At 73.1% G+C, this 56186-nt stretch carries 55 protein-coding genes and 1 tRNA gene (2 of these 56 running past the window's edge); 41 read left to right on the top strand and 15 right to left on the bottom strand.

All coding sequences use genetic code 11. The features are described from left to right. Window positions 1–51, top strand: partial view of an SDR family NAD(P)-dependent oxidoreductase gene (locus ACA361_RS26065; RefSeq protein ID WP_375015954.1) — the 3' portion only. 708 nt of this gene lie to the left of the window's left edge; the window shows 51 of its 759 coding nt (coding positions 709–759); its start codon lies beyond the left edge, outside the window; it ends in the stop codon at window positions 49–51. Then, the gene (locus ACA361_RS26060) at window positions 48–191 is read left to right on the top strand and encodes a hypothetical protein (RefSeq protein ID WP_375015952.1); all 144 of its coding nucleotides are present in this window, start codon (window positions 48–50) and stop codon (window positions 189–191) included. The genes ACA361_RS26065 and ACA361_RS26060 overlap by 4 nt, the downstream gene beginning before the upstream one ends. A gap of 340 nt (window positions 192–531) precedes the next feature. On the opposite strand, the gene ACA361_RS26055 is transcribed toward ACA361_RS26060, so the two are convergent. Continuing rightward, window positions 532–858, bottom strand: coding sequence for a putative quinol monooxygenase (locus ACA361_RS26055; RefSeq protein WP_375015950.1), 327 nt, complete (start codon window positions 856–858; stop codon window positions 532–534). 56 nt (window positions 859–914) lie between these two features. Here ACA361_RS26055 and ACA361_RS26050 point away from each other — a divergent pair, with 56 nt between their 5' ends. Continuing rightward, window positions 915–1223: a helix-turn-helix transcriptional regulator gene (locus ACA361_RS26050; protein ID WP_185024528.1), complete on the top strand. Its 309-nt coding sequence runs from the start codon at window positions 915–917 to the stop codon at window positions 1221–1223. Window positions 1224–2074: 851 nt separating this feature from the next. Here ACA361_RS26050 and ACA361_RS26045 read toward each other — a convergent pair. Next, window positions 2075–2150, bottom strand: a tRNA-Lys gene (locus ACA361_RS26045). A gap of 79 nt (window positions 2151–2229) precedes the next feature. Then, window positions 2230–3498 carry a cytochrome P450 gene (locus tag ACA361_RS26040; protein ID WP_375015948.1) on the bottom strand — a complete coding sequence of 423 codons (1269 nt, stop codon included), beginning with the start codon at window positions 3496–3498 and terminating at the stop codon, window positions 2230–2232. A 24-nt stretch (window positions 3499–3522) separates the two neighbouring features. Between ACA361_RS26040 and ACA361_RS26035 the strand changes: the two genes are divergently transcribed. Then, window positions 3523–3936 carry a PaaI family thioesterase gene (locus tag ACA361_RS26035; protein WP_375015946.1) on the top strand — a complete coding sequence of 138 codons (414 nt, stop codon included), beginning with the start codon at window positions 3523–3525 and terminating at the stop codon, window positions 3934–3936. A gap of 1 nt (window position 3937) precedes the next feature. On the opposite strand, the gene ACA361_RS26030 is transcribed toward ACA361_RS26035, so the two are convergent. Together ACA361_RS26030 and ACA361_RS26025 are read right to left on the bottom strand one after the other, a co-directional pair. Then, window positions 3938–4804, bottom strand: a complete 867-nt coding sequence (locus tag ACA361_RS26030; RefSeq protein ID WP_375015944.1) for an ADP-ribosylglycohydrolase family protein — start codon at window positions 4802–4804, stop codon at window positions 3938–3940. Window positions 4805–4824: 20 nt separating this feature from the next. Then, entirely contained in the window at window positions 4825–7455 is a 2631-nt protein-coding gene (locus tag ACA361_RS26025) for a LuxR C-terminal-related transcriptional regulator (RefSeq protein WP_375015943.1), read from the bottom strand. 111 nt (window positions 7456–7566) lie between these two features. Here ACA361_RS26025 and ACA361_RS26020 point away from each other — a divergent pair, with 111 nt between their 5' ends. After that, complete coding sequence (locus tag ACA361_RS26020; protein ID WP_375015998.1) at window positions 7567–8643, top strand: alkene reductase; 1077 nt, start codon at window positions 7567–7569, stop codon at window positions 8641–8643. A 73-nt stretch (window positions 8644–8716) separates the two neighbouring features. Here the strand turns inward: ACA361_RS26020 and ACA361_RS26015 are convergent, their stop codons facing one another. Continuing rightward, a complete protein-coding gene (locus ACA361_RS26015) occupies window positions 8717–9235 on the bottom strand; it encodes a C40 family peptidase (RefSeq protein ID WP_375015941.1) in 519 nt (172 codons plus the stop codon). An 837-nt stretch (window positions 9236–10072) separates the two neighbouring features. Between ACA361_RS26015 and ACA361_RS26010 the strand changes: the two genes are divergently transcribed. The 4 genes from ACA361_RS26010 to ACA361_RS25995 all read left to right on the top strand — a co-directional run bounded on the left by ACA361_RS26010 (window position 10073) and on the right by ACA361_RS25995 (window position 12291). Further along, a complete protein-coding gene (locus ACA361_RS26010) occupies window positions 10073–10468 on the top strand; it encodes an SCO5389 family protein (protein ID WP_375015939.1) in 396 nt (131 codons plus the stop codon). Window positions 10469–10631: 163 nt separating this feature from the next. Further along, window positions 10632–11276, top strand: a complete 645-nt coding sequence (locus tag ACA361_RS26005; RefSeq protein WP_375015937.1) for a hypothetical protein — start codon at window positions 10632–10634, stop codon at window positions 11274–11276. Beyond that, window positions 11273–11536, top strand: a complete 264-nt coding sequence (locus ACA361_RS26000; protein WP_375015935.1) for a BON domain-containing protein — start codon at window positions 11273–11275, stop codon at window positions 11534–11536. The genes ACA361_RS26005 and ACA361_RS26000 overlap by 4 nt, the downstream gene beginning before the upstream one ends. After that, window positions 11533–12291 (top strand): metallophosphoesterase, encoded by a 759-nt coding sequence (locus ACA361_RS25995; protein ID WP_375015933.1) that lies wholly within the window; start codon window positions 11533–11535, stop codon window positions 12289–12291. Before ACA361_RS26000 ends, ACA361_RS25995 begins: the two co-directional genes overlap by 4 nt. 66 nt (window positions 12292–12357) lie before the next feature. On the opposite strand, the gene ACA361_RS25990 is transcribed toward ACA361_RS25995, so the two are convergent. After that, the gene (locus tag ACA361_RS25990) at window positions 12358–13377 is read right to left on the bottom strand and encodes a DNA topoisomerase IB (RefSeq protein ID WP_375015931.1); all 1020 of its coding nucleotides are present in this window, start codon (window positions 13375–13377) and stop codon (window positions 12358–12360) included. A 7-nt stretch (window positions 13378–13384) separates the two neighbouring features. Further along, on the bottom strand, window positions 13385–14233 hold the full coding sequence (locus ACA361_RS25985) for an SDR family oxidoreductase (protein ID WP_375015929.1): 849 nt from the start codon (window positions 14231–14233) through the stop codon (window positions 13385–13387). A gap of 132 nt (window positions 14234–14365) precedes the next feature. Between ACA361_RS25985 and ACA361_RS25980 the strand changes: the two genes are divergently transcribed. The 4 genes from ACA361_RS25980 to ACA361_RS25965 all read left to right on the top strand — a co-directional run bounded on the left by ACA361_RS25980 (window position 14366) and on the right by ACA361_RS25965 (window position 17430). Continuing rightward, complete coding sequence (locus tag ACA361_RS25980) at window positions 14366–15139, top strand: SDR family oxidoreductase (RefSeq protein ID WP_366617158.1); 774 nt, start codon at window positions 14366–14368, stop codon at window positions 15137–15139. Window positions 15140–15147: 8 nt separating this feature from the next. Continuing rightward, window positions 15148–15912, top strand: a complete 765-nt coding sequence (locus tag ACA361_RS25975; RefSeq protein ID WP_375015927.1) for a crotonase/enoyl-CoA hydratase family protein — start codon at window positions 15148–15150, stop codon at window positions 15910–15912. A 125-nt stretch (window positions 15913–16037) separates the two neighbouring features. After that, window positions 16038–17102 carry a hypothetical protein gene (locus ACA361_RS25970; protein ID WP_375015925.1) on the top strand — a complete coding sequence of 355 codons (1065 nt, stop codon included), beginning with the start codon at window positions 16038–16040 and terminating at the stop codon, window positions 17100–17102. Window positions 17103–17160: 58 nt separating this feature from the next. Continuing rightward, a complete protein-coding gene (locus ACA361_RS25965; RefSeq protein WP_375015923.1) occupies window positions 17161–17430 on the top strand; it encodes a hypothetical protein in 270 nt (89 codons plus the stop codon). On the opposite strand, the gene ACA361_RS25960 is transcribed toward ACA361_RS25965, so the two are convergent. Then, window positions 17406–17795 (bottom strand): RidA family protein, encoded by a 390-nt coding sequence (locus tag ACA361_RS25960; protein WP_375015921.1) that lies wholly within the window; start codon window positions 17793–17795, stop codon window positions 17406–17408. The genes ACA361_RS25965 and ACA361_RS25960 overlap by 25 nt on opposite strands. 102 nt (window positions 17796–17897) lie before the next feature. Between ACA361_RS25960 and ACA361_RS25955 the strand changes: the two genes are divergently transcribed. Further along, window positions 17898–18776 (top strand): LysR family transcriptional regulator, encoded by an 879-nt coding sequence (locus ACA361_RS25955; RefSeq protein WP_375015920.1) that lies wholly within the window; start codon window positions 17898–17900, stop codon window positions 18774–18776. Between the two features lie 20 nt (window positions 18777–18796). Here the strand turns inward: ACA361_RS25955 and ACA361_RS25950 are convergent, their stop codons facing one another. Then, window positions 18797–19351 carry a hypothetical protein gene (locus tag ACA361_RS25950; protein WP_375015918.1) on the bottom strand — a complete coding sequence of 185 codons (555 nt, stop codon included), beginning with the start codon at window positions 19349–19351 and terminating at the stop codon, window positions 18797–18799. 310 nt (window positions 19352–19661) lie between these two features. On the opposite strand from ACA361_RS25950, the gene ACA361_RS25945 reads away from it, so the two are divergent. Both ACA361_RS25945 and ACA361_RS25940 read left to right on the top strand, forming a co-directional pair. Then, window positions 19662–20588: a peptidoglycan recognition family protein gene (locus ACA361_RS25945; RefSeq protein ID WP_375015916.1), complete on the top strand. Its 927-nt coding sequence runs from the start codon at window positions 19662–19664 to the stop codon at window positions 20586–20588. 18 nt (window positions 20589–20606) lie between these two features. After that, window positions 20607–23003, top strand: coding sequence for a HEAT repeat domain-containing protein (locus ACA361_RS25940; protein WP_375015914.1), 2397 nt, complete (start codon window positions 20607–20609; stop codon window positions 23001–23003). A gap of 101 nt (window positions 23004–23104) precedes the next feature. On the opposite strand, the gene ACA361_RS25935 is transcribed toward ACA361_RS25940, so the two are convergent. Further along, window positions 23105–24616, bottom strand: coding sequence for an MFS transporter (locus tag ACA361_RS25935; protein ID WP_375015912.1), 1512 nt, complete (start codon window positions 24614–24616; stop codon window positions 23105–23107). A 99-nt stretch (window positions 24617–24715) separates the two neighbouring features. On the opposite strand from ACA361_RS25935, the gene ACA361_RS25930 reads away from it, so the two are divergent. The 8 genes from ACA361_RS25930 to arfB all read left to right on the top strand — a co-directional run bounded on the left by ACA361_RS25930 (window position 24716) and on the right by arfB (window position 32714). Further along, window positions 24716–26851: a BTAD domain-containing putative transcriptional regulator gene (locus tag ACA361_RS25930; RefSeq protein WP_375015910.1), complete on the top strand. Its 2136-nt coding sequence runs from the start codon at window positions 24716–24718 to the stop codon at window positions 26849–26851. A 104-nt stretch (window positions 26852–26955) separates the two neighbouring features. Next, the gene (locus ACA361_RS25925; protein ID WP_375015908.1) at window positions 26956–27570 is read left to right on the top strand and encodes a sulfite oxidase-like oxidoreductase; all 615 of its coding nucleotides are present in this window, start codon (window positions 26956–26958) and stop codon (window positions 27568–27570) included. A gap of 4 nt (window positions 27571–27574) precedes the next feature. After that, entirely contained in the window at window positions 27575–28339 is a 765-nt protein-coding gene (locus ACA361_RS25920) for an oxidoreductase (RefSeq protein WP_375015906.1), read from the top strand. Between the two features lie 2 nt (window positions 28340–28341). Next, on the top strand, window positions 28342–28665 hold the full coding sequence (locus tag ACA361_RS25915; RefSeq protein WP_375015905.1) for a DUF6510 family protein: 324 nt from the start codon (window positions 28342–28344) through the stop codon (window positions 28663–28665). A 241-nt stretch (window positions 28666–28906) separates the two neighbouring features. Then, window positions 28907–29650, top strand: a complete 744-nt coding sequence (locus ACA361_RS25910; protein ID WP_375015903.1) for a response regulator transcription factor — start codon at window positions 28907–28909, stop codon at window positions 29648–29650. Beyond that, on the top strand, window positions 29650–31113 hold the full coding sequence (locus ACA361_RS25905) for a sensor histidine kinase (RefSeq protein ID WP_375015901.1): 1464 nt from the start codon (window positions 29650–29652) through the stop codon (window positions 31111–31113). The genes ACA361_RS25910 and ACA361_RS25905 overlap by 1 nt, the downstream gene beginning before the upstream one ends. A 95-nt stretch (window positions 31114–31208) precedes the next feature. Beyond that, complete coding sequence (locus ACA361_RS25900; protein WP_375015899.1) at window positions 31209–32198, top strand: S1C family serine protease; 990 nt, start codon at window positions 31209–31211, stop codon at window positions 32196–32198. A gap of 90 nt (window positions 32199–32288) precedes the next feature. Further along, window positions 32289–32714 (top strand): alternative ribosome rescue aminoacyl-tRNA hydrolase ArfB, encoded by a 426-nt coding sequence (arfB, locus tag ACA361_RS25895; RefSeq protein WP_375015897.1) that lies wholly within the window; start codon window positions 32289–32291, stop codon window positions 32712–32714. A 19-nt stretch (window positions 32715–32733) separates the two neighbouring features. Here arfB and def read toward each other — a convergent pair whose 3' ends face one another. Further along, complete coding sequence (gene def / locus ACA361_RS25890) at window positions 32734–33261, bottom strand: peptide deformylase (protein ID WP_375015896.1); 528 nt, start codon at window positions 33259–33261, stop codon at window positions 32734–32736. 84 nt (window positions 33262–33345) lie between these two features. Further along, complete coding sequence (locus ACA361_RS25885) at window positions 33346–34551, bottom strand: DivIVA domain-containing protein (RefSeq protein ID WP_375015894.1); 1206 nt, start codon at window positions 34549–34551, stop codon at window positions 33346–33348. 337 nt (window positions 34552–34888) lie between these two features. On the opposite strand from ACA361_RS25885, the gene ACA361_RS25880 reads away from it, so the two are divergent. From ACA361_RS25880 to ACA361_RS25860, 5 genes are all read left to right on the top strand, one after another. Further along, a complete protein-coding gene (locus tag ACA361_RS25880) occupies window positions 34889–35410 on the top strand; it encodes a gamma carbonic anhydrase family protein (RefSeq protein WP_375015892.1) in 522 nt (173 codons plus the stop codon). A gap of 220 nt (window positions 35411–35630) precedes the next feature. Beyond that, a complete protein-coding gene (locus ACA361_RS25875; protein WP_375015890.1) occupies window positions 35631–39725 on the top strand; it encodes a hypothetical protein in 4095 nt (1364 codons plus the stop codon). Window positions 39726–39874: 149 nt separating this feature from the next. After that, window positions 39875–40063 carry a hypothetical protein gene (locus ACA361_RS25870; RefSeq protein ID WP_375015889.1) on the top strand — a complete coding sequence of 63 codons (189 nt, stop codon included), beginning with the start codon at window positions 39875–39877 and terminating at the stop codon, window positions 40061–40063. A gap of 345 nt (window positions 40064–40408) precedes the next feature. After that, window positions 40409–41026 (top strand): DUF47 family protein, encoded by a 618-nt coding sequence (locus ACA361_RS25865; RefSeq protein ID WP_366617187.1) that lies wholly within the window; start codon window positions 40409–40411, stop codon window positions 41024–41026. 191 nt (window positions 41027–41217) lie between these two features. Beyond that, window positions 41218–42237: an anion permease gene (locus tag ACA361_RS25860; protein ID WP_375015995.1), complete on the top strand. Its 1020-nt coding sequence runs from the start codon at window positions 41218–41220 to the stop codon at window positions 42235–42237. A 146-nt stretch (window positions 42238–42383) separates the two neighbouring features. Here the strand turns inward: ACA361_RS25860 and ACA361_RS25855 are convergent, their stop codons facing one another. Continuing rightward, entirely contained in the window at window positions 42384–44063 is a 1680-nt protein-coding gene (locus ACA361_RS25855; protein WP_375015887.1) for a bifunctional metallophosphatase/5'-nucleotidase, read from the bottom strand. 116 nt (window positions 44064–44179) lie between these two features. On the opposite strand from ACA361_RS25855, the gene mshD reads away from it, so the two are divergent. The 5 genes from mshD to pstB all read left to right on the top strand — a co-directional run bounded on the left by mshD (window position 44180) and on the right by pstB (window position 49306). Then, the gene (gene mshD, locus ACA361_RS25850) at window positions 44180–45049 is read left to right on the top strand and encodes a mycothiol synthase (protein ID WP_375015885.1); all 870 of its coding nucleotides are present in this window, start codon (window positions 44180–44182) and stop codon (window positions 45047–45049) included. Window positions 45050–45308: 259 nt separating this feature from the next. Further along, window positions 45309–46412 carry a phosphate ABC transporter substrate-binding protein PstS gene (gene pstS, locus ACA361_RS25845; protein ID WP_375015884.1) on the top strand — a complete coding sequence of 368 codons (1104 nt, stop codon included), beginning with the start codon at window positions 45309–45311 and terminating at the stop codon, window positions 46410–46412. Between the two features lie 209 nt (window positions 46413–46621). Beyond that, window positions 46622–47539 carry a phosphate ABC transporter permease subunit PstC gene (pstC, locus tag ACA361_RS25840; RefSeq protein WP_375015993.1) on the top strand — a complete coding sequence of 306 codons (918 nt, stop codon included), beginning with the start codon at window positions 46622–46624 and terminating at the stop codon, window positions 47537–47539. Between the two features lie 50 nt (window positions 47540–47589). Then, window positions 47590–48456, top strand: coding sequence for a phosphate ABC transporter permease PstA (gene pstA / locus ACA361_RS25835; RefSeq protein WP_375015990.1), 867 nt, complete (start codon window positions 47590–47592; stop codon window positions 48454–48456). A 73-nt stretch (window positions 48457–48529) separates the two neighbouring features. After that, window positions 48530–49306, top strand: a complete 777-nt coding sequence (pstB, locus tag ACA361_RS25830; RefSeq protein ID WP_375015882.1) for a phosphate ABC transporter ATP-binding protein PstB — start codon at window positions 48530–48532, stop codon at window positions 49304–49306. A 73-nt stretch (window positions 49307–49379) separates the two neighbouring features. Here pstB and ACA361_RS25825 read toward each other — a convergent pair whose 3' ends face one another. Further along, window positions 49380–50108 (bottom strand): winged-helix domain-containing protein, encoded by a 729-nt coding sequence (locus ACA361_RS25825; RefSeq protein ID WP_375015881.1) that lies wholly within the window; start codon window positions 50106–50108, stop codon window positions 49380–49382. Window positions 50109–50333: 225 nt separating this feature from the next. On the opposite strand from ACA361_RS25825, the gene ACA361_RS25820 reads away from it, so the two are divergent. The 7 genes from ACA361_RS25820 to ACA361_RS25790 form a co-directional block, all read left to right on the top strand. Further along, entirely contained in the window at window positions 50334–50594 is a 261-nt protein-coding gene (locus ACA361_RS25820) for a MoaD/ThiS family protein (RefSeq protein WP_375015879.1), read from the top strand. A 160-nt stretch (window positions 50595–50754) separates the two neighbouring features. Then, entirely contained in the window at window positions 50755–51453 is a 699-nt protein-coding gene (locus ACA361_RS25815; protein WP_375015877.1) for a DUF2993 domain-containing protein, read from the top strand. Between the two features lie 53 nt (window positions 51454–51506). Then, entirely contained in the window at window positions 51507–52061 is a 555-nt protein-coding gene (locus ACA361_RS25810) for an RNA polymerase sigma factor (RefSeq protein ID WP_375015875.1), read from the top strand. Next, window positions 52058–53059 carry a zf-HC2 domain-containing protein gene (locus tag ACA361_RS25805; protein WP_375015873.1) on the top strand — a complete coding sequence of 334 codons (1002 nt, stop codon included), beginning with the start codon at window positions 52058–52060 and terminating at the stop codon, window positions 53057–53059. Before ACA361_RS25810 ends, ACA361_RS25805 begins: the two co-directional genes overlap by 4 nt. Beyond that, window positions 52950–53747, top strand: coding sequence for an ABC transporter ATP-binding protein (locus ACA361_RS25800; protein ID WP_375015872.1), 798 nt, complete (start codon window positions 52950–52952; stop codon window positions 53745–53747). Before ACA361_RS25805 ends, ACA361_RS25800 begins: the two co-directional genes overlap by 110 nt. Then, window positions 53744–55252, top strand: a complete 1509-nt coding sequence (locus ACA361_RS25795) for a hypothetical protein (RefSeq protein ID WP_375015870.1) — start codon at window positions 53744–53746, stop codon at window positions 55250–55252. The genes ACA361_RS25800 and ACA361_RS25795 overlap by 4 nt, the downstream gene beginning before the upstream one ends. A 325-nt stretch (window positions 55253–55577) precedes the next feature. Next, on the top strand, window positions 55578–56186 hold the 5' portion of the coding sequence (locus ACA361_RS25790) for a hypothetical protein (RefSeq protein ID WP_375015868.1). 57 nt of this gene lie beyond the right edge of the window; only the first 609 of its 666 coding nucleotides appear in the window; the start codon lies at window positions 55578–55580; its stop codon lies beyond the right edge, outside the window.

Genomic DNA, 56186 nt, shown 5'->3' with positions numbered 1-56186 from the left:
CGCTGGATGACCGCCCAGCGCATCGAGGTCTCCGGCGGCGCCCTCCTGTGACCGACCGGGCGAGTCTGTCCCGAGCCACAGGCAACGGCGCGCTGGCTGACCTGCCCGACCAGAAGGACTGGCGAATCAATCCCGGTGCCGACTACGGGCCGCTGACCACCTTCGCCCGGGGGAAGATCAACCTGCGGTAGGACGGGCTGCCCTGGACGCCGCTCAGCAGATCCGGGCGCGATGGATCCCGGACGCGAACGCTCCTCCGTCTTAGCCGGGCTCCTGTGAATGTGAGGTAGTGACGAAATGCCGTGACCAGTAGTAGGACAAGGTCCCGTCACTCTCGAAACCCGCGCCAGCAAGGATCACTTTCCGCGCCGATGGGTGTCGGCGGTGATTCCGGACAACTGCCGGTTGGCGCCGTGATCGAGCGAACCGGGTCCGCCACTCGTGAGCGGCGGACCCACCATCGACATGCGGGGTCGCCGACCAGGTGAGCATCGGGTCTGGCGAAGCCGTGGCACCCGCTCAGGGGCTTTCTCAGGCGGTGACGCTGAGCGGGGTCAGCCAGTGGATTTCCAGGTCTTCGCGCAGGTACTCCAGGCGGCGCTGCTGGAAGTCGGCGAGTTCGGGGCGTGCGAGGTGGGCCCGCAGGTCGTCGGCCGATCGCCACAGCTCGTAGAACACCAGCGTGCTCGGGTCGGCCGCGTCGCGGTGGACCTGGTACTGCAGGGAACCCGGCTCGTCCCGGGTGGGTTCGACGAACGACAGCAGCAACCGTTCCAGTTCCTCGGCCCGTTCGGGCTTGGGTCGGGCGAAGCCGTAGATGCCGACGGGGCCGCCGGTCTGAGGTATGACGATTTCCATACCTTGGACGTTAGCGGGACGGCAAGGTACGATGCAAACCGTACCTAGGGGGTGGCATGGATCTCGGGAAGGTGTTCGCCGCGCTGGCCGACGACTCGCGACGGCGGGTCGTGGCCGAGCTCGCGGCCGACCCCGGCGGCGGCGAACGCGCCTGCGGCTCGTTCACCCTGCCGGTGAAGAAAGCCACGCGGACACACCACTTCCGCGTGCTGCGCGAGGCCGGACTGATCGTCCAACGCGACCACGGCAACGGCAGCGCCGTCTCGCTGCCCCGGGCCGACATCGACGAGCACCTGCCCGGCCTGCTGACACTCCTGGTCGAGGAACTGACCGCCGGCGACCCGACGGAACGGAACAGGGCCTGAGCCCGGCCGCGATCCCCGCTCCCCCTGAAAGCACGGAAGCCTCCCCCTTGTCGCCTGGGCTCATTACGTCCGACCGCAGCCTCAACACGCCCAGACCCACGGGCTGCAATAGGTGGCGTTGCTGCGCTTTTGCAGCGTGACCCACCACGTCCGCCCGCACACCGGGCACCAGGCACTGGGCCGCTGCGCCCGCGCCTCCCGGGCCGACGGTCCCCGGCCGACGACCCCCAGAGCGGTCAGCTCCTGCACCGCAGCGGCGTATTCCTCACCCGAGCGCTTCAGATCGCGCCACTGCTGCGACCGGCACGCCGCCCAGCAATACCGGCGCGATGACCGAGAGCCTTCCGGCAACGGCGACCCGCAGTTCGCACATCTCCGGACGTCCGCGCGACGACTCACATCCCTTGTTCGCCCGGGTTAGCGATCCGTCTTCCGCTGTTGCTCATCATGCTCGCGACTGTCGGCGGCCGACTGCGCCCGCTGGGAAACCCGTCGCGGGGAGGTCGTTGCGCGTGCCGGCGTCTCTCTTCGGGCGCTGAGATGTGGTGGAGTGCTGGTGAAGCGCCAGGTAGACCTGGCTTCGCCAGACCGTTTTGCTCAGGGTGAGGCCCCTCGGTGGCCTTGCCTGGCTTGCTGGGCGACGGCGTTGTGCAGGGCGCCCCGCGCAGGGTTCGCTGCGGCGACCCCGGACCGGCGGCGGTGGCCTGCGTAGCGGTGTGCTGGTGCCGGCGGGGGTCATGATCGTCCCCGGTTTGGCCCCGCGAGCCAACATCGAGCCAACATGGGAACGAAGTGGGGCGAAACCGGCGAGGGGCATACCGGGGCGAACTTGCGTTTGTGCAGGTCAGGCGTGGTGGGTCGCGTGGGACTCGAACCCACAACCTACGGATTAAAAGTCCGGAGCTCTGCCAATTGAGCTAGCGACCCGCACGGTAAGGGTATCGAGATCGTCCAGTGGTTCGCATCGGGGTTGTTGGCGATCTTCGGGCGGGTGGGCGTGGCGGGGTCAGTGGAGGGAGATGGGGAGGTGTTTGAGGCCGTTCTGGAAGTTGGAGGCCAGGCGGGTCTCGGGGCCGGTGCGGCGGATTCGCAGGGGGAGCAGTTCGCGGAACAGGGCGCGCATCTGGACGCGGGCCAGGTGGGCGCCCAGGCAGAAGTGCGGGCCGAAGCCGAAGCTGACGTGGTCGTTCGGCGTGCGGGTGATGTCGAAGTCGTCGGGGGACGGGAAGACGGACTCGTCGCGGTTGGCTGAGGCGTGGTAGACGACCACCTTGTCGCCGCGTTCGATGTGCTGGGAGCCGAGGGTGAGGTCGCGGGTCGCGGTACGGCGGAAGTCCATGACCGGGGGCCAGTAGCGGAGCATCTCCTCGACCGCGCTGGGCAGGAGGTCCGGGTTCTCCTGGAGTTTGCGGAGCTGGGACGGGTGTTCGAGCAGGGTGAGGAGGCCGCCGGGGATGCCGTTGCGGAGGGTCTCGTTCCCGGCGACGGCGAAGAGGAAGAACATGTTCTCGAACTCGGCGGGGCTGAGGCCGCCCGCGAGCATGCGGGACATGATGTCGTTCCCGGGTTCCTTGCGGGACGCGAGGGCGTGGGCGTACGCGAACATGTCGCTCAGGGCGGCCCGGGAACGGGGGTTCATGGGACGGCCGTCGGGGCGGTTCGGGTGCGGGCGGGACCGGACGGCGGCGCGGCCCATGGGGGTCAGCGAGTCCAGGTCGGCGGTCGAGAGGCCGGCGTACTCGGCGTCCTGGTAGCCGATCACCCGGGAGGCCCAGTCGTACAGGAGGCGGCGGTCCTCGTCGGGGACGCCCATGATCTGCGCGAGCGTCCAGACGGGCAGGTCGGCGGCCAGTTCGACGAAGTCGAGTTCGGTGCCGCGGGCGGCGGTGACGAGGGCGCGGGCGCGGTCCTCGATGGTGGATTCGAGGGCCCGGACGGCGCGCGGGGTGAACGCGGCGGCGACGATGCGGCGCAGCCGGGAGTGTCCCGGCGGGTCCTGGTTGAGCATCATCGCGCGGACGAAGTCCAGGTCCTCCGGCGTGTCGGGGTCGCGGATCTGGGTGGCGCCGAGGTGGGAGGAGAACAGGTCCGGGGACCGCAGGACGTGCTTGACGTCGGCGTGCCGGAGGACGGCCCAGTAGCCGGGGCCGGCGGGCCAGGGGCCGACGGCGGGTTCGGGGACGCGGCATACGGGAGCTTCGGCGCGGAGGCGGCGGAACGTCTCGTACGGGACGCCCGCCGCGTAGGTGCCGGGCAGGAAGATCTCCTCACGCATGCCTTCAGCGTGCATCATGGCGGGGTGACGGTGAAGCCCGCGGACGGCGATGACATCCTGCGCGAGAATTTCGCGCCCTGGGTCCGGGACCTGGGACTGAAGGTCGAGGACGTGGGGGAGCGGCGCGCGGTGCTGCGGCTGCCCTGGTCGGAGCGGCTGGCCCGGGAGGGCGGCGGGCTGTCCGGGCAGGCGCTGATGGCGGCCGCCGACACGGCGACGGTGATCGCGGTGTCGGGGGCGCGGGGCGGGTTCGTGCCGATGACCACGGTGCAGCAGAACACGACGTTCCAGCGCCCGGTGGCCGGCCGGGACGTGCTGGTCGAGGTGGTGATCACGAAGCTGGGGCGGACGCTGGCGTTCGCCGACGTGACGATGACCGCCGACGGGGAGGACGAGCCGGCGGCCCGCGCCTCCACCGTGTACGCGATCCTGGGCTGAGTCAGCCTCCGATGAAGCCGGGCAGCGGTTCGCACGCCTCCAGCCAGGCGGGCGGGAGGCCCGGCGTTCCGGTACGGGCGGCGACGATGCCCCCGACGATCGCGCACGTCGTGTCGATGTCGCCGCCCGCGGCCGCGGTGGTCCAGAAGGCGCGCTCGTAGTCGTCCAGGTGGCGGGCGGCGGCCCAGATCGTGAACGGGACCGTGTCGTGCGCGGCGACCTGCCGCCCGTTGCCGAGGACGGAGGCGGCGAGGACGGGGTCCCGGACCGTCAGGAGCCGGCGCGCCTCCCTGATGCCGTCGTGGACGCTGCCGGACGGGACGTGCCGGAGGATCGTGTCGATGAAGGCGCCGGGGGTCGGCTGTTCACAGGCGGCGGCTACTGCGACGGCCACCGCGCCCGCTACTGCCTCGGGGTGCGGGTGGGTGACGGTGGCTGATAGTTCCGCTTCCCGGGCGGCCGTTCCGGTGTCGCCGGCGTACCAGGCCCCAAGGGGCGCGACGCGCATTGCGGCGCCGTTCCCCCAGGAGCCCTGCCCGCCGAACGGTTCGCGCGCCAGGACGCGCCAGTCGCCGCCCTCCCTGATCAGGCGCAGCAGCCGGTTGGTGGACGGCCCGTAGCCGCGGTCGAAGTCGTGGTGTTCGGCGAAGCTCGCGGCGAGCGCGTCCTGGTCGATACCCCCGTGGCGGGACAGTACGTGCAGCACCGAACTCGCCATCTCGGTGTCGTCCGTCCACTCCCAGGGAGGGGGCGGGACGGTCTGTGCGTCATAGGCGGAACGGTTGGCGGGGACGAAGAACTGCGATCCGAGGGCGTCTCCGAGCGCGAGCCCCAGCAGCGAGGCATGGGCGCGGTCATAGGCGGTCATCGCCGACCATTCTGGCCCGTTCAGCCGGTGGCCGCCGGTTCCAGGCTCGCGCGCAGGCGGGTGAGCTCCTTGCGGGAGGAGACGCCGAGCTTCGGGTACGCCTTGTACAGGTGGTACTCGACCGTCCGCGGGCTGAGGAAGAGCTGGGCGGCGATCTCGCGGCTGCTGTTCCCGCCGGCCGCGAGCCGGACGACCTGCCGTTCCTGCGGGGTGAGGCGGTCGAGCAGGTCGGGCGCCGCGGCCTCGGCGTGGTCGGCGGCGTCCCCCGTCGCGCGCAGTTCGGCGCGCGCCCGGTCCGCCCAGGGCTCCGCCCGGAGCCGCTCGAACGCCTCCAGAGCCGAACGCAGCGGTACGCGCGCGTCGGAACGCCGCCGCGCCCGCCGAAGCCACTCGCCGTACAGCAGTTCCGTCCGCGCCTTCTCGAAAGGGCGTCCGGTGCGGTCGTGCAGGGCGAGCGCGTCCGTGAACGGCTTCTCGGCGTCGTTCAGCAGCGCCTGCGAACGCGACGCGACGGCCAGCGCCCATGGCTGCCGCCCGGCCTCGGCCCATGCGGCGAACGTTTCGTACGCCTCCTGCGCGCGCTCCCCGGATCCGGCCCGTACGGCGGCCTCGACCAGGTCGGCTGCGGAGATCATGACGTCGGCGGTGTGCCGGTGCGGGCCGCGCACGACCTCCTCCAGGCGGCGTACGGCGTCGTCGTACCGGCCCTGGCCCAGGTCGAGCAGCCCGAGCGAGCCGCCGTCCGCGGCCGCGACCGAGCGCCCGTCGCCCTCGATGGCCGCGATCCGCGACAGGACGTCCGCGAGGCGTTCGGCGCGCCGCTCGAAGCCGGTGTCGCGGGCGAGCCCGGTCGCCTCGGCGACGGTCGCCCGCGCGTCCTGGTGCAGTCCGGCGGCGATCTGCGCCTGGGCGAGCAGCTGCAGGACGTTCGGCAGCGCGCCGATGAGGCCCTGCCGGCGGCAGTGGGCGGCCTCGGCGGTGGCGAGGTCGAGGGCGGCCGCGTCGGCGCCGACGATGAGGGCGGCGAGGACGGCCTGGACGGCCTCGATCCGGTCTCCGGTCCGGCCGGGGGGCTCGGCCGCGAGATCCGCCAGCAGCGGCAGGCCGCGCCCGTAGTCGCCCTCGATCAGCCGGGCCATGCCCTGCACGGCCCGGTCGGCGGCGGGGAGCAGCCCGGCGGCCCGGCACAGCACGGGCGACTCGCCGGCCATCCAGGCGTAGGCCGCGGCGGTCCGCAGCAGCGCCTCCCGGTCCGCGCCGTCCATGCGTTCGGCCTGGTCGGCGAGCATCCGCGCGGCGGCGCGCGGGTCGCCGCGCTCGAACTCGACGGTCGCCCGCAGCCGCGCCAGCACGGCGTGCCCGGCCGGGTCGTCGGTGATCCGCTCGGCGGCCGCGGCGAGGTCCTCGGCGCCGCGGGTCTCGCCCGCCTGGAGCATCGCGGCCGCCGCGGTGGCCAGCCGGCGGGCCCGGTCGACGCGCTCGGGGGTCAGCTCGGCGGCCTGCTGGTAGAGCCGCGCGGCGATGCAGTACCCGGTACGGTCGCGCGCCCGTTCCGCCGACGCCTCCAGGTCGGCCGCGACGCTCTCGTCGGGCGCGACCGCCGCGGACGCGCGGTGCCGCACGGTGCAGTCGAGGTCGGTGGAGGTGTCCGCCAGCGCCCGGTGCACCTCCAGGCGCCGGGCGGCGGTGGCGCCCTGGTAGACGGCGGCGCTGATCAGCGGGTGCCGGAACCGGTACGCGGGCGGCGCCACCTCCATCAGCCCGGCCCGTTCCGCGGGCTCCAGGTCGGCGAGGTCGGCGCCGAGCGCGCGGGCGGCGCCGAGCGTGCTGGGCAGGTGGCCGCGCCCCTCGGCGGCGGCGATCAGCATCACCAGCCGGGTCCGTTCCGGGAGCCGCTCGATCTGCTCGCGGAACGCGGCGGTGACCCGGTCGGCGAGCGGCAGCGGCGCGGTCGCGGGGCCGTGCCCGTTCCAGGCGGCCCCCAGCTCGATCAGCGCCAGCGGGTTGCCCGCCGACTCCTTGACGATCTGCTCGCGCAGCAGGGCCGGGACGCCGTCGTGGTCGCGCAGCAGCCGCACGGCGTCCCGGTGGCCGAGCCGGCGCGGCCGCAGCTCCTCCAGGCCGCCGCCGTCGAAGCCCTCGTCCCGGGCGGCGAACAGCATCACCACGCCCTCGGCCGCCAGCCGCCGCGCCGCGAACAGCAGCGCCTCGGCGGTCGCGGTGTCGAGCCACTGCGCGTCGTCGACGAGGCAGAGCAGCGGGCCGTCCTCGGCGAGGTCGGCGAGCAGGGTCAGCACGGCGAGCCCGGCGAGGAAGCGGTCGGCGCCGCCGGCCGCCGGGACGTCGAGGCCGAGCGCGCCGCGCAGCACGGCGGCCTGCGGCCCGGGCAGGGCGTCCAGCCGGTCCCGTACGGGCCACAGCAGCTGGTTGAGGCCCGCGAACGCGATCGTCGCCTCGGCCTCGAAGCCGGTGGCCCGCAGCAGCCGGCCGTCGCCCGCGGCGGCGGCCTGCCCGGCGGCCCACTCCAGCAGCGTGGACTTCCCGATGCCGGTCTCGCCGCGGATCACCGCGGCATGGCTGCGCCGGTGGTCGCGCGCGTCCGCGATCAGCCGCGCGATCCGCGCCTGTTCCTCTTCCCGCCCGTAGAGCACCCCTCAAAACTACGGTGCCCGGTACCGAAACCTTACGGATTCGCCCCGTACCCGCACGCTCCTAACGTCGTCAGCAGCAGGAACGCGATGACGACATCTTGGGAGAACGCGATGGACGAGCTGTTCGAGCCGGTGACCGTGGGCAAGCTGGAGCTGCCGAACCGGCTGCTGATGGCTCCGATGACCCGCAGCCGCGCGTACGAGGCGGGCCAGGTGACCGCGCTGACCGCGGAGTACTACGTGCAGCGCGCCGCCGCCGGGCTGATCATCACCGAGGGCACGCAGCCGAGCGAGCGGGGCCAGGGCTACATGTGGACGCCCGGCCTGCACACGGCCGAGCAGGTGGCGGCGTGGCGGGAGGTGACCGGCGCGGTGCACGCGGCGGGCGGCCGGATCTTCGCGCAGCTGATGCACGCGGGACGCGTCGGGCACCCGTCCCTCTATTCGGACGGCGGGCTGCCCGTGGGGCCGTCCGCGATCCCGAGCGGTGAGCAGATGTTCAGCCCGGACGGGATGCTCGACCACCCGGTGCCGCGGGAGATGACCCGGGACGACATCGCGGAGGCGGTCCAGGACTTCGCGGACGCCGCCCGCAACGCGATCGACGCGGGCTTCGACGGCGTGGAGATCCACGGCGCGAACGGCTACCTGGTCACCCAGTTCCTGGCGGACGGCAGCAACACGCGCACCGACGAGTACGGCGGCTCGATCCCCAACCGGATCCGGTTCGCGGTCGAGGTGGCCCGCGCGGTCGGCGAGGCCGTCGGCCCCGAACGCGTCGGCTTCCGGATCTCGCCTGGGACCACCGCGAACGGCGTCTCCGAGAGCGACACCGCCGACCTCTACCCGGCGCTGGTCCGGGCCCTCGCACCCCTGGAGCTCGCGTACCTGCACGTCATGGAGCTGGGCGACCGGGAGCTGACGCGGCGGCTGCGGGCCGAGTGGCCGGCGGCGCTGGTCCTGAACCCGCACCCGGCGCCGGACGCGTTCCCGTCCCGTCCCGAGTACGGCGCCGAGGCGCTGCGCGAGGGGGTCGCGGACGCGGTGGCGTTCGCCGAGATGTGGCTGGCCAACCCCGACCTGCCGGCGCGGATCAGGGCGGGCGGCCCGTACAACGAGGCGGACGCGAGCACGTTCTACGGCGGCGACCACCGCGGTTACACCGACTACCCCGCCCTCGACCGCTGACCGCCGAGTGCCGACCGCACGGGCGCGGGCCCGCTCCCCGGGGGGAGGAGCGGGCCCGCGGTCGGGCGGCGGCTCAGTAGCCGGGGCGCACGGCCCCGCTGAAGTTCCGCTTGTAGTACTTGGTCAGCTTGATCTTCTTGACCTTCTTGCCGGAGCTCGGCGCGTGGATCATGTAGCCGTTGCCGACGTAGATCCCCATGTGGCTCTTGCCGGAGTAGAAGAACAGCAGGTCGCCCTTGACGGCGCCCTTCCAGGACACCTTGTGCTTCTTGAGCTTCTTGTAGATCTGCGTGGTCGTGCGCGGGAGCTTCACGCCCGCCTTGCGCCACGACCCGCCCGCCAGTCCCGAGCAGTCCCACGAGCCGGGCCCGGTGCCGCCGTAGCGGTACGGGTCGCCGATCTGCTTGTAGGCGTACGACACGGCCTTGGCCGCGCGCTTCTTCTGCTTGGACTTCTGCGCCGCGGTGACCTTCGCCTTCGCGCTCACCAGCGTCGCCTGCTGGGGAACGGCGGCCGCCTGCGGCGCGGTGGCCGCGTGCACCGGTCCGGCCGCCAGGAGCGAGGCTCCGAGCGCGGCCGTGGCGCTGAGCACGACGCCGCCGGTGAACGGCTTCAGGGGGACGGTCTTCCGGGGGTTACGGGACGTACTCAGGATGGCTCCTGACCTCGCGGTTGGGTGCCTACCGGGCAGCCCGCACCGCGTGCGGGACTCCGCTCGGGTGTGTGGGGCTGCGGCGCGTACCGGCACGGCGATGCCCCGGGATGGGGGTCGTCATCGGTGTGCCGCCGGCGCTCTCCGGCTCCGTGCTTCGTGTCTGCACGGACGCGGCGGCCGATCGCGCGGGTTCTTCGGGCGGCGGAACGTCAGGGGGCCGCTCCGCACGTCGGCGTGAGTGTTCTGTTGTCTGGGCGGCGCCTGTGCCGCACGGAACGGTGAGAACGTAGCCACGGATCTCGGCCGCAGGCAAATCCCAGGTAGATCGAATGGCCCTGGACGGCTGTCTGGAACGCTGCCCGCAAGAGCCCGCGAGCTGCGTTTTCTCGGGAATCCCGGCGGCGGAAGTGATGTGAGTCACTATTGGGAACCCGGTGCATTTACGGGCCCCTTACGCCGTTCCTGAGCCTCGCCTTTTCCGCCCCGCGCGTCGATGATCAAGCGCCGATCGCCATTTGATCATTTACCGTCCTGTGATCAACGCCACACGGTCGTGGAATTCGTTTCTCATCCGCGAAACCCTCGCCGCGGAGGGCCAATGGGGTGGCGCTCGTCCCTTGGTGCGCCCCGCGCCGCTCGCTCGCCCATGCCGGGCCACCTGTCCGTTAAGAGAGGAAACTCCCACCTCGGCACGCTGGAATGAATATCGTTTTCATGCAAGCCTGGTCCCCGGCCCGGACCACCCGGGCCGAACGGTGAGAGGGGAGAACGGCCATGTCCTTGACTGTCGACGACCGGCTGCTGGAGCAGGCCCGCCAGGGCGAGGTGGACGACGCCGCGTTCGTCGCCTGCGTACGCGACTCGCTGCCGTACGCCTGGCAGGTCATCGGCGACGTGGTCGGCCGCATGCGCGCGTCCGACGACGGCTTCGCCGACAACCAGGTGCCGCCACCGGACGAGAAGGCCCGCGGCGAGCTCCTGCGCGCCCTGGCGAGCGACGCGATGCGGGGTGCCCTGGAACGCCACTTCGGTGTGCGCCTGGCGTTCCAGAACTGTCACCGCGTCGCGGCGTTCGCACCCGGCGCCGCCGGCACCGCCGACCGCCACGCCAGGTTCGTCTCGCCCCGCGCGCAGCTCCTGAACCAGTCCCCCGACCTGATCGACTGCTAGCCGGCGCACCTGGAGGCCCGGTCACGGCGGCGAGCGCCGTGGCCGGGCCTCGCGCATGCCCCGTGCCCGGCGGCGGGGCGGCATGAGAACCCGCTTCCCGGCAATGACTAGAGCGTGAATCCTGGGGTACCGGCACCGCGACGCCAACAATCCAGGGGAACGTGTGAAGGAAGTGCACGCTGGGGCCAGAGCGTTCGATCCGCCCGCGGGTTCGGGCGCCGGGTCCGGATCCGGAGCCGGCGCGGGAACGGGGTCGGTCGAGGACGGGCTGCTGACGACCCTGAAGCGGGCGGCCGCCGTGATGGAGCAGGCGGGTGTGGAGTTCGCGCTGGCGGGCGGGTTCGCCGCGTACGTGCACGGCGCCGCGGTCTCGACGCATGACGTGGACTTCGTGCTGCGCGAGCGCGATGTGGAGGCGGCGCTGGCGGCGCTGGGCGAGGCGGGGATGCGCCGGTACGAGGCGCCCGAGAACTGGCTCGCGAAGGCGTACGACGGCGACCAGCTGATCGATCTGATCTACGCGCCCTCGGGGCGGCCGGTGGACGGCGCGCTGCTGGGCCGCGCGGAGAAGCTGTCGGTGGCGGCCGTGCTGATGCCGGTGCTGCCGGCCACCGACCTGGTGATCATGCGGATTCTCGCGTTCAGCGAGACTTCTTGTGACTTCGGTGGTTTCCTGCACGTCTGCCGCGCGCTGCGGGAGCAGGTCGACTGGCCGCACGTCGCCGCGGAGACGGCGGACTCCCCGTACGCGTACGCGTTCCTCGTCCTGCTGGCCAGGCTCGGAGTGATCGAGGGGGATTTCCTGTGAACGACGATTCCGGCCGCGGCGGCCAGGCCGAGTACGTGGCCGCGCACATCCAGGAGAAGCTCGCCGAGCGGGTGCACGAGCTGGGCGTCCACGTGGACGTCCGCGGGGACGTGGTGTACCTGCGCGGCCAGGTCATGACGGAGGAGCAGCGCCGCGAGATCGAGTCCGCCGCGCACGGCGCGGCGGAGGGGCGGCGGATCCGCAACGAGGTGTCGGTGGTTTCGGTGCGGGAGCCGGACGGGGAGGAGACGCTGTCATGATCCGGGTGGCCGCGGTGGGCGATCTGCATGTGGGGCCGGAGGTGGCCGGCGCGTACCGGGAACGGCTCGGCGGGCTGGCCGGGAACGCCGACGTGTTCCTGGTGGCGGGCGATCTGACCCGGCACGGGACGGTGGAGGAGGGCCGGGTCGCGGCCGGCGAGCTGCGCGACCTCGGCGTCCCGGTGATCACCGTGCTGGGGAACCACGACTACCACTCCGACGCCCAGGACGAGATCACCGCCGTTCTCCGGGACGCCGGGATCACGGTGCTGGAGGGCGACGGGACCGTGGTCGACTGCCAGGGCGTCCGGCTCGGGGTGGCGGGCGGCAAGGGGTTCGGCGGCGGGTTCCAGGGCAGGTGCGCGAGCGATTTCGGCGAGCCGGAGATGAAGGCGTTCGTCGGGCACACGAAGGAGTTCGCGGGACGGCTCGGGTGCGCGCTGCTGGAGCTGGACGCGGACGTGCGGGTCGCGCTGACGCACTACTCGCCGGTCGAGGACACGCTGGCGGGGGAGCCGCCGGAGATCTACCCGTTCCTCGGCAGCTACCTGATGGCCGAGGCGATCGACGCGGCGGGCGCCACGCTCGCGATCCACGGCCACGCCCACAAGGGGACGGAGAAGGGCGAGACACCGGGCGGGGTGCGGGTCCGGAACGTGGCGCTGCCGGTGATCCACCAGGCGTACGCGATGTACTGCATCGACGGCTTCGACGAGGTCCGGCCGTCCGCGCTGGCCTCGGGAGCGGCGCGCTAGGGGGCGCGCCGAGGGTGATCGGCCACGGGATCGCGGTTGTCAGGAGGGGCGCGATCCCGTGGCCGTTCAGCCGTGCCTTCGGAGGAGCTCCAGCACGGCCCGTTCCACCGGCCCCTGGGTGGCCAGCTCGCCCGTTCCGGCGTCGACGCCCAGCTCGGTGAGGGCGGGCGCGATCGTCTCGCCGCGCTCGTACAGGTCGATGATGCGCGGGTCGATGTACGAGGCGCGCGCGACGGCCGGGGTGTTGCCGAGGTAGCCGGCGACCTCCTGGACGACGCGGGTGACGGCCTTGGCGCGGTGCCGTTCGCCGTCTCCGGCGCGCGGCTCCGAGACGGCGAGGCCGACGGCGGCCAGCACGGTGGCGTGCCAGGTCCGGAAGTCCTTGGCGGTGAAGTCGCCGCCGGTCACCTCGCGGATGTAGTCGTTGATGTCGGACGTGAGCACGTCGTGCCAGCCGTTCGGGGTGCGGTACGCCAGCAGCTCGGGCCCGTCGTCGCGGCGGCGCTTGAGGCCGTTGACGACGCGGCGGACGTCCTCCTCGGCGACGGCCTGGTGGCGTTCCTTGGCGCCCTTGGCCGGATACTCGAAGATCACCTCGTCGCGGCGGCAGCGGACGTGCTCGCGCAGCACGGTGGCCAGGCCGAACGTCCCGTTCCCGGCGGCGTACTCCTCGCCGCCGACCCGGAAGAAGCCGAGGTCGATGAGCCGTACGGCGGCGGCCAGGACGCGCTCGCGGGTGAAGCCGCGGGCGGCCATGGCGGCGGTCAGCCGTTCCCGGACAGCCGGCAGGCGCTCGGCCAGCTCCAGGACGCGCTCGTGCTTCTCGCGGTCCCGCTGCTCGCGCCATTCCTCGTGGTAGAGGTACTGGCGGCGGCCCGCGGCGTCGGTGCCCATCGCCTGGATGTGGCCGTCGCCGTCCGGGCAGATCCACACGTCCTTCCAGGCGGGCGGGATCACCAGCGCCTTGATCCGGGCCAGCTGCTCCGCCTCCGGCGCGCGGCCGCCGGGATCGAGGTAGCGGAAGCCGCGCCCGCACCGGCGCCGGGTGATCCCCGGCTCCTCGGGGTCGCTGCGCCGCAGTTCCATGGCCGCCTCAGCCCGGGTGGATCTCCCCGCCCGCGGGGACGAGCGTCTGGCCGCTGTAGTACGAGGACGTCCGCCCGGAGGCGAAGAAGACGTACGACGGCGCGATCTCGTCGGGCTGCCCGGCGCGTCCCATCGGGGACTGCTGCCCGAAGCCCTCGACCTTCTCCTCGCCGAGCGTGGCCGGGATCAGCGGCGTCCAGACCGGCCCGGGGGCCACGCAGTTGACGCGGATGCCGTCGTCCATGAGGTTCTGCGCCAGCGACTGGGCGAGCACCATCGCGGCGCCCTTGCTGGCCGAGTAGTCGATCAGCGTCTTGTTGCCGCGCAGCCCGTTGATCGAGCCGGTGATCACGATGGCGGAGCCGTCGCCGAGGTGGTCGAGCGCCTCCTGGACGATCCAGAACAGCGACAGCACGTTCACGTCGAACGTCCGCCGCAGCTGGTGCCCGTCGATCTCGCGGAGGTCCTTGACCGGCTCCTGGGTGCCGTGGTGCAGGACCAGCACGTCCAGGCCGCCGAGGTCGCGGGCGGCGTGGTGGACGACCTCGCGCGCGTGCCGTTCCTCGGCGAGGTCGCCGCCGAAGGTGAAGCAGCGGCGCCCCTCCGCCTCGACGAGCCCGGCGGTGTGCCGCGCGTCGTCGTCCTCGCTGAGGTAGGTGAGCGCGACGTCGGCGCCCTCCTTGGCGAACGCCACGGACACGGCGCGGCCGATCCCGGAGTCCCCGCCGGTGATCAGGGCGCGCTTGCCCGCGAGCAGGCCGCTGCCCTGGTAGCCGCGCATCTCGTCGTGCGGCTCGGGTGCCATATCGGCGGTACGGCCTGGGTAGGGCTGGCTCTGTGCAGGTGGTTCGGTCATCCTCGTCCCCCTGGTCGGCGCGTTCTGGGGACGCGCATGCCCGGAAGGCGAGGGGGCAAACGCGCCCCGTATCGTGACCTCTGGGTAACATCGCCCCGAACCACATTCGGTCCCTCACGTAAGGTGCTGCTTATGGACCTGAACGGAGTTTCCGCCGTCGTATCCGGTGGTGCGAGCGGCCTCGGCGAGGCCACCGTGCGCGCACTGGCCGCCAACGGCGCCAAGGTAGTGATCGCCGACCTGAACGAGGACAAGGGCAAGGCCCTGGCCGACGAGGTCGGCGGCGTCTTCGTCCAGACCAACGTCGCCGACGAGGGCCAGGTGCAGGCGGCCGTCCAGGCGGCCGTCGACACCGGCGCGCCGCTGCGCGTCATCGTCAACAGCGCCGGCATCGGCTGGGCGTCCCGCACCGTCGGCCGCGACGGCAGCCCGCACGACCTCACCGCGTTCGAGAACGTGATCAAGGTCAACCTGATCGGCACCTTCAACCTCATGCGCATCGGCGCCTCGGCCATCTCCAAGACCGAGCCCGCCGACGCCGACGGCCTGCGCGGCGTGGTCATCAACACCGCGTCCGTCGCCGCGCTCGAGGGCCAGACCGGCCAGGTCGCCTACTCCGCCTCCAAGGGCGGCATCGTCGGCATGACGCTGCCCGCCGCCCGCGACCTCGCCGCGATCGGCGTCCGGGTCAACACCATCTGCCCCGGCATCATCGACACCCCGATCTACGGCGAGGGCGAGGCCGCCGACGCGTTCAAGGCCAAGCTGGCCGCCCCCGTCCCGTTCCCCAAGCGGATGGGCACCGCCGCGGAGTTCGCCCACCTGGTGAAGTCCCTGATCGAGAACGACTACATGAACGGCGAGACCATCCGTTTCGACGGTGGCATCCGTTTCCAGCCGAAGTGAGGCGCTGAATGTCCGACGCTGTTCTCACCGAAGAAGATGGCGCCGTCCTCGTCATCACGATCAACCGTCCCGAGGCCAGGAACGCCGTCAACGGCGCCGTGGCGCAGGGCATCGCGGCCGCGGTCGAGGAGCTCGACTCCCGTAAGGACCTGTCGATCGGCATCCTGACCGGCGCCGGCGGCACGTTCTGCGCGGGCATGGACCTCAAGGGCTTCCTCACCGGCGACAACCCGATCGTGCCGGGCCGCGGGTTCGCCGGCATCACCGAGCGTCCCGCCGAGAAGCCGCTGATCGCGGCCGTCGAGGGCTACGCCCTCGCGGGCGGCTGCGAGGTCGCGCTCAGCTGCGACATGGTGGTGGCGTCCCGGGAGGCCCAGTTCGGGCTGCCCGAGCCCAAGCGGGGCCTGGTCGCCGGCGCCGGCGGCCTGTTCCGGCTGCCGCAGCGGATCCCGTTCCACATCGCCATGGAGATGGCCCTCACCGGCGACAAGTACCCCGCCGAGCGGATGGCCGAGCTGGGCTTCGTCAACCGCCTCACCGAGCCCGGCGGGTCCCTCGCCGCGGCCAAGGAGCTGGCCCTCAAGGTCGCCGAGAACGCCCCGCTGGCGCTCGCGGCCACCAAGAAGGTCATCGTCGAGGCGCCCGACTGGAGCTACGCCGAGCGCTGGCAGAAGCAGGGCGAGATCATCAACCCGGTCTTCGTCTCCAAGGACGCCCAGGAGGGCCCGGCCGCCTTCGCCGAGAAGCGCAAGCCGGTCTGGAAGGGCGAGTAGCGGCGCCGCGTACGGGCCCGGGGGCGCCTCCCCGGGCCCGTTCCGTGTCCTCATCCGGCCGCCCTCTTAAGCCCCGGTAAGCGCTCCCGTACTCTCAAGCCACATTCGTGATCTTGGGAGCGCCCTTGAAGAGGACAGCCGCGTTCGCGACCGCCACGACCCTCGCCGCGGGCCTCGCCCTGGCACCACCCGCGCACGCAGCGTCCTGGGGGAACGTCGGCAGCCCCGCCCTCTCCTTCAACGGCGGCCTGGACCGCGTCGACTTCGCCGCCCAGGACACCGGCTGGGCCGTCGGCACCTCCGGCTCCTTCTTCGGCCCCAAGACCCACCTCCTGCGCTGGACGCCGTCCGGCTGGACCGCGCAGGCCAGCCCCGCGAACTTCACCGCCACCGACATCGCCGTCGGCGACCCGAACCGCGCCTGGGTCATCGGCTACAGCCTCACCGGCATGGCCGGCCTCTACTGGAACGGCACCACCTGGACCAACGTCGGCTACCCCCTCGTCGGCATCCCGTCCCAGGTCTCCGCCGCCCCCGACGGCACCGCGTACTCCGTCGCCGGCGTCGACGCCGCGGGCGGCGGCCTCAGCGCCATCATGCGCTGGGACGGCACCGCCTGGGTCGACACCACCGTTCCCCTTCCGCCCAGCTCGGCCATCACCTCGGTCGACGTCCGCTCCGCCGGCGACGTCTGGCTCGCCGGCACCACGTCCAACGGCACCGCGGTCACCGGCCTGGTCATGCACTGGAACGGCACCGCCTGGACCCGCCACGACCTCCCTGGCGCCATGGGCACCCCCGGCTTCCAGGCCACCCTGCACCGCATCGTCGCCCTCTCGCCCACCGACGTCTACGCCCTCCGCGTCCGCCAGAACGCCCAGACCACCAACGCCCTCGTCCACTGGAACGGCACCTCCTGGCGCGAGATCACCACCCCCCTCAACACCGCCGGCATCGGCCTCTCCCCGGACGGCGCGGGCGGCGTCATCATGCTCCCGATCACCAACGGCCCCAAAACCCAGTACATGCACTACGACGGCTCCGCCTGGACGACCGTGAACGGCCCGGCCCGTACCGGCAAGGCCCAGGCCACCGACGCCGACCCCCGCCCCGGCACCGGCGAGATCATCAGCGTCGGCACCGCCACCGAACCGACGAAGAAGACCCCCTTCATCGAACGCTTCAACTGATCCGCCTCCCCAGCGCGGAAACCGGCCGCCGGATCCGCACGCTGAGAGGAGCCCCGAGATGAAGACGCTCCCTCGGTCCAGGAGCACCCTGCTCGTCCGCACCGACTTCTCCGATCAGGTGCCCTGGGAGGCCCTGCGCGCGGCCATCACGCAGTCCGGTCCCGAGGCAGGCGCCAGTGCGGCGTCAGGATGCCGTTCTCCGTGCGCGTGCCGGTGGGTGAAGTCGCCCCGCATGTCTGGCTTTGCGCCCAGGGAAGGCGGGGTCGTGTCGCCGTACGGGACGGTGCCGGGTGCGGCGGGGCGTTATGGGGCGGGGCGGCGGGCGTAGGTTTCTATCTCGATCTTCATTCGGGGGTCGGCGAGGTCGCAGACGAGCATGGTGGCGGCCGGGCGGACGTCGCCGAAGCGGGCGCGGAGGATCGGCCAGCAGGGCTCGAAGTCGGCGCGGTCGGGGAGCAGGTAACGGACGCGGACCACGTCGGAGAGGGAGGCACCGGCCTCGGCGAGCGCGGACTCGATGTTGCGGAGGCACTGCTCGGCCTGCTCCACCACGTCGTTGGAGATCGTCATGGTGGCGTAGTCGAAACCGGTCGTTCCGGACACGTGCACCCAGTCGCCGTCCACCACGGCGCGGGCGTACCCGATCCGCTCCTCGAAGGTCGAGCCGCTGAGGATCGCGCGTCGTTCTGTCATGTGCCGGACGCTAATTGACCAGCGGCGATACGTCTAATACGGCGTGAGGCATGACCTGATATCTCTAGGCGTATGGAGCGGCCCGAACTTCCCCTTCCGCAGTTGCACGCCTTCGTCGTGCTCGCCGAGGAACTCCACTTCGGCCATGCGGCCGCGCGGCTCGGGATCGCCCAGCCGCCGCTGAGCCAGCAGATCCGGCGGCTGGAGGACAAGGTCGGCCATGCGCTGTTCGACCGCGCGCCCGGACGCGTCACGCTCACCCCGGCCGGTCACGGGCTGCTGCCCGCCGCCCGGCAGGCGCTCACCGGACTGGCGGAGGGGCTGGCCGCGGCGAGGGACGCCGGCAGCGGCCGGACCGGCCGCCTGCGGATCGGTTTCGCCGCCTCGCTGGCTTTGACTGTTCTGCCTGGCCTGCTGGGCACGTTCCGGGAGCGGTTCCCCGGCGTGCGGCTGGACATTCGCGAGATGACCACCGCGCCGCAGATCGCCGCGCTGCATGACAGGACCATCGACGTTGGCCTTCTGCGCGAACCGCCCGAGGAGACGGGACTCGGGTTCCGGACGGTGCTGAACGAGCCGTTCGTGGCCGTCCTGCCGTCCGGCCATCCGCTGAGTGCCCAACGGGCCGTGCGGCTCCCGCAGCTGGCCGGCGAGCCTTTCGTGCTGCTGCGTGAGGCCGGCCCCCGGCTGTACGACCAGATCACCGGCCTGTGCGCCGAGGCGGGGTTCACACCGCGGACAGCCCAGCACGCGGTGGAGTGGCAGACCGTGTGCGCCCTGGTGGAGGCCGGTCTGGGCGTCTCCCTGGCCCCGGCGAGCATCCGGCGCGTCCGCCTCAGGGGAGTCGCCTTCCGCGGCATCGACCCCGGCACCGCCCGTACCCGCGTCGCCGTCGCCTGGCGCGAGGGCGAGCACGACCCGCTGGTCGCGAACCTGCTGGCGACCATCGGCCGGGAGCGGCGGGTCCGAAGCGTTCGGTGAACGTCGCCGTCACGGGCGCGTCAGCGGGTGCGGCGGCGGTGGTAGGCGATGGTGACGGCGGCGAGGAGGGGACCCCACAGCAGGAGCGGGAGATAGCTGAGGTAGAAGACGGCCGCCTCCCAGCCGCCCGCGTTGGTGGGGAAGTTCGCGGGGGTCGGCTCGCCCCGGATGGTGATTCCGGCGTGGTGGGTGACGAACGCGCTCGTCCACAGGACCGTCAGGACCGCGGCGCCGAGGGCGGCCGGGACGACGGCGGCGCGGACCGGCACCCGGCGGCCGCGCAACCGCGGGACCCAGCGGGGGAACCGCTCGCCCCAGGTGGCGACCATGCCGATGGCGGTGAACGCCACCAGCTCCGACAGGAGCGTCAGGAACACGAGGTAGATCCGTTCGCCGAACGGCATCCCGTCGGCGGTGAACGCGACGGCGAGCCGCCAGAGGCCGGACGGCAGCACGGTCAGCGGGACGGCGCAGGCGGCGATCCACGCCCAGCGGGGAACCCCGTCCGCCGGGTCGTGCGCGGCCCTCCACGCCGTGCGCAGCCGGCCGGCCGGGGCTTCGGTCAGAGCGATCATCGGTCCCCTTCGACTCGGAACGGGCCTGGTCGCCCGATCCGCGTCAACGGTCGCAACCGCGGCGGGGTTTGATCTTCGCCCGCCGGAGGGAGCCGCTCCCCCGCGCGGGGGAGCGGCGACGATCGGCGCCCCGAGGGGCATTCGCTGTCCGCCGGGCGGCTGACCGTTCTGTTCTCTGAGGTGGGAATGCCGTTTCCCGAGGGCGGGTTTGGTGTGGCGGTTCCGGGTGAGTGTTCACGTTCACGGCGTGTCGGGCGCGGCTGTGGGGGATCGTGCTGGTCGCCGGTTCGTCGACCACCCGGGAGGTCAGATGAAGTTCCAGGACCGCGGCACGTTCGGCTGGGGAGCGTCCGGTGGCGGATACGCCGACCCGCGTTCGGGGCTGGTCATCCACTATGACGGCGCCAATCAGGGACTCGCGGGCAAGTCGCACTCGGCGTGCGTCTCGTACTGGAAAAGCACCCGACAATTCCATATGAACACCCGCGGATGGTCGGATATCGGTTATTCGTTTTCGGCTTGTGTGCACGGATACGTGATGGAGGGGCGGGGGCTCAACCGGCAGCAGGCGGCCCAGCCCGGCGGTAATTCGACGTGGTATTCGTGCACGTTGATGAGCGGGCCCGACGAGTCGCCCACCGATGCGCAGATCCAGGCCGTACGGGAACTGCGGGCCTGGCTCATGGGGAAGGGCGTCGCCGGGTCCGTGCGCGGGCACCGTGACTTCATTTCCACGAGTTGCCCGGGGGATCGGCTCTACCGGCTCGTCAAGAACGGAACCTTCGGCAAGGCGCCGAGCGAGGAGGACGACGACATGCCCGACTACGTCAGCGTCGGAATGGCCGAGGCGCAGGAGTTCCCGCCGGACGTGTGGGTCACGGTGGACTGGGGCAAGGAGTACGCCGACTCCGAGCACCACCACTGGGACCGCGGCGGGCCGTCCATCATCGAGGGGCCCGCCCGGTACGCGCTGACCGCGAACGTGGCGATCGAGGGCCTGCCGCCGGGCACCGAGCTGCAGGCGCGGGTGGTCGAGCGGGACGACGAGAGCGGGAACGAGGAGGTCGGCCCGATGGACGAGTACGTCGCCAGCGGCGGGGCGACGTTCGTCCACTACGTCGTCTCGGCCGACACGGTGTCGCGGGGCTCGCGGGTGCGGTTCCAGGTCATCCACTACGGGACGGAGACGGGCCGTATCGCGTCCGGATCGGCCAAGGGGCTCGCCTGGCGGTTGTGAGGCCCTACCCTGCGTCGGGTGATCGATTACGGGCGCTTTTCGGACCGGCTGCGGGCGCGTACGTCCCGGTGGGAGTTGCTGCGCGAGTTCCAGGAGGAGTGGGGCTACCGCGTGCCGGAGGGCGCCACGCCCTGGCCGCGGTGGGCCGAGGACGAGCACGAGGCGTACGTGCGCCGGCTCAAGGCCGAGCACACCGGTGAGGAGGACGACCGATTCGCCCGGGTCGACCTGTCGCTGCCGGTTCCGGCGGCGCTGGACGAGTGGTGGGACCTGCCGTTCAACTCGTTCACGTACAGCGCGCGGCTGTACGAGACGAACCCGGAGTGGCCGCCGACCCTGCGGCCGGACCCGTCCGGGGACGGGCCGGCGGAGGGCGTCCCGTTGGCGGGGCCGGACGGCGATCACCGGGTGTGCGTCTTCATGGCCGAGAACCAGTACTGCAACGAGTGGGGCTACCTGGCCGCGGAAGCGGGGTCCGAGGATCCGCGGGTGCTGGTGAGCACCGAGGGCGGCTGGCGGGTGCAGAGCCGTTCGATCTCGGAGTTCTTCCTCCAGCTGGCGGTGCACCGGCTGCCCGCGTCCCTCGGCTGGTCCGCGCAGCTGGGCGCGGACGACTTCGACGGGCCGTTCGAGGAGCGGCTGGCGGAGCTGCCCGAGATGGGGCTGCCGCCGTGGTGGGAGTTCGAGGCGGACGCCGTCGCCCACGGGGCGCCGGACGCGATCGTCTGGCACAACCGGTCCGGGTACGTCGACTGGCCCGTGGAGGTCCAGGCGCGGAGCCGGGACGCGATGGACGCCGTGCTGGCGAGGCTGGGCGCGCGACCGGGGCGGCGCGTCGCGCCTCCTGAAGGGGAGGTCGTACGGGTGCTGGTCGAGACCCTTGTCGGCGCGGACGGTCCGGAGCGGGCGCGGGCGGCGGAGCGGCTGGCGAGGCTGGCACGGGAGCGGCCGGAGGCGGTGCGGGCGGAGGCGCCGAAGCTCGTCCCGCTGCTGGCGGATCCGGATCCCGCGGTGCGGCGTGTGGTCCCGTACCTGCTGGCCGTGGGCGGGCCCGAGCTGGTTCCGCCGCTGCGGGAGCGGTTCGCGGCGGAGAGCGATCCGGGCGCCGCGGCGAGCCTGGTCCTGGCCGTGGGACGGCTGGGCGCGGCCGCGGAGGCGCCGCCGTACGGGTGGCTCGGGGAGGTGCTCGCGGGCTCGCCGGTCGGTGAGGTGCGGGCGGCCGCGGTGGTCGCGCTGATCGAGTGCGATGTGGAGGAGGTGTCGGGCTTCCACTTCAACCTGCTGAACGAGCAGGTGAAGGCCGAGGAGTCGGCGCTCGACGGGCTGCCGTGGGCGCACGAGGGCCGGGCCGAGCTGTTGACCGCCGGGTGGAACGAGAGCCTGGCCGCGCATGTCTACATGGCCGGCGTCATGATGCGCATCTCGGACGACGCCGTGGAGTACGTGCAGGCGGCGGGCGAGCTGATGCGGGGGTGGCGGCACGTCCGGCCGCGGCTGCTGCCGCCGATGGCCGAGCAGCTCGCCGCTCCGGACGCCGAGCTGCGGGTCGCCGCGGTGCGGGAGCTGGCGACGATGGGGCCGTTCCTGGCGCCGGTGGCCGAGCTGCTCGCGCCGCTGCTGGACGACCCGGATCCGCGGCTCGCGGGCGGTGCCCTGGACGCGCTGGCGCGGGCGGGCGACGCGCGCGCCGTGCCCGCGCTGTCCCGGGATCTCCCGTACGACGTCGAGCACGCGGTCGCGGGGCTGGCCGATCACGCCGGGGCGGTGGTCCCGCTGCTGCGTTCGAGGCTCGGCGAGGACGTGCTCGCCGGGCTGCGCGCCTGGGGCCCGAGGGCGGCGCCGCTCGTGCCGGAGCTGGCCGGGCTGGTCGAGACCGTGCCGGAGGCAGCCGCCGTCCTGGGGGCGATCGGGCCCGCGGCGGCGCCCGCGCTTCCCGCTCTCCGGGCGGGGATGGCGCCGGGCCGGCCGCGGCTCGTCCGGGCCGAGAGCGCCTGGGCGTACTGGGCGATCTCCGGCGAGGCCGGCGAGGCGCTGGAAATCCTCGAAGCCGCCATCAGGCACTCGCTGCCCGAGGAGGCGGCGCGGCGGCTGCTCGACCTGGGGGAGGCGGCACGGCCCGCGCTCCCGCTGCTGCCGGCCGAGCCGCCGGCCGCCTGCGTCGCCTACCGGCTCACCGGGGAGCCGCTGCCCGAGGTCCTGGACGCGCTGCACGGATCGCCGGCGCTCGCGGTACGGGCCCTGGCCGAGCGCCCGCCGTCCGGCCCCGTGCCGGAGGCGGCCCGGGCCCGGCTGAAGGAGATCGCGTACGGCCGGAAGGTGGTGGCGGAGGCGGCGGCCCCGGACATCGTCGCCGCCGACCTCCATCTGCGCGAGCGGGCCCGCCGAGTGCTCGACCACCTAGACGCCCCGAGCTGAGCCGCCCTCGCCCGCCGCCGCGTTGACTCGTGGCGTGTCCGCCTCCGGCGGCCACGCCGAAAGGCCGACACGCCACGAGTCGACGTCCCGCGCCCGCCCGGTCAGTCCTGGCCGATGGGACGCAGGTGGCGGAGGACGACGGCGGTGACGGCGGCCAGGGCCAGGGCCATGAGGGCGCTCATGCCGGCGGCCGCGGCGAGGCTGCTCATGAACGCGTCGCGCGCCTCGTCCAGCAGCCGGGCGGCCAGGTCGGGGGGCAGGTCCCCGGCGGAGGCGACGGCGCGGTCGAAGGATTCGGCCGCGCCGGGCGGGGCGTCCTCGGGAGCGGTCAGCGCGGCGCGGTAGACGGCGGTGCCGAGGCTGCCCAGGACGGCGATGCCGAGCGCGATGCCGAGCTCGCCGAACGACTCGGCCATCGCCGACGCCGCGCCGGTCCGTTCCGGCGGGACGGAGCCGACGATCAGGCCCAGGCCGAGCGAGCCGATGGGGGCGGTACCGAGGAAGCCGATGGACAGGCCGGTGACCAGGGGGCCGATCCCGTCCGCCGCGAGCATGATCAGGAAGCCGGGGGCGGCGATGACCAGGCCGGTCGCCACGATGGCGGCCGGCCGGATCCGGCGGGCGAGGACCGGGGCGGCGACCGAGCTGATCCCCAGCGCCACCGCCGGGATCACCAGCCAGAACCCGGCGGCCAGCGGCGACAGGCCCCGCACCATCTGCAGGTACTGGCTGGCGAAGAGGTAGATGCCGCCCTGGATCATCATGGCGAACAGCACGAGCCCCAGGGCCGCGGTGAACGACCGGTTCCGGAAGAGGGACAGGTCCAGGAACGGGTCGGCCAGCACGCGCTGGCGGCGCACGAAGACGGTCCCGGCGGCCACGCCCGCGGCGACCGCCAGGTACGGCAGCGCCCGGCCGGGGTCCTTGGCCAGCTCCTTCAGCCCGAAGATGACCGGCAGGATCGTCGCGAGGGAGAGCAGCACGCTGGGCAGGTCCAGCCGGCCGGCCGTCTCGGCGCGGTTCTCGGGCAGCAGGATCGGCGCGGTCGCCACCAGCAGCAGCATGATCGGCACGCCGAGCAGGAAGACCGACCCCCACCAGAACGATTCGAGCATCACGCCGCCGACGACCGGGCCGAGCGCGGCGCCGCCCATGAAGCAGGCGGTGAAGATGCCGATGGCCAGCGCGCGCTGCCGGACGTCCCGGAACATGGTGCCGATCAGGGCCAGCGCCGAGGGCGCCAGGACGGACCCGGAGATGCCCAGCAGCACGCGCGCGGCGAGCAGCAGCGCGGCGGACGAGGCGTACGCGGCCAGCACGGACGCGGCGCCGAACGCGGCGGCCCCGATGAGCAGCAGCCGGCGGCGGCCGATCCGGTCGCCGAGGTTGCCCATCGTGATGAGGAACCCGGCCATCATGAACCCGTACACGTCCATGATCCACAACATCTGGGTGGGGCCCGGCCGCAGGTCGGCGGCCAGGTGCGGGAGGGCGAGGTAGAGCACGCTGTTGTCGATGGCCAGCAGCAGCATGGGCAGGGCGAGCACGGCCAGTCCCGCCCATTCGCGCGTCCCGGCCCGCGCCTCTGCGGTGGGCGCGACGGTCACTGACATGGGAGTACGCCTTTCTCCAGGGGAGCGATGATCCCCACCCTCGGAGGCGGGCGTTATGGCGGCGTTCGGATCCGCTTATGGCCCGGTTACCGTGGTCGCATGCGCTTTGGGGTGCTCGGTCCGCTGGAGGTCGCGACGGACGGTGGCCGGCCGGTCCGGATCCCGGAGTTGAAGGTGCGCGCGCTGCTCGCGGACCTGCTCGTGCACGGCGGGGCGCCGGTGTCGTCCGGACGGCTGATCGACGATCTGTGGGGGCCGGAGCGGCCCGGCGATCCGGCCGGGGCCCTGCGCGTCAAGGTGTCCCAGCTGCGGCGGGCGCTGGAGGACGCCGAGCCGGGCGGCCGGGAGCTGGTGGAGTCGGGCCGGGCGGGGTACCGGGTGCGGGCCGATCTCGACGCGGACCGGTTCAGGGAGCGCGTCGCCCGGGCCCGCGCGACCGCCGATCCGGCCGCGCGGGCGGAGCTGCTGACCGGGGCGCTCGCGCTGTGGCGCGGGCCCGCGCTGGCCGACTTCGCGGACGAGGAGTTCGCCCGGGCCGCCGCCGCCCGGCTGGAGGAGGAGCGGCTGACCGCGCTCGACGACCTGGCCGAGGCGCGGCTCGCGCTGGGCGAGCACCACGCGCTGGTGGCCGAGCTGGGCGATCTGGCCGTACGGCACCCGCTGCGCGAGCGGCTCCAGGCGAACCTGATCCGCGCGCTCTACCGGTCCGGGCGGCAGCACGAGGCGCTGGAGGGGTACCGGCGGCTGCGCGACCGGCTGCGCGACGAGCTGGGCCTGGACCCGAGCCCGGAGCTGGCCGCCCTGCACCAGGCGATCCTGGAGCAGGACCCGTCCCTCCGGGCGCCGGCCCGCGCCGTTCCGCGGGCGAACCTGCCCGTTCCGCTGACCGAGCTGATCGGCCGGGCCGCCGAGGTCGACGCGGTCCGCGGGCATCTCGCCCGGTCCCGGCTGGTGACGCTGACGGGGCCGGGCGGCGTGGGGAAGACGCGGCTGGCGCTGGAGGCCGCGGCGCGGTCGGCGGGGTCGTACCCGGACGGCGTGTTCCTGGTCGAGCTGGCCGGGCTCCCGGCGGATCCGGACGCGATCGCGGAGGCGGTCACCGCGGTCGCCGGCCCGGAGCCGGGCGGAGGCGCGCTGCTCGTCCTCGACAACTGCGAGCACGCGGTGGACGCGGTGGCGAAGACGGCCGACCGGCTGCTCGCGGCGGGCGCGCGCGTCCTCGCGACCGGCCAGGAGCCGCTCGGCATCTCCGGCGAGCTGCTCCATGTCGTTCCGCCGCTGGAGCAGGCGGACGCCGAACGGCTGTTCGCCGCCCGCGCCGCCGCGGCCGCGCCCGGCTTCACGGCCGACGCCGATGCGGACGCGGCCGCTGTCGCCGCCGTCTGCCGGCGCCTGGACGGCATCCCGCTCGCGCTCGAACTCGCCGCCGCCCGCGTCCGCGCGCTGGGCGTCCGGGAGCTGGCCGACCGCCTGGACGACCGGTTCGCGGTGCTGAACTCGGGCCGCCGCGGCTCCCCGGCCCGCCAGCGGACGCTGCGCGCGATGATGGACTGGAGCTGGGAGCCGCTCAGCGAGCCGGAACGCGCCGTGCTGCGCCGCCTCGCCGTGCACGCGGGCGGCTGCACGCTGCTCGCCGCCGAGCTGACCTGCGCGGGCGGCGAGGTGGCCCGGCCGGAGATCGCCGACGTGATCGCGCGGCTGGTGGACCGCTCGCTGGTGACCCGGGCCGGCGGCCGCTACCGGCTGCTGGAGTCGGTCGCCGCGTACAGCCTCGAACGGCTCCGCGAGGCGGGCGAGGACGGCCGCGTCCAGGAGCTGCACGACGACTACTACACCCGGCTCGCCGAATGCGCCGAGGAGTACCGGGAGGGGCATGCCCGGCTCCGCTGGCTCGCCCGCCTCGACGAGGAGACGGCCAACCTCCGCGCCGCGCTGGAGAGCACGGTCCGGCGCGGCGACACCCGCCGAGCGCTCCGGCTGACCGCCGCGCTGGCCTGGTTCTGGATCGACCGGGGCCGGACGGGCGAGGGCCACCGCGCCCTGCGCGCGGCGCTGGCGGAGGCCGCCGCGGATCCGCGCCTGCACGTCGCGGCCGCGGCCGACGGCCATGCCGCCCCCCTTCTCGCCGCGGCCGCCGTGGCCCGCGAGGCGGCGAACGGTTCCGGGGCCCTTGAGGAGGCGGCGCCGGTGGGCGGCGGGACGTGTGTCCCAGTATCGGGGGAACTTCGCACTTGACCTGTTCTTGGTTGCTTCCGTAACAGTGGTGAGTTTTCGCCCTGCCGGAGTACGGTGAGGTCCAGGTGTGCGGGGCAGCTGTGACTCGACGGACGGGGATCGACATGGGACGGCTCACTCCCGGATTCCACCGGCGCGGCGAAGGCCGGGCCGAGGACGCGGACGAGGGACGGCTGCCGCCCGGCCAGTACCTCACCCACGACTTCCCGGTCCTCTCGGCCGGCCCGACGCCCGACGTCGGCACGGACGAGTGGACGTTCACCGTCCAGAACGAGACCGGCGACGAGCTCACCTGGACGTGGCAGGAGTTCATGAACCTGCCGCAGGAGCACCCCACCGTCGACATCCACTGCGTGACCCGCTGGTCGAAGTTCGGCACCACCTGGACGGGCGTGTCCCTCGACACCCTCCTGGAGGACGTCGAGACGGCCGCCGACTACGCGGTCGCGTACTGCCACGGCGGCTACACCACCAACCTGCCGCTGGAGGACCTCACCGACGGCAAGGCGTGGATCGCGCACTCCTTCGAGGACGAGCCGCTCGCGCCCGAGCACGGCGGCCCGGCGCGGCTGGTCGTCCCGCACCTGTACTTCTGGAAGTCGGCCAAGTGGGTGCGGGGCATACGGCTGACCCTCCAGGACGAGCCGGGCTTCTGGGAGACCGCCGGATACCACGACTACGGCGACCCGTGGCGCGAGCAGCGCTACTCCTGGTCCTGAGCCCGTGGAGACCTCTGCGGGAACCGGGGCCGGGACGCGGGAGCGGCGGGCGGCGCCCGCCTGGCGCGTCGCCGAGGTGGTCGGCGACCGGCGGGAGAACCCCGTGACGCGGACGCTGGTGCTGCGCGTGCCCGGCTGGCCCGGGCACCTGCCGGGCCAGCACGTCGACGTGCGGCTCACCGCCGACGACGGCTACCAGGCCACCCGCAGCTACTCGCTGGCCGCGCCCGCCGGGTCCGGCGCCGGCCGGGAGCGGGTCGAGCTGACCGTCCAGCGCGTCCCGGACGGCGAGGTGCTCGGGCCGGTCGGCGGCTGGTTCGTGTGGCGGCCGGGGACGGCCGCGCCGGTGCTGCTGATCGCCGGCGGCGCCGGGATCGTCCCGGTGATGGCGATCGCCCGCGCCTGGCGGGACGGCGGCGCCGCGCCGCTGCGGATGATCTACTCGCTTCGCTCGCCGGACGTGCTCTGCTACGGCGACGAGCTGGCCGAACTCGCCGGACTCGCCGGACCCGCCGGGCCGGCCGGCTCCGGAACGGACGCCGGCGTCCTGCTGGCCTACACGCGGCGGACCCCGCCCGGCTCCGGCCGTCCCGCGGAACGGCTCGCACCGGAGGACATCGCCCGGTACGGCCTCCCCGCCGGCGCGGAGCCGGCCTGCTACGTCTGCGGCCCGACGGGCTTCGTCGAGGCGGTGGCCGGCATGCTCACCGGGCTCGGCCACGACCCGGCGCGGATCCGTACCGAACGCTTCGGTCCCACAGGAGGTTGACCATGCCCGATCGCGCGGAGCCCACGGCGCCGGGAACCGGCGGCCCGCCGCGGCTCGACGGCCGCCATCTGGACGGCAACGCCCTCGCCGGGCCGCTGTCCGGGCTGTTCGTCCCCGACATGACGATGGCCACCGGCCGGTGCGGGACGTGCCGCCGCGAGGGCCTGCTCGCCGACGCCCTGCTGTACGCGCACGCTCCCGGCCAGGTCCTGCGCTGCGCGCACTGCGGCCACGTCACGCTGCGGCTGGTCACGGCCCCCGACCGGTTCTGGTTCGACCTGCCGGCCGGGAGCGCGCTGAGCGTCCCCCGCCCCGACGCGCGCTGAATTCACCGTCTTTCGCGGGAAGGCGCAGGTGGCGGCGGGTGGGCGAAAACGGCCACGCCGACCTCCGGACGTACGGCCGGTCGCGGATGTAATCTGATCACGTCGGCGAGTGGGGAAGCTCGTTCGGCACGAACGGCCCGTCCTCCTCGAGAGGGCGGGCCGTTCCCGTTTCCGCGGTTCGGCAGGCGAGGCTCAGGGAAGGTTCAGCGGGCTTTCAGGAACCGGTGGAAGCCTGGTCAGGATGGGAGGGGAACTGACCTTGGGTGAACGGGAACGGGCCGCGAAGGCGTCCGAGGGGCTGCTGCTCGTCGTCGAGGACGAGCCGAACATCCTGGAACTGCTCGCCGGGAGCCTGCGCTTCACCGGCTTCGAGGTGATCACGGCGACGAACGGGGCGGACGCGGTGCAGGCCGCCCGGCGGCGCCGGCCCGACCTGATCGTGCTGGACGTGATGCTGCCCGACATCGACGGGTTCGACGTGGCGCGGCGGCTGCGGTCCGGCGGCGACCACACGCCCGTGCTGTTCCTCACCGCGCGGGACGCCGTCCAGGACCGGATCAAGGGCCTGACGATCGGCGGCGACGACTACGTCACCAAGCCGTTCAGCCTGGAGGAGGTGATCGCGCGGATCCGCGCCGTGCTGCGGCGGTTCCGGGGCGGGGCGCAGGAGCCGACGCCGCGGATGGTGTTCGCCGACATCGAGCTGGACGAGGACAGCCACGAGGTGTGGCGCGGCGGGAAGCCGATCCAGCTGTCGCCGACCGAGTTCAAGCTGCTCAGGTATCTGATGGCGAACGCGGGCCGGGTGCTGTCCAAACCGCAGATCCTCGACCACGTGTGGAACTACGACTTCGGCGGCGACGTCGGGATCGTCGAGTCGTACGTGTCGGCGCTGCGCCGCAAGGTCGACAACACCGAGCCGCGGCTGATCCACACGCTGCGCGGCGTCGGGTACGTCCTGCGGCTGCCGCCGGATCCGGGCTGATGGCCGTCCAGGCGCTGCGCTCGCTGTCAGGGCGCACCCCGCTCCGGATCAAGCTGATCGCGGGCATGCTGGTGCTGGTCGCGCTGGGCATGACCGTGATGAGCTTCGCCGGGGTGTCGGTGCTGAGCCAGTACCTGGTGGGACGGTCGGACGACCAGCTGCAGGGCACCATCGACCGGGTGGTGACGCAGGTCGTCCCGCAGATGCGGCGCGGCGACATCCAGGTGCGGCTGCCGAGCGAGATGTACGTGCTCATCCAGGACGAGCAGGGCCGCCGGCGGCAGAGCATCCCGGCGTTCGGCGACGCGGGGAGCCCGAAGGTCCCCGCCGACCTGGAGGAGCGGATGGGCGAGCCGTTCACGGTGCCCGGCCAGGGCGGTTCCGGGGCGCCGTGGCGGATCTTCGCCGAGCCGCTGCCGGGCGGCGGGATCCTGGTGCTCGGGCTCAGCCTGGACGAGGTCAGCCGCACGGTGAACCGGCTCGTCGTGATCGACCTGATCGTGGGCCTGATGGTGGTCACCGTGCTGGCGGCGGTCGGGGTGTGGGTCGTGCGGGCCAGCCTGCGGCCGCTGGCGGCGATCGAGGAGACGGCCGGGGCGATCGCGACGGGCGACCTGTCGCGGCGGGTGCCCGAGGCCGATCCCCGCACCGAGGTCGGCCGGCTCGGGCGGTCGCTCAACAGCATGCTCGCGCAGATCGAGTCGGCGTTCGGGGCGCGGGCGCGGTCGGAGGTGCAGGCGCGGCGGTCGGAGGAGACGGCGCTGCGCTCGGAGGAGCGGATGCGGCGGTTCGTCGCCGACGCCAGCCACGAGCTGCGGACGCCGCTGACCGCCATCCGCGGGTTCGCGGAGTTCTACCGGCAGGGCGCGGCCCGCACGCCGGAGGAGCTGGACCGGCTGATCGGCCGCATCGAGGACACCGCGCAGCGGATGGGCCTGCTGGTCGAGGACCTGCTGCTGCTCGCGCGGCTGGACCGGCAGCGGCCCGTCGAGCTGCGGCCGGTCGACCTGCTCGCGGTCGCCGCCGACACCGTCCAGGAGACGCGGATCGTGGCGGCGGACCGGACGATCGAGCTGGCGGTCGAGGGCGGTGTCGCGTACCAGGTGCTGGGGGACGAGCCGCGCCTGCGGCAGGTGCTGGGGAACCTGCTGACCAACGCCGTCACGCACACCCCGGCCGGGACGCCGGTGACCGTGCGGCTCAGGCCCGGGACGCTGAACGGCGAGCCCGCGGCGGTGTGCGAGGTCGCCGACGAGGGGCCGGGCCTCTCGCCCGAGCAGGCGGAGCGCGTCTTCGAGCGCTTCTACCGGGCGAACCCGGCGCGCGGCCGCGAGGACGGCAGCACCGGCCTGGGGCTGGCGATCGTGGCGGCGCTGGTGGCCGCGCACGGCGGCTCGGTCGAGGTGGACTCGGCGGAGGGCGAGGGCGCGGTGTTCCGGGTCCTGCTGCCGCTCGCCGGCTGACCGCCGGACTTTTCAGAAGACGTTCAGGTTTCTCTCAGGCTGGTTGAAGTCCCGCCGGTGACTCTGAAAACGGCACAGAGAATCAGGGGGATTCCATGAACGCCGAACAGACGAACCAGTGGCAGCCACCGTACGGCGGCTGGCAGGGCGCACCGTACGGCCCGCCGCAGAGCCCGGCAGGGCCGCACGGACCGCAGGGGCCGCATGGGCAGCAGCAGCCGCCGCTAGGGCCGCAGGTACCGCCGCGGCAGGGGGCGCGGTGGTCGGTCCGACGCAAGATCGCCGCAGGCGGCGCCGTGCTGGCGCTGGCGCTCGGAGCGGGCGGCGCCGGCGCGCTCGCCGCCGTGGAGCTGGCGGGCGCCGGCAGCGGCATCGCGTCGAGCCCGACCCCGGTGGCCGGGATCGGCAACAACGCGACGGTCGCGCAGGTCGCGGCGGCCGTGCAGCCGAGCGTGGTCTCCATCCAGGCGCAGACCTCGCAGGGCGGCTCCGGCGGCTCGGGTGTGATCATGAACGCGGACGGCCTCATCATGACCAACGCCCATGTCGTGGACGGCTCGCGGCAGGTCACGGTGAAGTTCAGCGACGGGAAGACGGCCCGCGCGACCGTGGTCGGCGCGAACACCGCGAAGGACATCGCCGTCCTCCAGGCGTCCGGCGTCTCCGGGCTCAAGCCCGCCACGCTCGGGAACAGCGACGCGCTCGCCGTCGGCGACACGGTGCTCGCGATGGGCAGCCCGCTGGGCCTGGACGGCTCGGTGACCTCCGGCATCGTCAGCGCGCTGGGCCGCGAGATCCAGGAGGGCGGGCAGCGGCCCGACTCGCAGCAGCTGCCGCCGTACCTGCGCGAGCAGCTCTCCGAGCAGCAGACCACGACGATCGAGAACGCGATTCAGACCGACGCGGCGATCAACCCCGGCAACTCGGGCGGCGCGCTGGTCAACTCGGCCGGCCAGGTCATCGGGATCAACACCGCGATCGCCACCTCGGGCAGCGGGTCCGGCAACATCGGGGTGGGCTTCGCGATCCCGGTCAACGACGCGAAGAAGGCCGCCGAGGCGATCGTCTCGAACGGCCAGCGATAGGCACGCGGTGGCCTGCCGATGGCGGGCCCGTGGTGGAAGGCCCGTGAAAAGGGAGCGACATGATCGCCCAGCGGCGGGGATAATGGGCATATGCCCGGCGACATCCATGTCCGCGGCTCGGTCTCGATCCCGGAGACCGAGCTCAGCTGGCGTTTCTCCCGTTCCTCGGGGCCGGGCGGCCAGCACGTCAACACCAGCGCGACGGCCGCGGAGCTCCTGTTCGACGTCGCGAACTCGCCGTCGCTGCCCGAGCCGTACCGGCGGCGCGCCCTCGACCGGCTCGCCGGGCGCCTCTCCGGCGGCGTGCTGAGCATCCGGGCCGAGGAGTACCGGTCGCAGGCCCGCAACCGGGACGCGGCCCGCGCGCGCCTGGCCGCGACGCTCGCCGAGGCCATCGCGCCGCCGCCGAAGAAGCGCATCCCGAAGAAGGTGCCGCGCGGCATCAACGAGCGGCGCCTGGAGAACAAGAAGCGCCGGTCCGACATCAAGCGCCAGCGCTCGCGGCGCTGGCACTGAGCCCTCCCGCCCAGCGGCCCTACAGGTCGGCGGCGCGGATGGCGCGCATCGCGTCGCGGCGCGCGTCCCCGGACAGGACGTCGATGTAGACGCCGCCGTCCAGGTGCCCGCACTCGTGCTGGAGGCAGCGGGCGAAGTAGCCGGTGCCCTCGATCCGTACCGGCTTCCCCTTCACGTCCACGCCCTCGACCACCGCGTGCGCGTGGCGCGGGGTGCTGAAGTTGAGGCCCGGAACGGACAGGCAGCCCTCGGGCTCGTCGAGGATCTCGCCGTCCGCCGCGACGAGCACGGGATTGGCGACATGGCCGACATGGCGGCGGCCGCGGTCGTCGTCGCAGTCGTACACGAACAGGCGCAGCGGGACGCCGATCTGGTTGGCGGCCAGGCCCGCGCCGTGCGCCTCGTACATCGACGCGAACATGTCGTCCACGAGCCGCTCCAGCGAGGCGTCGAAGGCGCGGACCGGGTCGCACGCGGTGCGCAGTACGGGGTCGCCCAGCCGCCGGATCGGTCGTACGGTGCCGCGTCCCCGGTTGCCCTGGCTCATGCGCAAGATCCTATAAAGCGGCGAAGGGTGCCCGGGAGGAACCGGGCACCCTTCGCGGTGCGAGACGTGCGGCGTGCGCCGCGTTCAGTACGTGTCGGACGGGCCCCGGCCGGACGGCGGCAGCGGGCCGTCGGACGGGCCGTCCGGGTCGGCGGGCGACGGCGGGACCGCCTTGGCGGGGGACGCGTGCGACGGGACGTGCGGAGGGGCCTTGTCGATCCGGGTGGCCTCGTGGTCCTGCTTCTTCATCACCGGGTGCGGCTCCGGCGACGAGACGCCGGGCGCGGGAGCCGGTGCGGGGCTCGGCGCCGACGGGGAAGAGGACGGGGAGGACGGAGAGGGCGCGGCCGGCTTGGGCGCCGGGGCGGCGTGCTTGGGCGTGGACGCACCCGCGGACGACGGCGACGACGCGGCCGGGGACGCCGGCGGCGCGGCCGGCGCGGGGGCGGGCGACGGGGCCGGCGCGGGCTTGACCGGGGCCGGGGCGGCGGCGGGCTTGGCGGCGGCCGGCTTCGCCGCGGCGGGCGACGGGGCCGGCGGCGCGGCCGGGGCGGGCGGCTGCTTGCGCTGCGCGGCGGCCGGGGCGGTGTGCTGCTTGACCGCGTCCTCGACCATCTTCTCCAGCGGGCCGGCCTCGTTCTCGGCGGTCAGCAGCCGGTGCAGGGTCTCGCTGATCTCGGTGAGCCGCTGCAGCGCCTGGGTGTGGTTCTTGGTGAGCTGGGTGAGCCGCTGGGTCGCGCCCTCGTTGATGACGCTGGCCCGCCGTTCCGAGGCGGTGAGCGTGCGCTCGGCCTCCAGCCGGGCGCTGGTCACCGTCTGCTCGGCCTCCTGCGTGGCGGCCGACAGCACGCTGTCGGACTCCTTCTTCGCCGCCGCGTAGACCTGCTCGGCCTTCTGCTCCGCCTGCGCGAGGTCCTTGTCGGCGCGCGCACGGGCGTCGTCGATGATCCGCTTGGACTCGTTCTCGGCGTCCTTGCGGATCTGCGCACCCTTGGCCTCGGCCTCGGCGAGCTTGTCCTTGGCCTCGTCCTCGGCCAGGTTGATGATCTGCTTGAGTCGGTCGCTGAGGTCGTCCCCGGTGGGCTTGCGGGCCTCGCGGACCTCGGCCATCTCGCGCCGGGTGCGCTCGACGTCGTCGAGCGCGCGGGCCAGCCGGGTCTCCAGCTCGCGGATCTGGTTCTGGCAGCGGGCGATGTACTCGTCGACGTGGCGGCGGTTGTAGCCGCGCATGACGATCTCGAAGTTTTCCTCGCGAAGGAGGTTCGGCAGGATCTCGGCTTCGTTGCTCATGGTGCCTTGGGGGGTCGTGGCGGGGGCTGATCACCCCGTCGGGGTCGGAGACGGCTACGGACCCGGCGGCACAGAACGGGGTCTGCGCCCACACGTGTCACGGCCCACGTGTCACGGTGGGCTCTGCATCATCGGAAACGTCCAGAGTCGACTCTTGTCCGGTCCACCCCATTCGCGCAAGCGGAACGCGCCTTCTCGCTGCAGTTTCTTCGCCCGCAGCGTCCTGCCAAGTTATCGAATGTCGTGACATTTCGCGTCCGGGCCCCTGCGCAGGGCGACCGCCGGAAGGGACACCCGCCGCACCGTCCCGGGCCCGCCGCGTCCTACGATCGGCGCCATGAGCTATGTCGGATCATTGGGCGAGATCGAACCGCGGATCCACCCCGAGGCGTGGATCGCGCCCGGTGCGGTGGTCGTCGGCCGGGTGACGCTGGGCCGCGCCTCCAGTGTCTGGTACGGCTCGGTGCTGCGCGGCGAGGACGAGGAGATCGTCGTCGGCGAGGAGTGCAACATCCAGGACCTCGGCTGCCTGCACGCCGACCCGGGCCTGCCCGCGATCCTGGAGGACCGCGTCAGCCTCGGCCACAAGGCCATGGTGCACGGCGCCCACGTGGAGACCGGCTCGCTGATCGGGATCGGCGCCATCGTCCTGAACGGGGCGCGCGTCGGCGCCGGGACGCTGATCGCGGCCGGCGCGCTCGTCCCGCCCGGCAAGAAGATCCCGTCCGGGGTGCTGGTCGCCGGCACGCCCGGCAAGATCGTGCGGGAGCTGACCGACGACGACCGGGCCGGGCTGGAGTTCACGGCCGACGTCTACATGCAGAAGAAGGAGCTGCACCGCGCCGCCACCTGGGCCTGAGCCCGTTCCGGACGCGGCGATCAGCCGCCGATCGCCCGTGATCGCCCGCGATCGGCCCGCGATGATGTGAATTGCCGTACATCGCGGGGAGTCCGGCGGCGGCCGGTCTGACTACGATGACCACGTGGTGTGGGGACCGGGCTATGGCAGTGCTCCGCCGCCCCGCCCCTCTCGGGGGGAAGATCCGTTCTCGGCGGCAGAGCGTGACACGCGGGCGACGGTGGCCGCCGGATGGTGGCCGTCGGCGCCGCCTCAGCAGCGCCAGCACGCGATCGGCGGACGGCTGCTCGTCCTGCCCGACGGGACGTTGTGGCTGTTCGGGGCGTGGGCCCGGTGGTACCGGCTGCATCCGTCCGACGGCCAGTGGTACCTGTGCCCGCCGCCGCACGCGCCCGAGATCCGGATGTCGGCCCGCCCCGTCGCGCAGGCGGGCGTGCGGGTCCCGCCGCTGCCGCCGCACGTCGTCCCGGCCGGGCCCGACTTCTCGTACGACCCGCCGCCCGCGCGGCCGTTCGTCGGGCGCGACTTCGACGCCGACCTGAGCATGCGGGTACGGGCGACCGTCGACTCCGCGGCGGCGCTGCCCGTCCAGGAGTACCCGCACTGGTCGGGGCAGTTCACGCCGCAGACGCCGTCCACCGTGGCCGCCTCCTGGGGCGTGATGCTGTGGAGCGCGGCGGCGCCGGTCTTCGACTCCCGCCTGGACGGGCGGATGCTCGACCACTGGAAGCAGTACCGCGCCAAACCGCTCCCCGACGTGGACGGGCCGCGCTGGCTCACCCCGCCGCCGCTGGAGAGCCTGGTCGCCCTGTACGCCGAGCGGCTGCGCGCCGGCCGCGTCGACGCGGCGGTCGTCGTGCTGCGGACCATGTGGGCCGTGGCGAGCGCGCTGCGCGAGGACGTCCGCTTCCAGGTCAGGGCGGACGCGCTGCTGTCCATGCTCAGCGCGACGCTGAGCAACCCGACCGTCGACTACGGCGCGCTGCCCTACGGGGACCAGGCGATCGTCCAGCAGTGGCTCACCCGGTGCCCGCCGCACCTCGTGCCGTCGCTGCGCAACGAGAGTTCGCCCGGCGACAACTTCCGGCACGCGTTCTACTCCCTCTCGGAGGAGGTCGCGCGGCATGTGAGCGACCCGGGCGACCCGTCGTACGTGGAGCCGCGCCTGGTGGCCGCCGCGCTGCTGGCGGCGGACCTCGCGGTCGTGCGCAAGGACGTGGCCGCCAACGTCGTCCCCTGGCTGGATCCCGAGATCCGGTACACCGTGCAGGCCGTACTGGACCAGAACGGCCATCCGCTGCGGCGCCTGTGGCCGGACGACATGCGCCTCCCCAGGCCGCTGCGCTCGGTGTCGGGGGAGAAGTCCGAGACGCTCCTGGCGACGATGTACGAGCTGGACCTGGCCTGGTGCAAGCTCGCCGGCGGGATGCCCGCGCGCCCCCGCGGGTTCCCCGTGCCGAACGCCGTCGTCGCGGGCCTCATCGGGCGCGGCCGCGTCCGGGCCACGGCGGGCGCCCCGACGATGGCGCCGTCCGGGCAGGCCACCCCGCCGCCGAAGGCCGTGCCGCCGGAGTGGTCGGGGGCGCAGTCCCAGCCGGGCTTCCCGCCGGACGCCCGGGTGTCGTCGCAGCAGCCGAACCAGCCGGACCGTCCCTTCGTGCAGCCGCCCGCGCAGTCCGCGAAGGAGGAGGAGCAGCAGCAGGACGAGAACGCGGCGCCGCCTTACACGCAGCTCGGGTTCCAGCCCTCCGGCGCCGCTCCCGGGCCGTCCCCGTCGCCATCGCCCGCGCCCGGTGCGCAGCAGGGGGCGGCGTTCGGGATGTCGGGTGCGCCCGAGCCGCCCGTTCCGCCGACTCCGCCCGGGCCCGCTCCCGAGCAGCGCCCGTACGCCCCGCCGCCCCACCAGCAGCCGCAACCACAGGCACCGCAGCCGCAGCAGCCCGCGGCGGGCTTCCCGTCCCCCGGCTTCCCGCCTTCGCCGGACGAGGAGAAGCCGGAAGAGGACGTCGTCCCTCCGTACACGATGCTCGGCTACCAGCCGTCGGGCGCTCCCCAGGGCCCGCCGCCGCCCGCGCAGCAGCAGCCCCCCATGCAGCAGCAGCCGCCGTCGCCCACGCCGCAGCAGCCCCCCGCGGACATGTACTCGACGCGCATGGACGACGGCTCGGGCGCTGCCGCGCACCCGCAGGGGCCGCCCGTGCCGCCGGCGCCGCCCGAGGAGCGCCCGCGCACGCGCGTCATGGGCCCGGCCGACCTGGAGGAGGCCGGGACCGGCGGGCAGCAGGGGGCACCGCCCAAGCCGCCCAAGCCGGCGGCCTCCGACGACGGCGGCACGCGGATCATGTCCGAGACCATGGTCGGCAACTTCGACTTCCTCGACGACACCCCGTCGCCCGAGACGCCCGTCGAGAACATCCCGCCCCCGGCGGACCGGTCCGAGCGCCGCTCGCTCGAACGCTTCGGGATCGGCTTCATCTCCGGCCCGCAGGACGCGGCCGAGCTGCTCGACGCCCTCCGCGCGCAGGCCGAGCGGTGGACCGGCCCGGGCGGCGGCGGAGGTGGCGGCGGCGCGGGCGGCATGGACGAGACCCGCGTCGACGGCGGCCCCGCCCCCGCCGCGGGCACCGGCCCCGCCACCCGCCTGGACGGCGGCCCGGGCACCCGGCTGGACGCCGACTTCGGCACCCGCCGCGACGAGGGCCCCGGGCCGAGCACCCGCCTGGACGCCGGCTACGGCACCCGCCGGGACGAGGCGGGCGGTGCCGCCGGCGGCGGGATGACCCGCGTGGACCGCGGCGCGGGCAGCGGCGGCGGCCGCGGCGGGCCGGGCGAGGGCGTGCCGAGCGTGCTGATCGTCGGCCGGCCGCACAGCGGGCAGCGCCGGCTCGCCCGGCTGATCGCGCTGACCCTCGCCGACGCCGGGATGGGCGACGGCGCGATCCGCGCGCACGACGCCGACGACGTCCGCGACGCGCCCGCCGAGCGGCTGCCGAGCCTGCTCACCCGGCCGGGGCCGGCGATCCTGTTCGAACGGCTCGACGCCGTCGTCACGGGCGCGGGCGACCCGGTGGCGGTCGCCACCGCGGTGCGCCGGGCCCGGCGCAGCCCGGCCGTCTCGGCGCCGCTGATCGCCACCTGCGAGCCGGGCGCGTACAAGCGGCTGCTGCGCGACCACCCGCGGCTCATCGAGACGTTCCGCGTCTACCACCTGCCCGACTTCGGCGACATCGAGCGCCGGATGACGCTGCTGCACCTGCTCGCCGACGAGCGGCGGGTCACCGTCGGGACGTCCGCGCTGGAGGTCGCCCGCGCCGACCTGGAACGGCTGCGCGGCCCCGGCGACCTGGTCAACGCGCGGCTGGTGGAGGCGTACCTGGACCAGGCGTGCCAGCGGCACCTGGAACGGGCGGGCGGCGCGTCCCGCGACCGGCTGGTGCTCTTCCCCGAGGACCTCACCGGCGTCGCGGAGGGCCTGGAGCCGGCGCTGCGGCCGCCCGGCGACATCGACGGCTACCTCCAGCGTCTCGACCAGCTGACCGGGCTGGAGGACGTCAAGCAGGCGGTGCGGGAGCTGGCCGACGCGGCGGAGCTGGCCGCCGACCGGGCCCGGCACGGCGTGGGCGGCGGCGAGCCGCTGCACCTGATCTTCAACGGGCCGTCCGGCACGGGCAAGACCACCGTCGCCGGGCTGCTCGGCGGCATCTACGCCGCGCTGGGGCTGCTGGACTCGGGGCACGTGGTCGCGTGCCGTCCCGTCCACCTGGCCGGGCGCGACCAGACCGACACCGTCACCCGGGTGGCGAGCATGGTCGAGCAGGCGCTGGGCGGCGTGCTGCTGATCCAGGAGGCGTACCGGCTGGACCGCACCCCGGCCGTGGTGGCCGAGCTGCTGCGCTGCATGCGGCAGCGCGGCCGCCGGCTGATGGTGGTCTGCTCCGGCCCGGCCGCCGAGATGGAGGGCTTCCTGGCGGGGTCACCGCACTTCCGCGCGGAGTTCGGGCGCTCGATGGAGTTCGAGGGCATGGGCGACCGCGATCTGGTCGGGCTCTTCCAGGCGTACGCGGAGCGCGACCTCTACATCCTGGACGAGGAGCTGCGGGTCGAGCTGCTCGCCCGGTTCGCCCGGCTTCGCGAGGATCCGCAGTTCGCGTTCGCCCGTACCGTCCGGGCCCTGTTCGAGCAGACGGCGGCGCGGCAGGCGGCCCGGCTGGCGGGCGCCGACGTCAACGCGGCCACCGTCGCCCGGCTCACCGCCCGTGACCTGCCGGAGTCCGAACTGGAGCAGATGATGGGGGATTTCCGCCAGCGGGGGTGACCACCCGCAGATAGTTCGCATCTCTGGCGCGCGGCCGGGAAGACCGGTGAGGAGAGTGACCCGCGAATGGCCCTCTTGGGTCATGTGCCCGCCGGTACGGGACGCGTAGCCTCGACGGTGGGTGTGGGGAACGAACGGAGGTGGACGCGGTGCGCCAGCAGATCTTCGACCTGCGCGTCCACGACCGTGTCGCACTGGACGAGATCGAGCTCTATGCCGAGATCCTCAGCGCGGTGGCCGAGGCCGAGCGGCCGCTGACCCTCGCGGAGATCGACATCGTGCTCGGGGTGCGTTCCGGCGAGGCCGGTCGTCGCGAGCTGACGCCGCAGGATCAATAGTTCCGCATGAGGCCGGGGACGCCCCGAGGCAGGCGCCCCGGCTCAGCTACGCCCCGTTTCACCGTTTCTCCTCCAGTTCTCTCCCGCTTCGAGGCTGTTATCTATATCACGGCCCGTCCGCGGAACCGTTCTCTTCTGATCGTCCCAACGTGCCCGCCGGTGCGCGCAGCGTGATCGACAACGCCTGCCGGTGCGGTGCCCCGGCGCGTGTGCATCGGTTCCGCTAGGGCAGTCTTGTAGGTGAGAGGATGGAAGACGCCAGCCGAAGATGGGGCAAAGGTTCTTTTTACGCCTGGTTGCGCCTACGATCCTCTGCGGACCGTTCCGGCACTTCAGGAGTACGACGTGCGCTTGCGTCTCACGCCGCGTGAGGACAGTTTCTACGACATGTTCGCCGACTCGGCGAACAACCTGGTCACCGGCGCCAGGCTGCTCGTGGAGCTCATCAGCGACGGCGCCGACCGGGAAGCGATCGCGGAGAAGATGCGCGCCTGCGAGCACGCGGGCGACGAGTGCACTCACGCGATCATGCGCCGGCTGAACGAAACGTTCATCACCCCGTTCGACCGCGAGGACATCTACCGGCTGGCCTCGACGATCGACGACGTGATGGACGAGATGGAAGAGGCAGCCGACCTCGTCGTCCTCTACAAGATCGAGGAGTTCCCCAAGGGCATCGTGCACATGGTGGAGGTGCTCGAACGGGCCGCCGAGCTGACCGCCGAGGCGATGCCGCGGCTGCGCTCGATGAAGGAGCTCAACGAGTACTGGATCGAGATCAACCGGCTCGAGAACCAGGGCGACCAGGTCTACCGCAAGCTGCTGGCCCACCTGTTCGGCGGCGAGTACGACGCGCTGACGGTGATGAAGCTCAAGGAGGTCATCGACCGGCTGGAAGAGGCCGCCGACGCCTTCGAGCATGTGGCCAACACGGTCGAGACCATCGCGGTCAAGGAATCATGAGTTCGCCGAACGAGGCACCGGCGAGCGAGAAGCCGGACCCGGGCTCCGGAGCGGGGCCGGGCGGTGGCACGGGCGCGGCGACGGCCCTGGCCGAGCCGCCCGGCGCCGACCCGACGCTGGTCGAGCAGGCCCGCCGCGGGCCGGTGAAGTTCTGGCCGCTGCTGCTGCTCGCCGTGGTGCTGGTGATGGCGATGGGCGCGCTCGGGCTGCGCTCGGACGCCCAGATGGCCGTGCTCATCCTGGTGATCGTCGTGGCGCTGGTCTTCGACTACACCAACGGCTTCCACGACGCGGCCAACGCGATCGCCACCTCGGTGTCGACCCGGGCGCTGACACCCAGGGCGGCCCTGATCATGGCCGCCGTGATGAACCTGATCGGCGCCCTGCTGGGCGTCGAGGTGGCCAAGACGGTCAGCGAGGTGATCACCCCGCCGACCGGGCTGCACGGCCTCACCGTGGTCGCCGCCGGCGTGCTCGGCGCGATCACCTGGAACATGATCACCTGGTACTTCGGGCTGCCGTCGTCCTCCTCGCACGCCCTCATCGGCGGCGTGGTCGGCGCGGGCCTGGCCTCGGCCTCGCACGTCAGCTGGGACAAGGTCGTCGACAAGGTCGCGGTCCCGATGGTGATCTCCCCGGTCGTCGGGTTCTGCCTGGCGTACCTGGTGATGGTCGCGATCCTGTGGATCTTCCGGCGGGCGCACCCAGGCCGGGTCGGCCGCCGCTTCCGCATCGCGCAGTCGCTGTCGGCGGCCTCGATGGCGCTCGGCCACGGCCTCCAGGACGCGCAGAAGACGATGGGCATCATCGTGCTGGCGCTGGTCACCACCGGGCACGCCACCGGCGACACCGTCCCGCTGTGGGTCATCATCGCGTGCGCCGGCGCGCTGTCGCTCGGCACGTACGCGGGCGGCTGGCGGATCATGCGGACGCTGGGCCGGAAGGTCATCGAACTCGACCCGCCGAAGGGCTTCGCCGCCGAAGCGACGGCCTCCATGATCCTTTACGCGGCCGCGTACGTCTGGCACGCTCCAATCTCCACCACCCACACGATCACGTCCTGCATCATGGGCGCGGGCGCCACCAAGCGCCTGTCGGCCGTCCGCTGGGGCGTGGCCGGCAACATCGTGATGGCGTGGGTGCTGACGATGCCGATGGCCGCCGCCGTGGCCGCGATCGTCTACTGGCTCGTCCACCTCTTCGGCGCCTGACGTTCACCCGCGGGCGCCTGCCCCGTTCGATCGCGAACGCGTAGACAGGTCCCCGCGCGCCCCTTGCGGCGCGCGGGGCCCTTCTGTTTCTCTCACGACTTCACCAAGACCGCGCCCTGAACGGGCGCCCTGCACCCGCGTTCTGCCTACCGGCCCGAGATGCGGTCGAGCGCGGGCGGCGCGATCGGGGAGTTCGCGCCGAAGTAGGCGACGAACGCGTCCAGGTCGATCGGGCCGAGCACCGGGTCGGTGCCCTCGGTGAACGTGGTGAAGCCGTCCCCGCCGCCGAGCAGGAAGTTGTTGGCGGCGACCTTGTAGGCGGCGGCCGGGTCGACCGGTCGCCCGTCGACCGTGATGCCGGACACGCGGTCGCCGACGGCACGGGTGCGGTCGATGGTGAAGCGCAGCGACGCCGACGGCTGCAGGATCTTCTCGCCGGAGCCCGTCCACTGCTGCTCCAGCAGCGCGTCGAGCTGCGCGCCGGTCAGCGAGACCACGCCCATGACGTTGCTGAACGGCTGCACCGCGAACGCCTCGCCGTACGTCACGACGCCGTCGCCCTCGGAGCCGGACGCCTTGTACACCAGGTCGGTGCGGACGCCGCCGGGGTTCATCAGCGCGACCTGCGCGCCGTGCTCCCTCATCGAGGCGAGCTGCGCGTCGGCGATGACGTCGCCGAGCGCGGTCTCACCGGCCGGGGAGGGCGCGCGGGTGAGGTCGGCCGTGATGGTGCCGATCGGCCTGTTCGCGACCTCGGCGACCCGGTCCTTCCAGGTCCGCACGAACCTCTCCGTGGCCGGGTCCGCGGGCACGTCGCGGGTGACGACGTGGTTGTCGCCCTTCATGGACGAGCGCACGACGTCCCCGGAGCGCCGGTCCACCCTGAAGTCGATCTGGGTGATGACGCGGCCGAACGACGATCCGGACGAGTAGAGCCGCGGCCGGCCCGCCGGGTCGGTCACCGAGCACACGTACTGCTGGTGGGTATGCCCGGCCAGCACCATGTCGATCTCGGGGTGGGCGTCCTTCGCGATGCGCGTCCCGGCGCCGGGCACGACGCCGCACGCGTCCGGCCGCTGCCCGGACTGGACCTGGTCGCCCTCGTGGACGAGCAGCACCATCGACCGTACGCCGCGCCGCTTGAGCTCGCGGGCCGCCCGGTCGGCGGCGTCCACCTCGTCCTGGAAGGTCAGGCCCTTGATGCCGTCGGCGCTGACGATGGTCGGGGTGGTCCTGGTGACGACGCCGATGAACCCGACCCGCACGCCGTTGATCCTCCGGATCGTCCACGGCTTGAGGACGGGCCTGGCGGTGCTCTCCTTCACCACGTTCGCGGCGAGGTAGTCGAACTTCGCGCCCCGCCACGTTCCGGCGGGAGTGCACCCGTCGACGGGATGGCACCCGCCGTGCTGGATGCGCTGGAGCTCCCGGTGGCCCTCGTCGAACTCGTGGTTGCCGACCGCCGACGCGGTCACCCCCACGTTGCCGAGGAACTCCACCGAGGGCTCGTCGTGGTAGGCGGCGGAGATCAGCGGCGAGGCGCCGATCATGTCGCCCTGCGCCACCCGCAGCGTGTCGCGGTTCGCGAGGCGCTTGAGGTGGGTCGCGACGTAGGCGGCGCCGCCGGCCGGGACGGCCGCGCCGTGCTCGTCGATGGCGGTGCCGGAGCTGCCGGCCGGCGGCTCCAGGTTGCCGTGGAAGTCGTTGAGGGACAGCAGCCGCACGGAAGCGGCGGGCGCGGGCCGGGCGGCCGCCGGTTGCGTGGCCGCCGCCACCGCGGCCGCGGCCGCGATGCCGCACGCCAGGATGGGGCGTCGTCGGTTCATGGCCGGAACGCTAGGACGGCCCGGCGTACGGTTCCCTGCGGCCTCATGACGTTTATGCGTCGGTTCTGTCAGGGTGCCGCGCCGTGGGTGCGGTCCGGCCGCATAGGCTGGCGATCATGAGTGAGGGACGGCTGACCGAGTCCGAGATCGCCGCGGTGCTCGCCCTGGCCGAGGCCGCCACCGCGGCCGACGGGGTGGGGCCGCTCTCGGAGCACGCGCTGCTGCGGCTGCGCAACGGCGGGCACGGCCTCACGGCCGCGGACGCGGGAGCGGTCGTCGCGTACGCCCACCTGGACCCGGCCATCGCGGACGAGAGCGCCGCCGCCGAACTCGTCGTCCATCCGGCCCACCGCCGCCGCGGCCACGGCCGCGCCCTGCTGCGCGCCGCCGTGGCCGAGGCCGCGGGACCGCTGCGGGTGTGGGCGCACGGCGACCTGCCCGCCGCCGCGGGGCTGGCGGCCGCGGAGGGCATGGAACGCGTCCGCGCCCTCTTCCAGCTGCGCCGCCCCGCCGCCGAGCCGCTCCCGGACCTCACGGTCGCGGACGGCGTGCGGCTGCGGGCGTTCGTCCCCGGGCAGGACGAGCGGGCGTGGCTGGACGTGAACGCCCGCGCGTTCGCCGACCACCCGGAGCAGGGCGCCTGGACCCTGGAGGACGTCCGCGCCCGCGAGGCCGAGCCGTGGTTCGACCCCGAGGGCTTCTTCCTCGCCGAGAAGGACGGGAAGGTCGTCGGGTTCCACTGGACCAAGACGCACCCGGACGGCGCCGGCGAGGTCTACGTCGTGGGCGTGGACCCGTCCGCCCAGGGCCTCGGGCTCGGCCGCACGCTGACCCTCGCGGGCCTGCACCACCTGCGGGGACGCGGCGTGCCGTACATCCTCCTGTACGTCGACGAGTCCAACACCGCGGCCGTCCGCCTGTACGAGTCGCTGGGCTTCACCAGGCACGCGGTGGACGTGATGTACGGGACGCCCGGCGCCTCCTGAGGCAGCTCCCGAGACGCCCCTGAGGTCGGGCATTTCGGGCTTTTTGGGCGGCTGACCTGGGCTGTTAACCCCCCGGACATGGCAAAGCGGGGCATTCTTAGCGGCGTCGGCCGACGGCGTTCATGTTCCGTTCACCTGGATCGGGGTGCCTGGTCACCTCTCCTGCTTAGCGTCACTTCCGACGGTGACCCCTCTACCTGGACAAAGCTCCAGCCCCCGGTAGGGACACCGCTTAACGGACCTAAGAGGAGACCTCCCGGTGAAGAACGGTTCTCGGCTCGCCGCGCTCGGCGGCCTGGTCGTGGCGGGCGCGCTGACCCTGAGCGCCTGCGGCAGCGACAACAACCAGGGAACGAACGCCAGCGCCGTTCCCACTGGCGACATCGACTGCGCCAAGGCCACGGTGAACGCCGCCGGCTCCAGCGCGCAGAAGAACGCGATCGAGGAGTGGACCAAGATCTACGCGCAGAAGTGCGCGGGCGCCAACCTCAACTACCAGCCGAGCGGCTCGGGCGCGGGCATCCAGGCGTTCACCCAGGGCCAGGTGGCCTTCGCCGGCTCGGACTCGGCGCTCAAGGACGACGAGGTGACCGCCGCCCAGCAGCGCTGCCAGGGCGGCAAGCCCCTCAACCTGCCGATGGTCGTCGGCCCGGTCGGGGTCATCTACAACGTGGAGGGCGTGGACTCGCTCCAGCTCTCGCCGGAACTGATCGCGAACATCTTCTCCGGGAAGATCAAGAACTGGAACGATCCCGCGATCGCCAAGGAGAACTCGGGCGCCCAGCTGCCCAACACCCCGATCAAGCCGGTCTACCGCGCCGACGAGTCGGGCACCACCGACAACTTCACCAGCTACCTGAAGGCCACCGCGCCCAAGGCGTGGACCTGGGAGCCGGCGAAGAAGTGGCCCGGCAAGGCCGGCCAGGGCGCCAACAAGTCCGACGGCGTGACCGCCCAGGTGAAGAACACCACCGGGACGATCTCCTACGTCGAGATGTCCTACGCCAAGACCAACGGCCTGAAGATGGCCAAGGTCAAGAACGGCGCCGGCGAGTACACCGAGCTGACCCCCGAGAGCGCCTCCAAGGCCGTCCAGGGCGCCAAGATCGTCGGCACCGGCAACGACGTCGCGCTGGAGATCGACTACGCCACCAAGGAGCCGGGCGCGTACCCGATCGTCCTGGTGACGTACGAGATCGCCTGTGAGAAGGGGCTGCCGGCCGAGCAGGCCCAGTTCGTCAAGTCCTTCCTCACCTACACCTCCAGCGCCGACGGCCAGAAGATCCTGACCAACATCGGCTACGCCCCGATCCCGGCCGCCGTGCTGACCAAGGTCCAGGGCGCCGTGAAGGCCCTGTCCTGACCCACGAACCCGACCACGGCAGCCCCGCCACCGAGGACCTCGGTGGCGGGGCCACCGCGGGTTCCGCCGGAGCGGCCCGACCGGCCGCCCCGGACGCTGAGCGAGGCTCAGCCACCCCAGCCGAAGCCATCCGAGGAGGGCCCCTCGTGACCACCGACACCGGCGTCGAGACGGCCGCCGGAGCCAGACACCGCGCCACCGGCCGCCGCATGAGCACCGGCCGCGCCGGTGACAAGATCTTCGTCTCCGCCGCGCGCGGTTCGGGGATCGCCGTGCTGGCCATCATGGCCGCGATCGCCGTGTTCCTGATCTGGAAGGCGATCCCGGCGCTGCGCGACAACGAGGCGTCCTTCCTCACCTCGCAGACCTGGGACCCCAACGCGCTCCCGCCGCGGTTCGGGATCGCCCAGCTGGCGTTCGGCACCGTCGTGTCGTCGCTGCTCGCGATGCTCATCGCGACGCCGGTGGCGATCGGCATCGCGCTGTTCATCTCGTTCTACTCGCCGCGCCGGCTGGCCAGCGGCCTGGGCTACCTGGTGGACCTGCTCGCCGCGGTGCCCAGCATCGTGTACGGCCTCTGGGGCCTGATCTTCCTCGCTCCGCACATGGAGGGGATCAGCGCGTTCCTGAACTCGGTGCTCGGCTGGATCCCGCTGTTCGGCGGCGACAACCCCGGCAAGAACTCGATCTTCACCGCCTCGGTGGTGCTGGCGATCATGATCCTGCCGATCATCTCGTCGATCTCCCGCGAGGTCTTCCTCCAGGTCCCGCGCTCGCACATCGAGGCGTCGCTGGCCCTGGGCGCCACCCGCTGGGAGATGATCCGGATGTCGGTGCTGCCGTACGGCCGCTCCGGCATGATCGGCGCCTCCATGCTCGGCCTCGGCCGCGCCATGGGCGAGACCATCGCCGTCGCCATGGTGCTGACCTTCGTGCCCGGCATCAACTGGCACCTCCTGGAGGACGGCGGCAGCACGTTCGCCGCCAACATCGCCAACAGCTTCGCCGAGGCCACCCAGACCGGCCAGGGCGCGCTGATCGCCTCCGGCCTGGTGCTGTTCGTGATCACCCTGCTCGTCAACATGGCCGCGCGCGCCGTCGTCGCCCGCCGCAAGGAGTTCGTGTGACCACCGTCTCCGTCCGCAAGAGCCCCGCCCCGGATGGGACCGGCCCCTCGCTGACCTCGGTCGCCACCGGCCGCAAGGTCAAGGACCGGGCCGTCCAGGTCCTGGTGTACGGCGCGTTCGCGCTGGCCGTCATCCCGCTGCTCTCGGTGCTGTGGACCGTGATCGTCAACGGGATCGAGCGGCTGGACGCCGACTTCTTCTCGTTCTCGATGAACGGCCTCAGCGGCATGGACGCCGGCGGCGGCGCGTACCACGCCATCATCGGCACCCTGGAGCAGGTCGCGATCACCAGCGTGATCGCCGTGCCGATCGCCGTGCTCACCGCGATCTACCTGGTCGAGTACGGCGGCAACGGCCGGCTGGCCCGCACGATCAGCTTCTTCGTCGACGTCATGACCGGCATCCCGTCCATCGTCGCCGGCCTGTTCGTGCTGGCGCTGTGGCTGCTGACCTTCGGGTTCGAGTACTCCGGCTTCGCCGGCGCGCTCGCGCTGACCATCCTGATGATCCCGACGGTGGTCCGCGCGACCGAGGAGATGCTCAAGCTCGTCCCGAACGACCTGCGCGAAGCGTCGTACGCGCTGGGCGTGCCGCGCTGGCGGACCGTCCTGTTCGTGGTGCTGCCCACCGCGCTCAGCGGCATCGTCACCGGCGTCATGCTCGCCGTCGCCCGCGTCATGGGCGAGACCGCGCCGCTGCTGCTGACGATCTTCTTCACCAAGGCGATCAACACCAACCCGTTCGAGGGGCCGCAGGGCTCGCTCCCCACGTTCATCTGGGAGCAGGCCGCCGACCCCAACCAGAACTCCATCGACCGGGCCTGGGCCGGCGCCCTGGTGCTGATCCTGATCATCATGCTGCTCAACCTGGGGGCCCGGCTGATCGCCCGGCTGTGGCGCCCGGCCGGCGGGCACTGACCCTCGCGGTCGCCCCGCCGACCCCCCGCCCCACGCCGTTCCGCGACACACCCCGACAAGGAGCATTCACCCCATGGCCAAGCGGATCGAAGTCTCCGGGCTGCACGCCTACTACGGCGGCGTCCACGCCATCGAGGACATCTCGATGACGATCGAGCCCCGCTCGGTGACGGCGTTCATCGGGCCCTCGGGCTGCGGCAAGTCCACGTTCCTGCGCACCCTCAACCGGATGCACGAGGTCATCCCCGGCGCCCGCGTCCAGGGCAAGGTCATGCTGGACGACGAGGACCTGTACGGCCCGTCCGTGGACCCGGTCGCGGTGCGCCGCGTCGTCGGCATGGTCTTCCAGCGGCCCAACCCGTTCCCGACGATGTCGATCTACGACAACGTCGCCGCCGGCCTGAAGCTGAACGGCGTCCGCAAGAAGGCGCGACTCGACGAGATCGTCGAGGAGTCGCTGCAGGGCGCCAACCTCTGGAACGAGGTCAAGGACCGGCTCTCCAAGCCCGGCGCCGGCCTGTCCGGCGGCCAGCAGCAGCGGCTGTGCATCGCCCGCGCGATCGCCGTCCAGCCCCAGGTCCTGCTGATGGACGAGCCCTGCTCGGCACTGGACCCGATCTCCACGCTGGCGATCGAGGACCTGATCGCCAAGCTGAAGAGCCAGTACACGATCGTGATCGTCACGCACAACATGCAGCAGGCCGCCCGCGTCAGCGACCGCACGGCGTTCTTCAACATCGCCGGCACCGGCCAGCCCGGCAAGCTGATCGAGATCGACGACACCAGCAACATCTTCACCAACCCGGAGATGAAGGCCACCGAGGACTACATCACCGGCCGCTTCGGCTGACCGCCCGGTCCACGGCTTCCGGCCGGACGTGAAGGGCCCCGCGACCGTGCGGTCGCGGGGCCCTCTTCCGTTCTCAGCCCGCCGGGACGGGCTTGGCGTCCTCCGCGTCGCCGCCGGGGCGGTGGTCGGGGACGAAGCGGTAGCCGACGTTGCGGACCGTGCCGATCAGCGACTCGTACTCGGCGCCGAGCTTGGCGCGCAGCCGCCGCACGTGGACGTCCACCGTCCGGGTGCCGCCGAAGTAGTCGTACCCCCAGACCTCCTGGAGGAGCTGGGCGCGTGTGAAGACCCGGCCCGGATGCTGGGCGAGGTACTTCAGCAGCTCGAACTCCTTGAACGTCAGATCGAGGACCCGGCCGCGCAGCCGCGCGGTGTAGGTGGCCTCGTCGATCGTCAGCTCCCCGCTGCGGATCTCGCCCGGAACGTCGTCCGCCTCCGCCTCCGCCACCGCGGCCGCCCGGCCGACGGCCAGCCGCAGCCGCGCCTCCACCTCGGCCGGCCCCGCCGTCTGCAGCAGCACGTCGTCCAGCCCCCATTCGGGGCTGAGCGCGGCCAGGCCGCCCTCGGTGACGACGCCCAGCAGCGGGCAGTCGAGCCCGGTCGTCCGCAGCAGCCGGCACAGGCTCTTGGCCTGGACCAGGTCGCGGCGGGCGTCGACGAGCACCACGTCGGCCGGCGGCGCGTCGATCAGCGCGGACGCCTCCGCCGGCGCGACCCGTACCGAATGCAGCAGGAGGCCCAGCGCGGGCAGGATCTCGTCGGAAGGTTCCAGAGCGTTGGTCAGCAAGAGCAAGCTGCTCAAGTGCCGCCTCCCAAGTCTTCAGGATCCAGGCGGCCCATCGTCCTCGCCCGGCGGGACGACACCTCTGCGCAGGGCTGACGGCGCGGTGCCACGCTGGACTGTTCGGATGAACTTCCTGGCCCCATCGCCCGGATCCCTCTCCGCAAAGCATATCCGAGGCGCCTCCCGGGACAATGGGGCGACCGGGGCGAGACCCCGCGGCGAGGGGGATGGGACGCTGGGGTCATGGCGAAGGGGACTATGAGGTACTGGGCGGCGGCGAAGGCCGCGGCGGGGGTTCACGAGGAGCCGTACGACGCCGGGAACCTGGCCGAGGCGCTGGCCGCGGCGTCCCGGCGAGAGGGCCGGTCCGCCGAGTTCGGGCGGGTCGTGGAGCGCAGCTCGTTCCTGGTCGACGGCGACCCCGTCGGCGCGCGGCCGCACGCCGCCGTCGAGCTTCCCGAGGGCGGCGTCGTCGAGGTGCTGCCGCCGTTCGCGGGTGGCTGATCTCACAGGATCCGCGCGGAACGTTCACGAAGTCATCCCAGGGAGCGACTCGGCCCGCGGCGGCACCCGGCTATCGTGAGCCCTCCGCGCGTGCCGCGCGAGCCGCGCGGTGGCATTTCCGTCATCGCCCCCCGCGACACCGACGCCCTGAGGAGAGTCCATGCGGAAGGTCTTGCTGGTGCTGCTGATCCTGGTGATCGGCGGTGTCGTCGCCGCGGACCGGATCGGCGTCCGGATCGCCCAGGACCAGATCGGTCAGCAGGTCCAGGCGCAGTACAACCTGCTCCAGCAGCCGGACGTGAAGATCCACGGCTTCCCGTTCCTGACCCAGTCGATCGGCGGCGAGTACGACCGCATCGACGTGGCCATCGGCAACTGGACGCAGGACGACGTCCGGGTGAGCGACGTGCGGATCGAGCTGCGCGGCGTCCAGGCGCCGCTGAGCGACATCGCGGCCGGCAACGCCGAGGGCGTCACGGTGCGCACCGCCACCGCCTCCGCCGTCGTCCCGTACAGCCTGATCAAGGCGCGGGCGCCCAAGGAGGTCAAGGACCTCCGTCCCAAGGGCGACAACCTGGAGGTCGACCTCACCGGGGCGATCATGGGCTTCCCGGTCGGCGGCACCGCGGAGCTGTCGGTCAAGCCCACCGGCAAGGGGCTGTCCATCACCCCCGTCTCGGTCGGCTCCGGCGGCGTCCGGATCCCGCTGAACCTCCTCCAGCAGCAGCTGACCTGGAACGTGCCCGTCACCGAACTGCCCGTCGGCTCCCGCATCAGCCAGGTCCAGCCCACCCCGGACGGCCTGCGGATCGGCGCCACCGCCGACAACGTCCAGCTGAGCAAGCTCTCCCAGTCGTAGAAAACGCCGCTCCGCCCGTGAACCGGAACGAGGGGTCGTTCCGATGAGGGGGTGTGACCGGAGTGAGCGAGGCGGGCCGGGCCGCCGACGGCGAGCTGGTGAGAGCCGCCGCGGGCGGTGACCGGCGGGCCTTCGAGGAGCTGTACCGGCGGTACGCGCCGTGGCTGGTGGCGCGCCTGCGGGCGCGGTGCGCCGACCAGGCCGTCGTCGACGACGTCGTCCAGGAGACGTTCCTGGACGTGTGGCGCGGCGGCGCGAAGTACCGGCATGACGGCGACGTCGCCGGATGGCTGTGGCGGATCGGCTCCCGGCGCCTGATCGACGCGCTGCGCGGCGACGGCGCCCGCGGCCGGCTGCGGCACGCCCTCGGGCGGCTGCGGCAGCGGCCCGAGGAGTCGGCCGAGGAGCGCGTGCTGGCCGGCGTGGAGCACGGCGACCTCGGCGGCTCGCTGGAGCGCCTGTCGCCCGAGCTGCGCGCCGTCATCCAGGCCACGGTGATCGACGGCCTCACCACCCGGGAGGCGTCGGTCCTGCTCGGCATCCCTCCCGGCACGGTCAAGACGCGGGCCCAGCGGGCCCGCCGGCAACTGCGGCAGGAGCTGGCATGACGTGGCACGTGCCCGACGACGACCTGCGGGCCTACGCGGCCGGACGGCTCGCCCCGCCGCGGCTGTGGTCGGCCGACGAGCATCTGGCGGCGTGCGCCCGCTGCCGGGGCGTCCTGGCCGAGGCGACCGACCCGGCCGTGCTGGAGGCCGGGTGGGCGCGCGTCACCGACGAGATGGACGCGCCCCGTCCCGGCCCGGTCGAGTCGCTCCTGGTACGGCTGCGCGTTCCCGGGCACACCGCCCGGCTGCTGGCCGCCACCGCCGTACTGCGCCGCTCCTGGCTGCTGTCGGTGGTGGCGGTGCTGGTGATCGGCGTGATCGTGGGCCGTTCGGCGACCCCGGTCCTGCTGCTGGCGACGGCGCCGCTGCTGCCGCTGGCGGGGGTGGCGCTGTCCTTCGGGCCGGGGCTCGACCCCGCGCACGAGATGGCGGTGGTGGCGCCGCTGCACACGTTCCGGCTGCTGATGCTGCGGGCGGTCGCGGTGCTGGCGACCACGGTGCCGCTGGCCCTGATCGGCAGCCTGGCGATGCCGTCGTTCGCCATGGTCACGGCGGGCTGGCTGCTGCCGGCCCTGGCGCTGACCGCGCTCGGGCTGGCGCTGATGCCCTGGCTCGGCCCGATCGGCGGCCCCGCCGTGGTCGGCGCCTGCTGGGCCGCGGCGCTCGGCGCCAACCAGCTGATCGCGCACCACACGCTCTTCCCGTTCACGGCGGCCGGCCGTGCCGGCGGCCTGGCGGCCGCCGTCGCCGCCGCGGCGCTCCTGCTCGCGGTCCGCGACCGCTTCGAGAGCGACCGCCACCTCGACTCCCCCTTCCAATTCGCCGCCAGGAGGCTCTATGACGATCTCGGCTTCAGAACTGCGCTTCTCGTACCGCGGCACCCGCGCGGTGGACGACGTCTCGCTCCGCCTCGAACGCGGCGTGACCGGCCTGCTCGGCCCGAACGGCGCGGGCAAGACGACGCTGCTGCGGATCCTGGCCACCGCCGTGCGTCCTGACCGCGGCACGCTGTCGGTGCTCGGCCACGACCCCGGCTCGGTACGCGGCCGTACCGAGGCCCGGCGGGTGCTCGGCTACCTCCCGCAGAACCCGGGCTTCCACCCCGGCTTCACGGCCTTCGAGTTCGTCGACTACGTGGCCATCCTCAAGGAGATGACGCACCGCGGCGCCCGGCACGCCGAGGTACGGCGCGTCCTGGACTCCGTCGGCCTCGCCGAGGTCCGCGGCAAGCGGATCCGCGCCCTCTCGGGCGGCATGCGCCAGCGGGTCGCGCTCGCCGCCGCCCTGGTCGGCGACCCCGGCTTCCTGGTCCTGGACGAGCCCACCGTGGGCCTGGACCCCGAGCAGCGGATGCGCTTCCGGGAGCTGATCGCCGAGGCCGGCGAGGGCCGTACCGTCCTGCTGTCCACCCACCAGACCGAGGACGTGGCGATGCTGTGCCGCCGCGTCGTGGTCATGAAGCAGGGCCGGATCCGCTTCGACGGCACCCCGCCCGAGCTGGCCGCCCTGGCCGAGGGCCGCGTCTGGACCAGCGCCGAGCGCGCCCCCGACGCCCTGGCCGGCTGGCGCACCGGCACCGGCGAGTACCGCAACCTCGGCGACCCGCCCGCCGCCGCCCGGCTGGTCGAGCCGACCCTCGAAGACGGCTACCTCCTGGCCCTCGACGGCGTCGAGGTGGCCGCATGAGCCTCCTGGAGACCGAACGCCCCAGGCGCACGGCCGTCCCCCGGTCGGTGGCCGACCGGTCCGTCCTCGCGCTGGCACGGGCGGAGGCGCGCAGGCTCCTGCTGCACCCGCTGGTCGTGCTCGCCGCCGCCGGCGGCCTCGCCGTGCTGCTGTGGCCCGGCGGCACCACCGGCCAGGACTACCCCGTGCTCCAGGAAGTGGCCCGGGAGACCCAGCTGAGCCCGCTCCTGATCGGGCTCGCCACCCTCATCGCGGTGAACGGCGCGGTCCTGCGCTCCCGGCGGCACGGCACGGACGCGCACTTCGACGTCCTCGTCCTGCCCGTCTGGCGCCGCACGATCGCGCACGCGCTCTCGATCGCCCCCGTCGTCCTGCTCGCGGCGCTGCTCGTGGCGGGCCAGTTCGCCCGCGAGGCCGTCCGCCCGGGCGCGGCCGGCCACGTCGCGGTCGCCGAACTGCTCACCGGGCCCCTCATGGTCGTCCTGCTCGGCGCGCTCGGCGTCGCCCTGGCCCGCCTGGTCCGCTCGGTCCTCGTGGCCCCGATGACCGCCATCCTGATCATCGCCGTGACGTTCGTGCTCACCCCCGGCTCCGGCGGGCTGCGCTGGCTCGCCCCGCTCGTCAGCGACGAGGGCGCCCGCCCGCTGCCGGCCGAACTCATCGGCCGTCCCGCCGGCTGGCACGCCCTCTACCTCGCGGCCCTCGCCGTCCTGGCGGTCATGGCCGCCGTCCTCGCCGGGGGCGCCCGTACCCGAGCGGTCACCGCCACGGCCGCTGCCGCGCTCGCCACCACCGTCGTGGCCGCCGTACTCCAGGCCCAGGGCCCGTCCGACGCGCTCGCCGCCGCCCGGGAACGCGCCACGAACGACCCGTCCTCCATGCAGATCTGCGAGGACGCCGGACCGACCACCTACTGCGCGTTCCCCGAGTTCAAGCCCTGGCTCGGCGAGTGGCGCGAGGTCGCCGAGAGCGTCCGCGCGCTGACCCCGGTCCAGCGGAAGATCACCGTACGGCAGCGGGTCAGCGCCACCGAGGGCCCCTCAAGCCTGGACCGCCTGCCTCCCGGCCCGCGCGGCGAGGTCACGGTCGGCACGGCCTGGGACGGCACGCGCCGCCTGGAGTTCGCCGGGAGCTTCGCCCGCGGCCTCGTCCTCGACGACGAATCGGACCGGGGCGCCAAGTGCGACGCCCGCGGCATCGTCACCATGTGGCTCGCGCTCAGCGGGATCCCCGACGGCCAGGCCCGGTACGCCGAGGCCCGGACCCACATCGGCGGCGGCGGAGGCTCGATCCTCGCCCCGGTCAACCCGATCGTCGTCCGCGACCGCGAGTTCGCCGCCGTACAAGCCCTCCTGAAGAAGCCCAAACCCGAAGTGACCCGCGTACTCAAGGCGTCCTGGCCCGAACTGACGAGCCCGGGAACCACCACCGACCGCGCCGCCACCCTCTTCGGCATCCCCGTCCCCCCGGAGACCCCTGCCGACCGCGAACGAAACTGCACCTGACCAACGACACCCCAGGGCCGCGACCCGAGCCACGTGATCACCGGCGCCCCCGTCCAACGGCCATGACTGGAGCCGCACGTGCTCAGCGGCACCTCTGAGGACCGCGACCCGAGCCGCCTGATTACCGGCGCCCCCGTCCAACGGCCGTGACTGTGGTCGCACCTGACCAGCGGTCCCTCCATCACTGGCCGCGGGTGGAGCCGCGTGTGATCAGCGGCGCCTGCCGACAGCCGTGAAAGGACTTGCACGTGATTTGCGCGGAACGTTGCCGACCGCGAATGGAACCACTTGTGACCTGCGCATCCGCCGTCCATCGGAACCGCACGTGAGGGCGCTGATCGCGGGGCCGCTGCTGCGTCCCCTGGCGCGATCGCTCCCCTGGCGGAACCTGGCCGCGGCCGGGACGCTGGGCCTGGCCCTCGCCGCCGCTTCCCGCGTCACCGACCTCGAACCAGGGGGCACGCTCTACCTGCTCCGCATAGCGGCCCTCGCCGGAGCCGTCGGCGCCGCTTTCGTCCTGGACGACCCGTCCCGCGAGACCACCGAGGTGGTCCCCGCGAGCCGCGCACTGCGCCAGGCCCTGTGCGTGGCCCTGGTGCTCCCCGCCCTGGCGGTCTGGTGGACGGCGATCCTCTACCTGGGAGACCCCGGCCACGAGCTTCCCTGGCCGGCCCTGACCCTGGAGGCGGTCACCCTGTGCGCGCTGGCCTGGGCCCTCTCCGCCACGGCCCTGCGCCTCACCTCCACCACGGCCCCGGGCCTCGCGGTGGGCGGCATCCTCCTGGTCCTCTTCATCACATCCGCCCTCATACCCCCCGACCAGAGCCCCCTGGTCCCCCTGGGCCACTCCAACTGGTCCACTATCCACACCCTGTGGACAGTGCTTCTCGCTCTCGCACTCCTGACCTGGGCCACAAGCGCCCGAGAGCCCACC

The sequence above is a fragment of the Actinomadura sp. 21ATH genome (assembly GCF_041951345.1).
In the GTDB taxonomy this organism is placed as follows: domain Bacteria; phylum Actinomycetota; class Actinomycetes; order Streptosporangiales; family Streptosporangiaceae; genus Spirillospora.
Note: the sequence above shows the minus strand (reverse complement) of the source record. Positions and strands in the feature narration are given on the sequence as shown.

Coding starts and splice junctions, on each gene's coding strand:
- ACA361_RS26055 (WP_375015950.1), bottom strand. CDS start 858: ATGGAAATCGTCATACCTCAGACCGGCGGCCCCGTCGGCATCTACGGC.
- ACA361_RS26050 (WP_185024528.1), top strand. CDS start 915: ATGGATCTCGGGAAGGTGTTCGCCGCGCTGGCCGACGACTCGCGACGG.
- ACA361_RS26040 (WP_375015948.1), bottom strand. CDS start 3,498: ATGCGTGAGGAGATCTTCCTGCCCGGCACCTACGCGGCGGGCGTCCCG.
- ACA361_RS26030 (WP_375015944.1), bottom strand. CDS start 4,804: ATGACCGCCTATGACCGCGCCCATGCCTCGCTGCTGGGGCTCGCGCTC.
- ACA361_RS26020 (WP_375015998.1), top strand. CDS start 7,567: ATGGACGAGCTGTTCGAGCCGGTGACCGTGGGCAAGCTGGAGCTGCCG.
- ACA361_RS26010 (WP_375015939.1), top strand. CDS start 10,073: ATGTCCTTGACTGTCGACGACCGGCTGCTGGAGCAGGCCCGCCAGGGC.
- ACA361_RS25995 (WP_375015933.1), top strand. CDS start 11,533: ATGATCCGGGTGGCCGCGGTGGGCGATCTGCATGTGGGGCCGGAGGTG.
- ACA361_RS25990 (WP_375015931.1), bottom strand. CDS start 13,377: ATGGAACTGCGGCGCAGCGACCCCGAGGAGCCGGGGATCACCCGGCGC.
- ACA361_RS25985 (WP_375015929.1), bottom strand. CDS start 14,233: ATGACCGAACCACCTGCACAGAGCCAGCCCTACCCAGGCCGTACCGCC.
- ACA361_RS25980 (WP_366617158.1), top strand. CDS start 14,366: ATGGACCTGAACGGAGTTTCCGCCGTCGTATCCGGTGGTGCGAGCGGC.
- ACA361_RS25975 (WP_375015927.1), top strand. CDS start 15,148: ATGTCCGACGCTGTTCTCACCGAAGAAGATGGCGCCGTCCTCGTCATC.
- ACA361_RS25965 (WP_375015923.1), top strand. CDS start 17,161: ATGAAGACGCTCCCTCGGTCCAGGAGCACCCTGCTCGTCCGCACCGAC.
- ACA361_RS25960 (WP_375015921.1), bottom strand. CDS start 17,795: ATGACAGAACGACGCGCGATCCTCAGCGGCTCGACCTTCGAGGAGCGG.
- ACA361_RS25950 (WP_375015918.1), bottom strand. CDS start 19,351: ATGATCGCTCTGACCGAAGCCCCGGCCGGCCGGCTGCGCACGGCGTGG.
- ACA361_RS25945 (WP_375015916.1), top strand. CDS start 19,662: ATGAAGTTCCAGGACCGCGGCACGTTCGGCTGGGGAGCGTCCGGTGGC.
- ACA361_RS25935 (WP_375015912.1), bottom strand. CDS start 24,616: ATGTCAGTGACCGTCGCGCCCACCGCAGAGGCGCGGGCCGGGACGCGC.
- ACA361_RS25930 (WP_375015910.1), top strand. CDS start 24,716: ATGCGCTTTGGGGTGCTCGGTCCGCTGGAGGTCGCGACGGACGGTGGC.
- ACA361_RS25925 (WP_375015908.1), top strand. CDS start 26,956: ATGGGACGGCTCACTCCCGGATTCCACCGGCGCGGCGAAGGCCGGGCC.
- ACA361_RS25915 (WP_375015905.1), top strand. CDS start 28,342: ATGCCCGATCGCGCGGAGCCCACGGCGCCGGGAACCGGCGGCCCGCCG.
- ACA361_RS25910 (WP_375015903.1), top strand. CDS start 28,907: ATGGGAGGGGAACTGACCTTGGGTGAACGGGAACGGGCCGCGAAGGCG.
- ACA361_RS25905 (WP_375015901.1), top strand. CDS start 29,650: ATGGCCGTCCAGGCGCTGCGCTCGCTGTCAGGGCGCACCCCGCTCCGG.
- ACA361_RS25900 (WP_375015899.1), top strand. CDS start 31,209: ATGAACGCCGAACAGACGAACCAGTGGCAGCCACCGTACGGCGGCTGG.
- arfB (WP_375015897.1), top strand. CDS start 32,289: ATGCCCGGCGACATCCATGTCCGCGGCTCGGTCTCGATCCCGGAGACC.
- def (WP_375015896.1), bottom strand. CDS start 33,261: ATGAGCCAGGGCAACCGGGGACGCGGCACCGTACGACCGATCCGGCGG.
- ACA361_RS25885 (WP_375015894.1), bottom strand. CDS start 34,551: ATGAGCAACGAAGCCGAGATCCTGCCGAACCTCCTTCGCGAGGAAAAC.
- ACA361_RS25880 (WP_375015892.1), top strand. CDS start 34,889: ATGAGCTATGTCGGATCATTGGGCGAGATCGAACCGCGGATCCACCCC.
- ACA361_RS25860 (WP_375015995.1), top strand. CDS start 41,218: ATGGGCGCGCTCGGGCTGCGCTCGGACGCCCAGATGGCCGTGCTCATC.
- ACA361_RS25855 (WP_375015887.1), bottom strand. CDS start 44,063: ATGAACCGACGACGCCCCATCCTGGCGTGCGGCATCGCGGCCGCGGCC.
- mshD (WP_375015885.1), top strand. CDS start 44,180: ATGAGTGAGGGACGGCTGACCGAGTCCGAGATCGCCGCGGTGCTCGCC.
- pstC (WP_375015993.1), top strand. CDS start 46,622: ATGAGCACCGGCCGCGCCGGTGACAAGATCTTCGTCTCCGCCGCGCGC.
- pstB (WP_375015882.1), top strand. CDS start 48,530: ATGGCCAAGCGGATCGAAGTCTCCGGGCTGCACGCCTACTACGGCGGC.
- ACA361_RS25820 (WP_375015879.1), top strand. CDS start 50,334: ATGGCGAAGGGGACTATGAGGTACTGGGCGGCGGCGAAGGCCGCGGCG.
- ACA361_RS25815 (WP_375015877.1), top strand. CDS start 50,755: ATGCGGAAGGTCTTGCTGGTGCTGCTGATCCTGGTGATCGGCGGTGTC.
- ACA361_RS25805 (WP_375015873.1), top strand. CDS start 52,058: ATGACGTGGCACGTGCCCGACGACGACCTGCGGGCCTACGCGGCCGGA.
- ACA361_RS25795 (WP_375015870.1), top strand. CDS start 53,744: ATGAGCCTCCTGGAGACCGAACGCCCCAGGCGCACGGCCGTCCCCCGG.